This is a genomic window from Treponema sp. Marseille-Q4523 (genome assembly GCF_016901105.1).
In the GTDB taxonomy this organism is placed as follows: Bacteria; Spirochaetota; Spirochaetia; order Treponematales; family Treponemataceae; genus Treponema_D.
This window is the reverse complement of record NZ_JAFEVM010000015.1, coordinates 1-57,671: the sequence shown is the minus strand read 5'-3', so window position 1 is coordinate 57,671 and position 57,671 is coordinate 1. Positions and strand designations below refer to the sequence as shown.

Here is a 57,671-nt window from a genome sequence, read left to right as displayed (position 1 = left end):
TGCAGTGAAGACGGTACGCTTTTTCTTGATGACAAATCGTATAAGGTGTTTTATAATGTGGGTGCCTACGGTAAAGAAGCTGAGCCTGAATTGAGCGCTTTGTTGGAGTATCTTTGCGAGAGGCGGGCGACGAGCGGTTTTACATAGCACATCGATGAGCTTGTCGAAAAAGCGAAACGGAACGAAAAGTTCAGGAGTGTGATAAAAAGCAACGGCTGAAATAGCGCCGTCGCTTTTTATATCGAGTTTGCTCGGTTGTTTCCGGAAGGAGAGAATGTGTATCGTTTCGGTAAAAATCATACGTGTATGATACACTTTATTTTGCAAACTCGATTATTGAACGTGTGCGCTCCCGCGCACGGCTAAAAACTTTTTCGGATCCTAAAGCATCCTGCAAAAGTTTTTATGGGAGTACGTATATGTCGTTGAATATACGGGAAGATGACTTACGCATGGCAGGTGAAAAGATTGGCTTTGAACGGGGCATACGCAAAGGCAGGAGAGACGGACTCTTACAAGGTCGACGCGATGGTATCGCTGCGGGATCATATCAAGCAAAGCGGGAAACGGCAAAGCTGATGGCTGAACGCAAGTATCCGCTCTCTGAGATTCGCCTTATGACCGGTCTCTGACTTCGAGTTTTCTTCGAAAACTCGACCATATATGTGTGCGCCGCTTGAAACTTCGCGCTTACGCGCTCGTTGCGAAGCTCGCGCACGAATGCGGCATTTTCGAAAGTTGACACTTCCTGCAATGCCGCATTTTAAGGAATGTTTTCTCGCTCTTGCCGAATAGCGTCTTTTATCAGTACATTAGAAGTAATCTGCGAATTTTCCGCACTATTTTCCAATTTCTAAAAAGAGGCTTGTATGGCAACGTATCAATTTCAAACCGAAGTAAATCAGCTTTTAAAACTCATCATCCATTCGATGTATTCGAATAAGGATATTTTCCTTAGGGAAATCGTTTCGAATGCATCGGACGCGCTCGACAAACTCAAATATCTCACCGTATCCGACGACGCGTTCAAAGACGTGCATTTTGCGCCGCGCATCGACATTTCGTTCGAAGGCGGAGATGATGGCAAAGAGAGCGTGCTTATCGTGCGGGATTCCGGCATCGGCATGACCGATAAGGATTTAACCGACAATCTCGGTACGATCGCGCGCAGCGGAACGAAAGCGTTTTTTGAAAAATTGAACGAAGCGGCGTCGAAAGATTCGGCGCTCATCGGGCAGTTCGGCGTCGGTTTTTATGCGGCGTTTATGGCGGCAAAAAAAATCGACGTATACACGCGGAAAGCGGCCGACCCGTCCGGAAAAATTTGGCACTGGTCGAGCGACGGCACGAACTCGTACGATATTGAAGAAGTCGCATGCGACAGCGAAGAGGCAAAAAAATACGGTTTCGATAAAAGCGATGCCTGCGGTTCCGCCGTCGTCATGCATTTAAACGACGACAGCAAAGAGTACGCGAGCCGCTGGAAGATCGAAGAACTTATTAAAAAATACAGCGATTATATCGCGTTTCCGATCTATCTTCACTATACGCAAAACAAATACGACGACAAGGGTAACGTTACGTCGAGCGAAAATAAAGTCGATCAGGTAAACAGCGCGAGCGCGGTATGGAAACGATCGAAGAGCGATTTGAAGGAATCGGACTACAACGAATTCTACAAAACGATGAGCCGCGACGGCGACGATCCGCTCATGTACGTCCACACGCACGCCGAAGGTACGCAGGAATATACGACGCTCTTTTACGTTCCGAAAACCGCGCCCTTCGATATGTATCAAGCCGACTACAAAAGCGGCATAAAACTCTACGTCAAGCGTGTGTTTATCACCGACGACGACCGCGAACTGCTTCCGGCATACCTCCGTTTTGTGCGCGGCATCATCGACAGCGAAGATTTGCCGCTCAACGTGAGCCGCGAAATTTTGCAGCAAAACCGCATCCTCGAAACGATCAAAGCGCAGTCGGTAAAAAAGCTGCTCGGCGAATTCAAAAAACTCGGAGACGAAGCCGATAAAGCGCGGAAAAGCGAAAAGCCGACCGACGCCGAAAAAAAAGCTATCGAAAAATGGAATACGTTTGTCGCGCAGTTCAACCGTCCGATGATGGAAGGTCTGTACTCGGATTTTGCAAACCGCGATGAGATCGCGGAAATCGTTCGATTTAAAACGACGTACAAGCCGGATGCAAAAGACGGCGCAAGCGATATGGATACTGCCGGAAAAGATGCGGGCGCTACAAAAAAAGACGCGGGCACTGCAAACGCTTCCGCTCAAAATGCCGCGGCCAAAACTGCCGGCGGCGAATGGACGAGTTTTGCGGACTACGTGCAGCGCATGAAAAGCGGACAAAAATCGATCTATTACATCACCGGCAGCGACGAAAAAAATCTCCGTTCGAGCCCGCTTCTCGAAGCGTATACGAAAAAAGGATTCGAAGTTTTAATAATCGCAAGCGACATCGCGGACATCGTTATCCCCGCGCTCGGAAAATATAAAGACTTCGAATTGAAATCGGTGAACAGGGCGGGAAGCGACGATGAACTCGGCGTCGATAAAGCCGAAGCCGAAAAAAAAGAAAAGGAATTCAAACCGATCGTCGAAAAGATCAAAGAAGCGCTCGGCGACAAAGTCAAAGAAGTAAAGCTCAGCAAGCGCCTTTCGGACAGCCCCTCGTGCATCGTCGTAGACGAAAACGATCCGTCCTTTCAAATGGAGCGCATGATGAAAGCGATGGGGCAGACCGGCGTCGACGTAAAGCCTATCCTCGAAGTGAACGGCGATCACCCGATCGTGCAAAAGCTCAAAGACACCGACGACAAAGAACGCATCGCGGATATCGCTTTTGTGCTGCTCGATCAGGCGCTGCTCGTCGGCGGCGAAGAATTGAAAGATCCCGCAGACTTCGTAAGGCGCATGAACAATCTTTTGAGCAGATAAATCGTTTTATAAAATGCGGCATTGTTGAGCACATCGGCCTTCGGCAATGCCGCGTTATTGTTGCTTCGCTACCTCATATTTTTATGTCATTTTACCCTCGATATTTTTTTATTGACAACTCGATTTTTCTCATTTATACTGAAAAGAAATCAATCTAAAAAAGCAGGCGCAGTCGCTTTATGCATCTGTTTTACGCAAACGGATGCGAGCTTGTATTTTATCTATCGTTTATACATTAGGAGGAAGATGTAGTATGATCAAAAAAAATCTATTTAAAACGGCGATACTCGGCTTAGCGGTCTTGTGTATCGCTGCATGCGGCAGCGGTAAAAAAGCCGGTTCCACTGCGGACATCGTTGCAAAAGCAAGCAAAATGCCGCTTGAAAAACTCGAAGCGGCCGCAAAGGCGGAAATGGAAGCATCGAACGACACTTTCAAAATCGTCGGTTTGACTTCCGCGTTGAAAACGGCTGCAACGAAATTCGCGGAACACTACGATTGGCTGCACTACGGTACGAAAGACGGCAAAGACAATGTCTACGTAAACAACAGCTATAAGGATTACACGTTGTTGACGGCGCTCGAAGTCGCGGACAAAACGTATTTTGCCGACTATGCGCTCGTTCAGGATGTCCGCTCTCTCGCCGACTACGATGCCGCGGGTATTGTGTGCAACTTCGTTCCGTCGGATTGGAAAGAGATGGGATTATCCGAAGCGGACACGTATCCCTTAAAAGGCATTCACTTCAATAAAATATTTTATACGAATACGAATTTTGAAAAAGTTACCGGAAAAAAATTATACAATATTTGGCAGCTCGCCGGAACGTCGGCCGACCCCGATCACTTGGACAAAGTATCGTTCCAATCTCCGGTTACCGAACAAATCAATATGTCTTTTCTCTTAAGCTGCGAAGCTCCGGCAAATCAAGCGCGCATCGAAAAAGCGTACAAAAATTATTACAACAAAGATTGGAGCGCTTCGGAAACGGGCTACGCTTCAGCCGGTGAACAGTGGGTTACCGAAATGATTGCAAATATTTCACGCTGGCATGCATCCGACGGTACGGCGATGAAAGAAACTCAGCTCAAATACGATTGGGACCGCGGCTATGTGTACTACGGTGCGTTCGCAAAGATGAAAGACGCTGCGACAAAGTATTACGGCGGCATCGTCGGTGCGGATCCTTCGTTCTACGAAAAAGAAGACGTCAAAGACAAAAACGGAAAAGTCATCGGCAAAGCGGGAACGATTCAAGCGAAAAAGACGGTACAGTTCGATTGGGAAATCGACGGCTTCAACGGATTTATGTATACGATGTGTTCTCAAATCGTTAATAATGCCGCGCATCCGTATACCGCATGTCTGTTCGCACGCTTTTTGCTGACGAAGGAATGCTACGAAGCGATGGTTTACAATTCCGCGACTCCGTCGGCGGACGGCAAAAAAGCGAATCAATACGGATATTATTTCCCGTGCTCGAACGACATCACCTACGCAAAAGGCGATTGGGATAAAGACACGCACATCGCAAGAGAGATCAACGAAAATTACGCATTTTTAAAAAATATCAAAGTCTCCCAAGTCAATAAACTGTTGGCGCTCGTTACGTCGAACAGCAAAGCGACGGAAGTGACAAAGCAGGAGCAGGCGGAAGACGAAGCAAAAAAATAATCCGCCGCATCGCTTAAAATCTTAATAATCAACCGGCGGCCGGCTAATCGCATTAAAGATTAACCGGCATGTACGGCGGGCGGAAAGCGATACCGCGTTTTCATCCGCCGTCGGCGCGGTTGGATTATTTGGGAGAAAATACATATGACCGATAATCAAACACTAAAAACACAACCCGCTCCGTTTTATTTTAAAAAAATTTTAAATCACATAAAACAATTTTTTTCAAAGTCTTCCAATTGCATCATCGTTTTTTTCGGTATCGTGTTGACGATCACCGTCATCTATCCGCTTTTTTCGATGGTCAAAGATTCGTTTACGGTTCAAAGCGTTTCGGAAGCAAAAAACATCAATGAGATTTGGGATGCGGCCGTAAAGCGCGGCGATTTTACGTTTTTGCAATGGCCGTCGCTGTTGTTCAACAAATTGACGCCGCTGTATTCGAAAAACTTTTTTTGGATCCCGCTGTATCGTTCCGTACTCATGGCGCTGATCGCCTGTACGATCGCGGTCGTATTCGGCGGCAACCTCGCATTCTTTATCACGCGGACGAACATACCGTTTAAGCGCTTTATCTCAACGGTATTCGTTTTTCCGTATATCATGCCGTCGTGGTCGATCGCGATGTTTTGGGAAAATTTTTTCAAAAACACGAACGTAAGCGGCAGCCCCGGAGAAGGACTGCTGCAGGCGTTGACAGGCATAAGCGCGCCGCAATGGCTCGTCTACGGTTTTTTCCCGACGGCAATCGTGCTCGGTCTGCACTACGCGCCGTTCGCGTACATATTGATCGGCGGCATACTGCGGAACATGGATGCGAACCTTGAAGAAGCGGCGACGATTTTAAAAGCGTCGCGCTTAAAAATCGTCAGAAGAATTACCCTGCCGATCGTCGCGCCCGCGATGATATCGACGGTTTTGCTGGTGTTTGCGAGTTCCATTTCAAGCTACACCGTTCCGCAGTTTTTAAATAAAGACGGATCGTTCAATTCGATTTCGATCACGCTGCGCTCGGCGCTGATGACGGGGAAAAAAGGCGAAGGCTACGTCATCGCAACGATACTGCTGATTTTCAGCGTGTTGATTTTGACGCTGAACAACTGGTTTACAAAAAGCCGCAGGAGCTTTACGACGGTATCCGGCAAATCGGGACAAATCACCAAAATCGATTTGAAAAAAGCGAAGTGGCCGATCGCCGTTACGACGCTCGTTATCGTAACGTTCTTTGCCGTCATTCCGCTGCTTTCGTTCGTACTCGAAAGCCTCGAAGAAACGGCCGGAGATTTTTCTTCGATTACGCTCAAATATTGGATCTCTCCGACGCCCGCAATCGACGACGCCTTTGTCGGCGCGCGCGATTATTCTCTGAACGGCATCTTTCACAACAGCACGATTTTGCATTCGTTCGGCAGAACCATAATCGTCGCCGTCATCGTTTCGTTTATCTGCGGAACTTGCGGCATTTTGATCGGATACGCCGTCAGCAAAAACAGGAGAAGCCGTCTTGCCAATTACGTTTCCAGTTTGGCGTTCTTGCCGTACTTGATTCCCGCGTTGAGTTTCAGCACGATTTTCTTTTCACTGTCGAAGACGAATGCGTTTCATTTTTTGGACGTTGCGACGACGCTCAGCGAATGGTCAGCCGTCGCGCTGTGCATCATCGTCGGAGGCATAAAGTTTTTGCCCTTTGCGTCGCGCAGCGGAACGAACGCGATGCTGCAGGTTTCGGGTGAAATCGAAGAAGCTGCGATGATCACCGGCTGTCCGTGGGGTAAGCGGATGACGAAGATTTTGTTTCCCATCCAAAAATCGAGTTTTATAAGCGGCTATCTGCTGCCGTTTATATCCTGTATGAGAGAGTATACGCTGTTTGCACTGATCACATCGAGCGTTACGCTGTCGACAAACGTTCTCGAATACTACACGAGAAACGGCGTCGATCAGCTTGCGAACGGTATCAACCTGTTACTGGTCGTATTTGTTATTGTTATTAATTTATCGATTAATAAATTTACCGGCGCATCTATTGATAAAGGAATTGGAGGTTAATATATGCCGCGAATAGAATTACACGATGTTTCAAAACGATGGGGCGATTTTGTCGGAGTCAATCATCTCAACATGGTTATCGAAGACAGAGAATTCATCACGCTGCTCGGTCCGTCCGGCTGCGGAAAGACGACGACACTGCGCATGATCGCAGGGCTTGAAACGCCGACGGAAGGCAGGATCACCATCGGCGATACGGTCGTCTTCGATTCGGAAAAAGGCATCAACGTTTCGCCCGACAAGCGCGATATCGGCTTTTTGTTTCAAAACTACGCGTTGTGGCCGCACATGACCGTGTATAAAAACATCGCCTTCGGTCTTGAAAATTTAAAGTGGCCGAAAAGCAAAATCGAAGAACGCGTACGGGAAGTTTTAAAGACTTTAAAAATCGAAGAATTCAAAGACCGCTATCCGGCCGAATTGTCGGGCGGACAGCAGCAGCGCGTCGCGATCGCACGGACGCTCGCGCCCAAACCGAAAGTGCTTTTTATGGACGAGCCGCTTTCAAACCTCGACGCAAAACTGCGCAGCGAAATGCGCACGGAATTGAAGCGCCTGCATTCGGACACGAACTCGACTTTCGTCTACGTTACGCATGACCAGCTCGAAGCGATGACGCTTGCGACGCGCATCTGTTTGATCGAAAAGGGCGACCTGCAGCAGTACGATCCGCCGCTCGTCGTCTACAACCGTCCGGCGAATTTGTTCGTTGCGGATTTTATCGGAAACCCGACGATGAATTTTATTCCGGCAAAAGCGAAGCAGACGGCAAAAAACGAACTCGCGGTACAATTTTTCGGCATCGATGCGGTGTTCGCGTGCGAAAAAGACGTGCAGCTTGAAAGAGAAGACGTCATCATCGGCATCCGTCCGGAATTTCTTCCGATCAGGGACAGCGGCGCCATCGAGGGACTTGCGTATTCGACGCTTCCGTCGGGTATGGAAACGATCGTCAAAATCAACCTCAAAGGCGATATTTTATCTTCCGTCGTATTCGGTTCGATCGACTATGCTGTCGATAAGCCGATCCGTTTCGACATCGTGGGCAACGATATCATCGTATTCGATAGCGAAACGAAAAAAAATATCTGCCTCGGCTCCGTTAAAGTTAAATAATAATTATTAATTATTTTAATAAACGACCTCGCTGCTCTGCGGCGAGGTCGTTGTTTTGTACGGAAGTACGGCATCTCGAAAAAGTCGTTCACGGTCGGTTTTTTGAGATGTCCTAAAGAATTTTAAGATTAATAATTTTTTTTCGATACTCATTCGTCGAAAATTTCTTTTCTGTGCCGTGTACCGAGCCGTTCGAGGTCGCGGGCGAGCGATGCGTTTTTTTCGGATGAGCGTTCAGGGTATGCGCTCTCATTATCGTCGTTCGTGCCGCCGCATGCGTTTTCATCGCTGCCTTCCGTACCGTCACACGCGGTTCCGCCGTCTTCGTCCTCCACCCGATTTTTTTGATAGGCTTTCAAATCGATGAGAAAGCGGTTCATTGAAAAATGCTGATAGACGAAAACACTATTCCACGCATCGCTGCCGGCATAGGCGGCTTTGAGTGCATCGCGGTACGGAGTAAATATGCCCCGCGCTTTCAATTCCGCGTAGCCGACAAGCCACAGCTGAGGAGGATTAAAACACTCGCCGATTTTTGTGCCGACCGTATCGAGCAGACTGCACTCGCCATCATTTACACCGGTCGTGCCGAAGCCGCCGCTTGTTCCCCGTTTTCCGCGTGCGCCGTTTTCCCAAAGCGCGCGATGCAGTTTTGCCGTGTGCCGGGCCATCCACAGCTGGCTTATCTCGATGAGCTTTGCAATTTCAGGATCGGCTTTTTGCAGGGCGCGCAGATGATGCGTTTTCGCGGTGTGTACCGGCGTTTTATTGAGGATGACGACGTTTTTTCTGAAGTCGGTGTGCAGTTCGGGGTTGCGGCGAAAAAAACCGTCGGCGATTTTCCCGCTCTGTCCGACGAGGTAGCGATTGTTAATCGAAAGCTGTTCGTCTTTGCCCGGGTTGTCGCCGATGACGATCAATTTGATTTCATCATTTTCGGAAACGTCGTCGAGCGCACGGTTATACACGACCGCCGTTTCGACAGGATAATCCGGCGTGTCCTTTTGCGCGGCAGTTTTTTGCAGCGTTTCAAGCGCCGAAGCATAGTGCGACCACTCGGCAACGCGAGAGCGGAATTCGTCGCGGAATTCGACAAAAGCCTTGAACTGCGAGCGAAGCATCACCGCTCCCCGTATTTTTCGGAACATATCGGATAAAGCAAAAAAAATGTCATGTGGTGAGTATAGCCCATAGCGCGCGTTTACTGAATAGCAGAGCGAAATACAAATGAGCGCCGTTGAAAAGTCGAGCGGCCTTTTGACGGTTTCAAAATATTTTCGCGTTAGCGGCGGAAGGGGAGGGGGCGCGGTTTTGCAAAACCGCGTCCCCTGTACGCAAACGCGCGACAATTTCCGCGCGTTTGTACCGGAGCGAAGGCGGAGCCCCGTACAGAGCGGCGGCGGACTTGTCCGCCGCAACGCCCGAATTATTAATTTAAAACGGTTTACCGATGTGATTTTTATCTTTCATGCGCGATGCCGCACATATCGTACACGGACGCGTAACCTTTGCGCTTCATAAACGCTTCGATGCCGGAAAGCACTTCGAGCATCGTGAGCGGATCGGCAAATGTGTTCGTGCCGACTTCGACGGCGAGCGCGCCCGCCATGATAAACTCGACAGCGTCTTCCCATTTTTCGATACCGCCGATGGCGACGATCGGCACGCGTTCGTGGGGCGCGAGAGGGCGCATCGCTTCGAAGGTTTCCCACACGAGGCGCACGGCGATCGGACGAACGGCAGGGCCGCCGAAGCCCGCTTTGATTTTATCGAACACCGGTACGCCGCGCTCTATGTCGACGGCGACGCCTTGAAACGAATTGCCGATGCTGAGCGCGTCCGCACCCGAGCGGATGCACGCGAGCGCGACGCCCGTAAAATCGGGCGCTTGCGGCGTAAGCTTTACGATGAGCGGTTTTTTCGTTACGGCGCGTACTTCGCGCACCGCCGTTTCCGCATTCGTACAGGTCATGCCCCACGCCGCTCCTCCCGCCGCAACGTTCGGACACGAAATATTCAGTTCGATGATCGGGACGGCGGTTTTATCGAGCAGCTTTGCGCCTTCGACGTAGGTTTCAAGCGTCGAACCGGAGAGATTTGCTATCGTCACCGGTTTGAGCTTCAGCATATCGGGCAGTTCGAAATCGATAAAATGAGCGATGCCCGGATTTTGCAGCCCGATCGAATTCATGAGGCCGGAAGGCGTTTCCCATAAGCGGATACCCGTATTCCCTTCGCGCGCTTCGAGCGTCAGCCCCTTGCTTGCAATGCCGCCGAGCTTTCCGACGTCGAATACGGAAGCGTATTCCGTGCCGAATCCGAAGGTACCCGACGACGCGATGACGGGATTTTTAAACCGCACACCGGCGATCTCGATCGACAGGTTGGGCAAGCCGTCGAGTGCTTTCCGAGACGGCTTCGATCGGGGCTTCGGAAATTCGAGGATGCGGCTGTCGAAAACGGGGCCGTCTTTGCAGCAGCGTTTGTTGCCTTCGCTCGTGTGAATCGTACAGCCGAGACAGACGCCCATACCGCAGGCCATGCGGCTTTCCATGCTTATATAACACGGAATACCTGCGCTTTCGGCTATGCGTTTTACGTACGAAAGCATCGGAGCCGGCCCGCATGCGTATACGGCGCCGTAGCCTCCTGCACGGAGCGCATCTTCGGTAAGGGCTGCGGGAAGCATGCCGTGAACGCCTTCGCTTCCGTCGTCCGTCGTAATTATTAATTTTTCCGGGCGGATATGCTCCAAACCGTAAGAGCCGCTTTTAAAGCTTGCAAAAAAATCGTAGGAGCACGGAGGGAGCGTTTCGGCGAAGGCCGCGACGGGCGCGACACCGATGCCGCCGCCTGCGATGCAGATTTTTGTATCGGGTTTCGGAACGGGAAATGTGTTTCCGACAGGCCCGAGCATGAGTACGGCATCTCCCGCTTTCAGCGCGCACAACTCCCTTGTGCCGCGTCCCTTTACGAGTATGAGAAACTGCACTTCGATTTTGTCCGCGCGCTCTTCGGCATGAAATACGCTCACCGGCCGCCCCAAAAGCACGCCCGACGTTTCGGCGCGGAGCATGTAAAACTGCCCTGCGAGCGGCATACAGGCACCCCCGCGCACGGCGCTTTCTCTGTGTGCGGCCGCCTCCCGCTCCGACGCAGGGCGATGTGCAGCTGCGGGCGCTGATTTCGAGACGGCGGCTTTTAATAAAAAAACACTTCCTTCAGGACGCGCGCCTTTTTCTTTTTCACAGAATATAACGGTGCCTCTTGCATAGAGCGGAGGAGATTTGCATTGGACAGTATCGGACATACCGTAAAGATATGATTTTATGGGGATTAGAGCAAGATGGGCAAAGATGTTTTGAAAAATGTATAAAAAGGTAAAGGTACACGATATTTTCCAAAACGGATGCAATCGCTTTCGGCTCATAGCCGAGTTGACTGTATTTAAATCCGATATCGGAATTGAACATTTCAAAATTGGAAATATTGTGCCGTTTGACATAAGTTTTTCAGTATAACATTGAAAAAGTTTTGTATTATAGTAATTTTTTAAGTTGTAGCTGAAAAAAATGCAGTTTAGGCGATTTTTAAAAAAGTTTTTTCCTTAATGTTTGCCTTAAAATTAAAAAGTTTATTCGTGCGGAGGGTTTAATACCCCGACGCTTGCGTCGTAACAAAGGGTATTAAAGCCGACTGCAACGACCTTATGAGAACAACATACCGCGACGCTCTGCGTCGGGGTTGTTGATTTTAAATCCCGCACTCGAGTTTTCGGCGGGCGAAACGCTTCGGCTGCACGGAGGTGTATCGTATGAGCGTCGTCATGTCGATATGCAAAGCGCGTGTTTCGTGTGCTTTGCATACCCGCTTTTACCGTACCGTAATGATAAAGTCTTTATTCGCTTTTTTAAAATCGTATGCGTATGTTTTTCCGCTGCGCGAAACGACGGCGAAACAGGCGTACGACGGAAGCGAATCTTCGAGCGGAGAATCGACCGTGTCCGTATCGCCGAAGTCTTTTAAAACGGCGACGCCTGCCTTTTGCCATATTCCGTTTTTATCGTTGAACGCGTACAGCATAAACGAAATATTTTTATCGCTGGTTTCGCTCACGAATTTGACATTGTCTTTAAAAACGCCGGGAATGCTCCGTACGTCGACTGTCACCGCATTTTTTTTATAACTTTCGTCGGCTGAGCCGTTCGGCGAATGGATTTTGATACGCAAGTCGTTGTGCTTTTTTTCCGTTTCGTATTCGTACACTCCGTTTCCGTCGGGAATGACGGCGACGTATTCGACTTTGCGTATTTTGTCTTCAAAATCGGAATCGATAGTATCGCCGTCGTAAAAACCTTTGAGCAAAGCTTTGCCGTATAAATTCCACGATGCTTTTTTCGAATCGTAGATGTATACGCGGAACGAAATATTTTCGTCGTCCGACAGGTTGATAAGCTTGATATTGTCTTTCATTTTGCCCGGAACGGCGGCGGACGAAACGGCGATGACGGATGCTTTCGGATCGTCGAAGGCCGGAGCATTTTGCTGTGCGAACGCTCCGCATGCGATCACCGCCGCAAGCCCCGCAATTATTAATTTTTTCATAAAAACCTCCTTACGGTAATTTATAGCGCGTGACAGGGCACCTGAATCCTGCCGTATCTATGAAACGCTTTATGTGCTATACTGGTTACAGCAATATCATTATGAAACGTATTGAACTTGAACCGGCGCGCATCGCGGATGTGCTGAAAGAAAATCTCGGACAGGAAGATGTCGTTTTTGTTTTTCCGACCGATGTCGCCCTCGTTTCATGGGCGGAATGGTGCGTAAAAAATCCTCAAGCGTCGGGTGTTAAAGCCGTTGCGCTCGAGCGCTTTATCGCGTGGGATACTTTTAAAGAAAAATACGCCGTCGCAAAAGAGAGCGGCCGTCATGCCGTGCCTGCCGTGCTCCGAAAAGTATTCGTTCGAAATCTCATCGAAGAAAATGCCGCCGCCGTCCGAAGCGGTAAATCTCTTTTTAAGAGCATCGTACATCCGCAGTTTGCAGACGACGCCGATTCCTTTGCCGATTGGATCGCAAAAAATCTTCCGCTTTTGAAAACGTGGTATGAAAAATTTTCCCGCTATGCGAGCGAGCATCCCGAAGCGGCAGACGATGAAGACGAAGATTATCTTACGCTCTACCGGCGCTATGTCGATTTTTTAGGCGATGAGATGTTCGAGCCTGCGTGGCTCGTGCCGGACTTTACGGAAGAGCGTAAAAAATTTATTATTTTTTTTCCGGAACAGCTTGAAGATTTCGACGAATACGAAGCGGTCTTTGCTACTGCCGAAAACATAACTTCTTACGTGCTTCCCGAAAAAGAAATGCATGCGGGCGAAGTGTTCGTCTATCCCGATACGAGGACGGAGCTTCGAAGAACGGCGCTCTGCATTCGGGACATCGTCGGAAAAAGCGGCGGAGAACTTTCGTATGAAGATGTCGCGCTGCACGTTCCCGAACTCGAAACCTACCGGCCGTATATCGAACGGGAACTTACGAACTACCGCATTCCCTTTGTCGTGCGAAGCGGGGTGCGCTTTACGGTCGGCAGCGCCGGCAGCATTTTTGAAGATATCGACGAATGCCGCAAAACCGATTATTCGTACGACAGCGTGCGCCGCCTCGTACTCGACGGGCGCGTGCCGTGGAAAAACAAAGCGCTCAACGAAAGCCTTGTGCGCGAAGGGAACCGGCTGCACTGCATCTGCAATTACGGCGGCGGAGACGTATGGATCGAATCGCTCGGCAAATCCGGACGAAGCGAGCGTGAGCTTGAATTATACAAGCGAGTAAAAAAATCGATCGAAGCCGTTACGGGTGCGAAGACCTTCGAAGGCTTGCGGACGGCGTGGCTTATGTTTAAAAACGAATTCCTCTGCGATGACGAGTTCAGCGTCGAAGCGAACAATGTTCTCGGCCGCTGCATTGCAGAACTTGAGACGCTTGTCGCTATCGAAAAGGATTATATCGTGCCGCTTGATTTGAAGCTTCGCTCTCCGTTTTCTTTTTTTATCAACGAGCTGAGAAGCAAAACCTATCGCCCGCAGGATGCGCTTTCGGGACTTTCCGTCTTCGATTATAAAGTCGCATCCTGCGCCGCCTATCCTGTCAATATCGTCATCAACTGTACGCAGGACGCGCTTACCGTCGTCCGTAAGCCGCTCGGTTTTCTCAATACGCAAAAACGCCGTGCGCTCGGCATACGCGATTCCGATGCAGCGTCTACCGCCTTTATCAGGCTGTACGGAAAATTTAATAATGCGGACAGCGCGCGGAGTATCTTTTCGTGCAGCGAACGGACTTTCTCAGGCTTTGCGATCCCGCATACGTATTTCGATATCGCTCCCGTCGAAAAAAATCATACGCCGTTCGACGAACTCGATGCAAACGATTTTATCCTCAATGAAAAAAAATGGTTTTTATCGGAATCGAATGCTCCCCGCGCTTTGAGCGACCTGCAAAAGGTGCAGTATGAACATTGGAAAGCGTCTTCGGATTTTTCCGTAAATGCTCCCCGCCCGCAATCCGTAGACGCCGGTGTCAAAAAAACAATCGACTATGTTTTGAAAGAGCGCCGCACACCGAACGGCTCTTCAAGCGAAGACGCTTTTGCGATAAAGATCAGTCAAAGCGATATGCGGGATTTTTTCCCGTGTCCCCGGAAGTGGATTTTCAAATCGGTCGTCAAACTCCGCGAAGATTCCCTCGATGCGTCCTTATTCGAAAAATACGATCAGGGAAACATCAATCACAAAATCCTCGAATTGCTTTTTAAAACCTTTGATACGCTGCCGGTCACGGGTGAAGACGGAAGTTTCGGAGAGCGTGAAAACGACATACGAAAATTAATAAAAGAAAAAACAGGGGAAGCGATCCGCGACAAGTCGTTCGATTTTTATCAAAGCCCGATTGCGCTTCGCGTGCTCGAAGAGCAATCGCATAAATTCGAAAAGATCATCATCGATTTTCTGCACGAGTTTTGTAAAAAAGAAAAAGGTTTCGGCGGCTGCCGCGTCGTTTCGACGGAAGCGCTGTGTGAAGCGTGGGAGAACGAAAAACGCTACAAGTATTTCGGAAAAATCGACTGCATCCTTTCCGATGACGCGGGGCGGATCATCATCGTCGATTATAAAAATACGTCTCTTCCGTCGATCGCTTCGTGCCGCGCGGACGAAACGACAGGTACGCTCGACAATTTCCAATGCGCCATGTATGTAACGCTGTGGAATCTTACCGATCCCGTTAAAGTCGATAAAATGGTCTTCTGTTCGATAAAAAATGTGGGTGAAAGCGTCGCCGTTATCGACGATGAAAACGCAAAAAAAACGCCCGGATCCTATGAGCCGACGCTTTCGGCATTCGACCGCTATGCTTCCCTCTTTTACGAAAGGGTCGAAAACGGAAATCCCGAACCGCTTCGAAGTGCGCTGCGCGGGGATGACGCGCTCATCGCACCCGACGTGTATTCTGACTGTATGGCTTGCGATTTTAAAACGATCTGCCGAACGGCATATACGGTCGCATCTCACAAACTGTAACTCGGGAGCCTGCGATGAAAAACGATTATGCATACCTTGACCTTTTGGAACATCCGCTCGACGATCAGCAAAAAAAAGTGTGCTGCTCCGTAAAAAACGCCGTCGTCGCTGCGGGAGCGGGTTCCGGTAAAACGCAAGTGCTCGCGACGCGCTTTGCATGGCTCGTTATGGAATTCGATGATATCAGAGCGCCGGCTGTTTTGACGCTGACGTTTACGAAAAAAGCCGCCGCCGAAATGTATGCGCGCATTTACAAAACGCTCGTGTTTTTTTCAAAAAACGAACGAGTGCCCGAACGCCAAAGAAAAAACGCCGCGCGGGCTGTAAACGAATTTGCCGATGCCCGCATTCAAACGCTCGATTCGTACTGCGGTGCCGTCGTCCGTCAGGCTGCGAACCGTTACGGCATCCGTCCGGATTTTACGACGGGAAGTACGGACAGCGAGCGGAATATAAAAAATATTGCATTGCCCTTCGTGCTGAAAAATCTTTCACGTCCGGGCATCCGTCATTTTGCCGAAGCGGGCAAAGTGCAGGAGTTTTCCGATTCCCTCGTCGCAAAAATCATCGGCGATTACACTTCGCTCGCAACCGAAAGCGGCCGGTTTACGCGCTCCCTCGAAACGCAAAAATCGATAATTTCCGATGCGTGGAAAAAAATCGTAAGCGATAAGACTGGCGGCTCCCTCTTCGATATCGCCTCAAACGCTCTTTCGCTATGCAATGAGGCGAAAAGCGATGCGTCATGCAAGTGGCAAAAAAACGCCGCCGCCGTAAAACTTTTTTCCTTTATCGAAACGCAGCCTCTTCCCGATTTCGCTTCGACGGTGTTTTCGCCCGACGATGTGGAGACGAGCGAAGCGTTGTACGAAAAACTTTTTTCCGCCGCAAACTGGGTTACGGTTTTATCCGCCTTTAAGCCCGGCAACGCCGCTTCTTCCCTCAAAGCGATAAAAGCCTGTACCGAAAACCTTGCGCGCTATGCCGACGAACTCACATCCCTTGCCGTGTATGTCAAAGAGTTTCCGTATATCAAAGATATGTGCAGCCTCTTCGACGAACTGCTTGAGCTTGTAAACCGACAAAAGCGGACATCGGGCGCGCTGACGTTTAAAGACGTGAGCGATATGGCGCTGAAAATATTGATCGAACAAAAAGACATCCGCAATCAGGAAAAAGCCGCATTCAGTAAAATCATGATCGACGAATTTCAGGACAACAACGGCCGAAATCGCGATCTCCTCTTTCTCCTTGCGGAACGCCTCGACGAATATACCGAAGTCGCTTCTGACGATCCGGCTGCGATCCGAAAAGCGCTCGTGCCGAATATTGCCGGCGATACATTATTTTTTGTCGGCGATGAAAAACAGTCGATCTACAAATTCCGCGGAGCCGACGTGTCGGTGTTCAATGAATTGAAACGCGACCTTGCCTGCGGCGAAGACGAAGCGGAACTCCGCATGGTGTACAATTATCGATCATTTCCGGAACTGCTTACGAGCTTTAATCAGATATTCGGCGGCTTTTATAAATCAGGCGATGATTACGCGCACAAAGACGGCACACCCTCTCTCTTTTCGCAAACGCAGGGCGCCTCTTATGAAGCGCTGTACACGGAAAATACCGTCGCCCGCTATGTCGATAAGAGGACTCACGAACGCGGAGCGCCGATCGCGCTCGACAAATCAAATATCCGATCTCACTTTGCGCTTTTGCCTTACAATCAAAAAGATTACGCTCTCGAAAAGGGATCGGGTCTCGTACCCGACGTGCAGGAACAGCTTGCGTATTATATCGCGGAAAAAATCGTTAAAATGCACGAAGCGGGGGAGCCCTATGCGTCGTTTGCAGTGCTCGACAGGTCGCGTACAAAGAGAAATTATTTGAAGCGCCGGCTCGAACAGTTCCGCATTCCGTACGTACTCGACCGTCAAATCGATCTTTTCGCCGACGCTCCCGCAAACGATATATACGCATTCCTCAGGCTCTGCGTCTATCCGTCGGACATGAATGCCTTTGCGGCATTTTTGTGTTCGCCCTTCGCAGGCCTTACCGAAAACGATGTGAAAATCATCTTGGCAAACGCATCGGATTATCGCAATAAAGATTTTATATTCGCTCCGTTTTCGGACGATGAAAAAATTGCTGCCGCATTTGCAGAGGGGTCGATCGAAAGAGAACGCTATATCCGCGCAGCGGATTTTTTTAAAACGCATAAGGAGCGCGTGCTCGCCGAGCCGCTCACGAAAACGCTCAATACGCTGTGGTACGATATGGGCTACCGCTATGAAACGATGCTGAACCGCGCCGTAAGTCTCTTTGCCGAACAGTACGATCTGCTGTTCGAAGCGGCGCGGCAGGCGGACGCGGACGGAAAAGATGCGGCGTATTTTGTCGATATGCTCGCATCCGAAAAAGAAGCGGATAAAGGTTTCGCTTTCGGAGACGGCGATACGGGAATAGGCGACATATCCTATCCGATCGAAAAAGGAGATGCCGTTCAAATAATGACCGTTCACAAAAGCAAAGGCTTGCAGTTCGATCACGTGTTCGTACTCGGCGCTTTCGACAACGTAAAAAACGACAGCGAAGAAAAATATTTTTTCAGCGAAGAAGCGGGCGTTTCACTGAAGCCCGCCGAAGACGAGCGGAATTATTTTTTTATCAAACAGCGCGACGAAAACTTTGCGAAAGACATTGCCGAATTCCGACGTTTGATCTACGTCGCTGCAACCCGCGCGGTCAAAGATTATTATTTTGTCGGAACGTATTCGTACGACAAAGATCACAAACACCGATTAAGCGATACGTCCGTTTTCGATCCTGTCATCGCATATTATTATCCCGATTTTCTCGACTCGGACGCTGCGGTGCAATATACAAGCGGCGCGCCCTTCGACCTTGAGCGCATCGAAAAAAAATCGAAGCGGGAAATATACGCGTCTTCCCGTATACCCGAATCTATCGATGTCCTGCGAAAGCGTAAAATACGGGATGCCGATGTACTCTTTTCGTCTTCCGAAATCGATTTTATTAAAATGCCGGAAGTGCTTTCGAAACGCATTACGCCGAGTTCGTTGGAAAAACTCTATGATGCGGAGGCGGAAAGCACGGCGGAAGCGGGATCCGGAGAAGCCGCGCGATCCGATCTCTATCCCGAAATCGACGAGCTGCTTGAAAAACTTGCAAACGAAAACGTGCGTTTCGGCTTCGACGAATTCGGAACGCTCGTTCACGCCTGTCTTGAAAACGCGATGAACGGTTTCGATCCCGCCGGCATAAAACTCGCTTCGGAAAAGTATATGCGGAAACTGTCCGAAGCGCAGCAAGATAAAATGAGCGCCGTGTGTGAAAAAATCTGCGCGCGCTTTGCAGCGTCCGAATACGGTGCGCGTGCCCTAAAGGTGCGGGAAGAAGGCGCGTGGATAAAAACCGAATACGCCTTTAAAATGTGTATCGACTCTTACATCGTCACGGGTTCGATCGATTTGGTTTTCGATAACGGCGGCGGCACGTATACGATCGTGGACTATAAAACCGATCACGAAATCGATCCCGCGCGGTATTACCGTCAGCAAGCGTGTTACAGAAAGGCGGTCGCAACTCTCCGTAATGTGCCGGAAGAAAACGTGCGCTGCGTGCTCTACTACGTCAGGCATGACGAGTTTTCGGAAATTCCGCACGGAGATTTTTCGCTCAAAGACATCGCAACCGGCCTGTAAATTGCGCGGGATTGCCTTTGAAAATTTTATTAATTTTTTACAAGTTTCATTTTATTTTTATCCATTGCCAAAACGTTTTGTCTTCCTGCCCGAGCCGCCAAAATGAAATATTATTGATTTTCTTTTCTTCGTAGAGACGGCATTTTTTTACGAGCGAATAGGTATCGTCGAAATAGCCGGTCACGTTTACCGTAGCGGTGTAGTTTATCTTCGCGACGCCGCCTTCATCGCGCTCGAGTTTCGATACGCCGTTTTCAAGCATTTTCCGATTGACGCCGCTGAAATACCAGGCGCCCGCGTGCCGCTCTTCCGTCCATGTGCGTCCGTAAAACGGAAGTCCCATGACGATTTTTTCTTTGGGGATCACCGTAAGCGCATAGTCTGCGACGTTGGCGCACCACGCATAAGATGCGACCGGTCCCGGTCTGCTCGTGCTCCAGTGTTCGTCGTACGCCATGATGATAACGCGGTCGGCGATTTCTCCGATCGTCTTATACGGAAAGATGTCGTCGGAAATGGTGCGCGTCCGCGCGGGCACGCATACGCTTAAGATTTTGCCGCCGATCGCTTTTTTCATATCGCGCAAAAATGTTAAAAAATTCTCCCTGTCGCGCGCGGGGATATACTCCATATCGATACACAATCCGTCGAAGTCCGCCGCCGCTTCCGCAAGAGAGGTTTCAAATCCCTTTCGAAAACCGAGATCTTTATCCAACACAAAATGAACGAGCGCACGGCTGTCGCATGCAAAGGTAAGATGGACGCGGCCGGCGAACGACGGAAGCGATGAGCGGCGTGGCACTGCGTCGAGTTCCGCATAATTGTTGAGCGTCGCCGTAAAGAGCGCGATGTCGGTAACGGGCGCATCCAAATCGATTTCTTCGCCCCGCTCCTGAAGCGCAAAACCCCACACTTCACCGAAAGAAGAGTGTTCTCCGTCTATCGGCTCGCGGAGATATGCGGCGCCTTCGTTTTCAGCAAGTATTCGTTCTGCGCGTTCTTGCGGAGTTTCAGGCGGCGGTGTTTTATCTTTTTTCCCTCCGGCAAAAAGAAGCGCGGAAAAAAGTGCCAGTATCAAAATTATTAATTTTTGTCGATTGTCAATCATTTTTGCGTACTCCTGTTATTTATATCGTCAATATCGTATACATCGGCGTTTTGCCCGGATGGAGTTCGAGTATGTGTTTTTCGCACGCGAGCGCTTCATCGCTTTCATGTGTCACGTGAAGCAGCGTCGTCGTACCGCTGTGAGCGATCGTTTCGAGCAAGTCAAGCACCCTTCGCCGGTGACTTTCGTCGAGACCGTGACAGGGTTCGTCGAGTACGAGGATGAGCGGGCATTTTACCGCGGCGCGTAAAATCAAGACTGCGCGCTGTTCGCCGTAGCTGAGCGCGGAAAAAATTTCGTTACTGCGTCCGGAAAACCCGCCGAGCGAAAGCCACCTCTCAGCCGCCGCCGTTTCCATATCGGTCGCTTTTCCGTATAGACCGATCGAATCGCGGAATCCCGAAACGACGACGTCGCGCAGCACCGTTCCTCCGAGCATACGGTATTCGACGTGCATCCGGTACGATACGATGCCGAGCTTCGCTTTGATGTCCCACATCGTTTCACCGCTCCCTCGTCGAGAGCCGAATACGCGCACGTCGTTCGAATACACTTGCATATTGTCACCGGTTATCAATTCGAGAAAAGTCGTTTTGCCCGAACCGTTCGGACCTCTGATGAGCCAGTGTTCGCCTTCGTACAGCGTCCAGTTCAAATCGCTAAGCACGGCGCGTCCGTCCCATCCGACGTTGACGCGATGCATTTCGATAAGCACGCGGCGATCCGATTGCGTCTTTCCTTGTAAAGCGGGATCGTCATCCGTCATTTTCAAATCGCTTTGAAAATCAATAATTTGTCGGGCAAATGCGGCCTTGTCGGCGCCTCTCGTTTTCGCGTTTTCGATTTTTCGTTCTTCGATAATTTTTTCGTAATCGCCTCGCGTCCCGCAAAATGAAAGTGCGCCCTCGTTAAATTCGATCACATGCGTTACGGCATCGGGAATTTCGGTATAACGTTCCGCACCGAGGATGATATAGAGGTTCGCTTCGTTCGATGCGCGTTCGGCGCGCTGTTCGAGCGCGATCGCATTGAAAAAGTTTTTGAGGATCGTACGGCTTTCCGCATCGAGCCCCGCAAACGGCTCGCTTAAAATTAACAACTTTTTTTCTGAAACGAGGGCGCGAGCGAGCAGCGTGCGGCGGATCTCTCCGGTCGACATATATTTCAGCCCGCGCTCCAGCACCGCTTCGATGCCGCATAATTTTACCGCCCGATGAGATGCGATCGAATCGAGGAGTTCGGGCGGAACGGATTTTTTTTTGCCGATGTCTGTAAGCGCTTCCGCGATAAATGCCCGCCCCGTCCGTCCGATATCGACTCCGCCCTCGCAGTATTCGCTTTCGTCGTTCTCACGCTCTTCTTGAATGAGGGCGGCTGCGCGTTCAAGTGAAACGATTTCCGCAGAATTATTAAATTCGGAAAAAAATCGGCCGCGCGTCTCGCCGTCGTTCAGTACGATACCGAGTTCCCCCGCAAGCGCCGAAAGAAAGGCGGCTTTTCCTCCGCCGTTCGATCCCGTGACAAGCCACACTTCGCCCGTCCGCATAGTCCACGAAACGGACGCGATCAATATGCGCTTTGCGTTTTCGATGCGGCAATTTTCCAGTGTGATGAGCGCGCGTTGCATTGCATCAGTATAACGCAAAAATGCCGAAATGTGTATGGACGATTTTGCAGCCGTACGAAAAAGTCGGGGAACTTCGCGCTCGTTGCAAATCCCGCATTGTTCGGGTTTGCGTGCTCTTGACATGTTTCTACAAATAGTATTATACTGTTGTTACTGTTTGTAGAAACAGATAAAAGCAAATCCGCAGAGTGCGGATGTATAACAGGAGGTACGATTAAAAGCGCCGTCTGAAATATCGCCGTCGCTTTTAATCTCGAGTTTGCTTGGATGTTTGCAGAAGACGTGTATACGTGGCGTTTCGATAAAAATCGCATGAATACGATACGCTTTATTTTGCAAACTCGACTATTGAACGTGTGCGCGCACGCGCACGGCTAAAAACTTTTTCGGAAATTGATATTTCCTGCAAAAGCTTTTATAGGAGTTTTGTATGAAAAAATTATGTGCGGCTTTTACGGCGGCGTTATTTACGGCGGGCCTTGTGTCGGCGATGGGAGGGCAGGATGCGCCTGCTTCGGGCAAAACGTATAAGATCGGGATCGCAAAAATCGTGCAGCATCAAGCGCTCGACGACATCGAGCGGGGTATTATGGACGTGATCAACGAATCGGGCATCAAAGCAAACTACGATTTACAAAATGCAAACGGAGACGTAAACACGGCCGCCCAAATCGCATCGCGCTATCGCGACGAGCGAGTCGATGTTGCCGTCGGTATTGCAACCCCCGTTGCCGTCGCGCTTGCGAACACGATCAAAGACGTGCCGGTCGTATTCGGAACGATCACCGATCCGGTGGGTGCGGGGCTCGTATCGACAACGGCTCACGGAGAACGCAACGTAACGGGTATGAGCGACGCGATTCCGACCGATCAGCATATCAAATTATTTAAAGAGGTGGCGGGTATCAAAACGCTCGGCTACATCTATACGAGCAACGAAGCGAATTCGGCAAGCGCGCTCAACCTTGTTAAAAAAGGATGCGCCGAACAGGGGCTTGTACTTGTAACGCAGGCGATCACGAATTCGTCGGAAGTAAAGCAGGCGGCCGAAACGCTTGTAAAGCGCGTCGACGGTCTCTACCTTTCAACCGATAACACGGTGTTCAGTGCACTTCCCGCCGTCGTAAACGTTTTTGCCAAAGCGAAAAAACCGATCTTTTCAGGCGACGTGACGGGAGCGAAAAACGGCGGTATCTTTATGGCAAGCGGTTTTAATTATTATAAAGCCGGGCGCGCAACGGGTGAAATGGTCGTAGAGATTTTACGCGGCGCAAAACCTGCCGATATGCCGATCCGATTTATGACCGATCCGAGCGACAGCGATCTGCTCATCGACGTCGATGCGGCTGCCGCATGCGGTATTGCGATTCCGAAAAAATATGCGGACAGCGCAAATTATATTTATCAAAACGGAAAATTGACGGAAGTTATCCAAGAATGAACGGCGAGGTTCGAAAAGAGATACAAGTGTGCGGCGGCGAGGCTCCGGCAGCGTGACGTTTCGAGCGTTAGACTTACGAAAGTCTGCTCCAAAAGCTCGACCGCGGCTAAGCGGACGGGGCATCGCCGTAAGCAGCGCTTTATTTAAAAATACTTTCGAAACTCGACATTCAGACCATTACGATTTCATCGCCGCGATCGCCGCATCGAGATCGGAGATGAGACTGTCCGCCGTTTCAAGTCCGATGTGCAGCCGTATCAGCGAAATCCTGTCATCGGGAATAACATCGTTCGGATACCGGGAAACGGCTGCCGGGACGACGAGGCTTTCATAACCGCCCCAGCTTACCGCGCGTTTAAACATCTTCAGAGCATCGGTGAATTTTCGTATCTCATCGAGCTTGCGCGTTTTGAATCTGAACGAAAAAAGACCGGCGCCTCCTCTCATCTGTTTCATTGCAAGATCGTATTGCGGATACGAAGGCAAAAACGGATACAACACGTCTTCGACTTCGCTTCTGCTCTGTAAATACGCCGCAACTTTCTTTGCATTTTCAAAATGCACCGGCATACGGATATGCAGCGTCCGCAGTCCCCTCAAAACGAGCCATGCCATAAAGGGATCGGGAACGGTGCCGTGCAGCTGGAATTCGCTTTCAAAAATCTTTTTGACGTCTTCGTCGGAACCGACTATGACGCCTGCGACGACGTCGCTGTTTCCGCCCATATATTTCGTTACGGAATGCACGGTAAGGTCGATGCCGCAATCGATCGGGTTTTGAAAAATCGGCGTGCACCATGTATTGTCGATGACGGTTTTGATACCGTGCTTTTTGGCAATTTGTGCGACGGCGGAAAGATTCTGCAATTTGAATGTGAATGTCGTCGGGCTTTCAAGATAAAACAGTTTCGTATTCGGTTTTACGGCGCGTTCGAAATCTTCCGGATCGGTACCGTCAACATACGTCGTTTCGATGCCGAAGCGGGCCAAATACGTCGTAAATAAATATTTCGCCCACGAATAACTGTCCCGCACTGCGACGACATGATCGCCCGTTTTCAAAAACGCCATGACGGCTGCGGAGATCGCTGCGACTCCCGACGAAACGAGCTTTGCCCGTTCTCCGTGTTCAAGCGCGGCAATCTTTTTTTCGAGCAGGTTGACCGTCGGATTATTTCCGCGCGAATAAATAAAGTGCGACGGTTCGTCCGCAAGCGCACCCTTAAAATCGTCGAAGGATTTGAAACAGAATATCGATGTTTGAAAAATCGGCGGGCTTACCGCGTTGAGCGGGAGTGCATCTTCTCCCATGTGATGAAGGATCTCGGTGATATCCTTTTCCATAATCATGCCTCCAAATTATCGGGAACTTCCAAAAACTTCAGTTTTCAGATATGCCCTATTCTTTTACGCTGCCTTCGGTCAAGCCTGCGACGATGTACTTTTGCGTAAAGGCAAAGATGATCATCGTGGGAAGAAGAGCGATCACGATCCCCGCACTGAGTATATCCCATGAAACGCCCGCTTTCGAAATAAACGAATTGAGCGCGACGGGAATCGTCATTTTTGTTTCCGACGATAAAAACATCACCGCCAAAAACAGTTCGTTCCAAATATTAACAAAAGAGAAAGAAAAAATTGCAGCGAGACCGGGAAACATGACCGGCACGATGACGTAAAATATCGCTTGAAGCGTGTTACACCCGTCGATCAGCGCGGCTTCTTCCAACGCCGTCGGAATATTGTCAAAAAAGCTCTTTGCCATAATCGTGCTGAATGCAACCGACGTTGCGGTATAAAGTACGCCCATCGTTACCAGATTATCCGTAAGGTGCATCTTCGCCATCATCGTGTACAGCGGCATCATGATGATAAAATTGGGGATCATCTGCGTAAAGTAAAACGCGAGAACGATCCTGTTTCGTTCGCGCGGACGTTTGTAGCGCGACAGGGCAAAGCCGCTGAACATACTTATCATAAGCGCGGCAAAAGCCGCTCCGACAGACAGTACGACGCTGTTAAAAAAATAATTGCCGAAATTGCTAAAGCTGAAAAGTTTTTTATAGCTTTCAAAAGTGATACGGCTCGGAAAATATTTTATCGGATTGGAATAAATTTCTCTCGGGCCTTTAAGAGATGTGACGATGATCCAATACAACGGCGCTATTGCGACGATGAGAAAAAGAGCCAGTGCAAAGATGCGAAATGCGGATCTGAATTCCACGACACCGTTTTTTTTCATTTGTCCGCTCCTTTGTTTACGATTTTCAAATATACTATCGCGTAGAGCAATAATATGAATATTATCATTACACCGACGGCGGAACCCTGACCGTAGTTGTAACTTTTTTGAATTTTGTTGATCATTTGCGTGGCTAAAATATTCGTGCTGTTTGCCGGACCTCCTCCCGTCATCGCATAGATGATGTCGGGAAAATTCATGATCCACATGGTACGCAGAAGCGTCGTACTGATGATGGTCGGTAAAATATAGGGGATCGTTATACCGAACATGCGCACAAAGGGACCTGCACCGTCAAGTTCGGCGGATTCATACAGTTCTTTCGGAATGGATTGCAGTGCGGCAAGCAGCATGATTGCAAAAAACGGTACGCCGTACCACACGTTCGCTATGACGACGGAGAAAATCGCGATCTTTTGATTCGAAAGAAATCCGATCGGAGATTCTATAAGTCCGATCCGCAGCAGTATATCGTTTGCAAGCCCGAACTGACCGTTAAAAATCCAAGCCCATACCAAACCGATCGCAAAGCCCGACAGCGTCCATGAATAAAAGACGAGACCGCTGTAAAGACCGCGCAACGGGAACGGTTTTTGTAGCAAAAGTGCGAGCGTAAATCCCAGAATGAATTGAAGAATCAATGAAACGAAAATCCATATTAAGGTGTTTGATAAAATTTGAAAAAACGGGAAATCGGCATCCTTAATTATCGCTAAAAAATTATCGAAACCGTTAAATCTGACTTTTGATAAATCAAAAAGCGTATAATGCTGAAACGCAATAAAACCGCCGCGTAAAACCGGCCAGTACATAAACAGCGTCAAAATAATAAAAACAGGCAGCACCATAAGCCTGTAGACGCGGTTGTGGTATTTCATTGTAATCCTCTTAGATATCATTGACGGGGAGGGAGCCGGCGATCCCGGAACCCCCTCCTGTTTGTCTCTTAATAATTATTATTATTTCCAGTAGTCTGTACTTTTTTGAATGAGATCCTCTGCCGAAATGTTTCCGAGCAATGCCGACTGCATATATTGCTCGTGTGCCTGCGGCCAGCCCGGCCATTTTTCATCGTCGAGCGGAAACTTGACGAGAAGATATTTATCCGGAGAGCTGAACTGTGTGTCCCACGCCTTGTAAACGCCCGTAGAAAAATACGGATCGTCTTTAAATGTTGAAATGTGTGTCGGCAGCGGACCGTATTTTTTGCACAGTTCGGCATTCACTTTCGCTGAAGACATATACGAGATGAATTCCCATGCGAGTTCTTTGTTCTTCGAATACGACGGGATCGAAAGCGATGCATAGCCGTAATCGATCGGGGCTTTGCCGCTCTTGCCGACAGTGAGCGGAATGACGGTGTACTTGTCGCGTCCGAGCTGTGTGTCGAGCAAACCGACCGTATCCGGATCCTGAATGAGGAAAGGCGTTATACCGGAAACGAAGGAGTTGACCTGTTCGTTGAACGCCCAGTTGATTCCGTCGGAAGGAACGCTTGATTTGAACATGGCGATATAATCTTCCAATGCGGAAAGTGCGCTCGGTTCCGCGAATGAGAATTTGCCGTCGAGCGTTTTGTATACATTGTTCGGATCGATGTTGTCGACATCGGCGAGGATGAGCAGATCGGAAATTTTGAATTCGTTCGCTTTACCTCTGAAATCGAAACCGAATTGATTTTTTGCAGGGTCGGTGATTTTACGGCACAGCGCATAGAGTTCTTCGTTTGTCTTCGGATAATCCGCTTCCGTAATGCCGTTTGCCGCAAGGATATCGGTACGGACAAAAAGCGCTTTGACATACAAAAACTGCGGCAGAATGTAGGCCGTATTGTCCGTCGTCCGTGCACACGCCATCGTGATAGGAAGCAAATCTTTGCCTTCATCCCATTTCGCAATCATGTCTTCGAGATTCGTTAATTTTCCGTTATTGACATATTGCCGCACATCGTAATCGCGCACTTCGATGATATCGAGCGGGTCTTCGTTTGTGAGCATCAGCGAAGCCCTGTTTTGTGCCTGATCATACGGCGGAGAGATAAGGTTGATCGTGACGTTCGGATGCTGTTGCTCGAAATCGGCAATTATCTGTTTGATAATCGCGGTGCGATCGGGAGCGGTCATCGTTTCCAAAAAATTCAGCGTCGTTTTTTGCTCTTTTTTTGCACATGAAAAGAATGCAAATAACGATGTGCAAAAAAGGATGCACGTTAGCAGTTTTTTCATTCAAAGCCTCCAGATTGATGAATGAGAATTGTTCCAATTATAAGTCCGATATTTGAAATTTGTCAACAGATTTATACGGTTACGGAATGATGGCATATTTTCAGACAGTGTGCTATACTGGAGTCCCGCTTATTGAAAAGTTTAAACGAAAGGTCGGAACTGTGCATTCCGTTTGTCAGTGAATTTGCGAAGCGGATTTTTTTACTCCCCGACTTTCAAGGAGGCCTGTCGTGAAGCGCTCAAAAATCAACAGCGTGATCAAAGAGATGGAAAAGTTGATTTCCGATAACGGATTTCATCTGCCGCCGTTTTGTCATTGGACGCCGAATGAATGGAAGGACAAGGGGCACGAGTACGACGAAATCCGCGACAATATGCTCGGCTGGGATATCACCGATTTCGGTCTTAACAATTTCGATAAAATCGGATTCGGATTGATTACGCTGCGCAATGGCAATCAGCACGATCCGAAATATAAAAAGGTTTATGCGGAAAAACTGTTGTTTCTCAGGGACGATATGAAAGCGCCGATGCATTTTCACTGGTACAAATCGGAAGATATCATCAATCGAGGCGGCGGCACCTTGCTCATCGAATTGTACAACGACGACGGAAACGGAGGGCTTGCAGATACGGACGTTCTCGTGAATTCCGACGGGCGCTCCTATTATGTAAAAGCGGGTTCGAAAGTGGAACTCAAAAACGGCGAAAGCATTACGATTTGGCCGCATCAATATCACGCGTTTCATGTCGTGCCGAACAGCGGCAGCGTGCTGATCGGCGAAGTGTCGCAGTGCAACGACGATACGACCGACAACCGCTTTTACGAAGCGATCGGGCGATTCCCGAAGATCGAAGAGGATGAAGCGCCGTACCGCCTCTTGTGCAACGAATATCCTCCTGCACTCGATTGACAAAAGCCGCCGAGCGTTCGTTCGGCCTTGCCTTAAACTATATGCGCGGAAAGGCGTTGTGCGATGATGGCCGCCGCGCGCTCTCCGTCCATAGCCGACGATACGATGCCGCCCGAATAGCCCGAACCCTCGCCTGCCGGGTAGAGGCGCGCGATCGAAACGCATTCGCCGGTTTCCTTATCCCGCAGTATGCGAACGGGTGTCGACGTACGCGTTTCGACGGCGACCAGGAGCGCGTCGGGCGAGATAAAGCCGCGCATCGTTTTATTAAAATCGGCAAACGCTTTTTCGAGCCTCGCTTCGATGTGCGGAGGAAGCCATTCGTCAAGTCTGCTTGAGACGACGCCGGGCGTAAAACTCGTCGGAGGAAGCGTGTCGCTTTTGCGGTGCGAAAGAAAATCTTCCATGCGCTGAGCGGGAGCCGCTTGTCCTTCTCCGTGCAGCTTCGCTTCGCGTTCGAGATGCGCTCTCCAATATAAGCCCGCAAGGGCAGGGCAGGTGCCCGCTTTTTTAATAAATTCTTCGGGAATGTCTTCCGGCCGCGTTTCGACGACAATCGCCGCATTCGACCACTTCGAATTGCGTGCGCTTGTCGACATGCCGTTTACGACGATTTCGTCATCGCTTGTCGCAGACGGCACGACAAAGCCTCCGGGGCACATGCAAAAAGAATAGACGCCGCGCCCCGACACTTGCGTCGTGAGGCGGTATTCCGCCGAGTGAAAATCTTTTCCGTGAAATTGAATCGCATCGATGAGCTCTCGAGGATGTTCGACGCGAACGCCCGCCGCAAAAGTTTTCGCTTCGAGCGCTTCCTGAGCGTATTGCGCGACGAGTTCATATATGTCGTTCGCCGAGTGTCCCGATGCGAGCAGCACCGCGTCCGCTTCTATCGTGTGCCGTTCTCCCGTTTTCGTGTCTTGTACGGCGATCCCCGTGATGCGTTTTTTGCCGCCTTCCGTTTCCGTGAGAAAATCCACGCACTTCGTGCAGCAGTGAAATTCGCCGCCGAGCGAAATGATTTTTTCACGCACCGCCTTTACGATTTTCGGAAGCTTGTCCGTGCCGATGTGCGGATGCGCGTCGGTGAGGATCGATTCGGACGCACCGAAAAATTTGAACACGGAAAGAATGCGGCCGACGTTTCCGCGTTTTGTACTTCTCGTGTAAAGCTTTCCGTCGCTGAACGCGCCGGCGCCTCCTTCTCCGAAACAGTAATTGCTGTCGCCGTCGACGGAGCCCTGCGTGCCGATCTTCGCTATCGTCTTTTTGCGATCGTCCGTTTTTTCGCCCCGCTCGACGATTATCGGCGTGATGCCGTCTTCAAGCAGGCGGAGCGCGCCGAACAATCCTGCGGGGCCGGAGCCGACGATGACGACGCGCTTCGATCCGTCGGCAAACTTCCATACCGGGAGCGAGCTTGCAGAGCGCTCGTCGGGAGTTTCTCCGATATACGCTTTGCAGACGAGGCAGATACGTATACGGCCGTGCCGTGCATCGATCGAGCGCTTTACGACTGCGAGTCGTATGTCTTCGGTTCGGACACGGATGTTTTTTTTCGCAAGCGCTTCCGCCGCTTTGCTTTTTAATACATTTTCATCGTGTTCGTCTTCGCTTCGGACGATGAGCGTGATTGCCTCGATCATAAAGATTTCCACGCGTCGATGAATTCGAGCATAAACTGCTGGATGTCGCCGAAGTATTTTTTTTGAAACGCGCATGCGGTTTTTCCGATGTAGCGGAAGTGCCAGCTTTCCCAGCGATAGCCGGTTATGTCTTCATAGCCGTCGGGAAAACTCAAACTCCAGCCGTAGCTTTCGGCGTGATCGCGCATCCACGCACCCGCACGGGTATTTGCAAAAGTATTGTCGATGGAACCGAAGTCGATGACGAGACCGGTCTGGTGCTGGCTCGTACCCGCCCGCGAACTTTCGCGTTCGGCTTCTGCAAGTCCGTCGATCTGTACCCACCGCTCGAACACTTTTTTTTGATATTCATAGGATCGGTATGTAGAGCTTACGAGTAGGGTAACGCCGTCGTTCCGCGCCGCGCGTCCCATAACGACGAGGGCTTCGTAAGCTTCGGGTCTCAGCGACAGATCGTTTCGAATAACGTTGAACGCATCGTTTTTGACGAGCGGAATGAGGCGGGCGGGCGCGTAGCCGTCCGGAAGCGGGTGCGTTTTGTCGACGAGGGTCAAAAGCGAAAGATCGTCTTTCGGGTTTTGCGTGTCTTCTTTGAGCACGGCTTTTAAATCCGCAATAAACTCTCCGTAATCGTTTATGATTATCGTCTCGCGCGCACGAGCGCTCATGTTCGAAATGACGGAGCGAACGCGGGTCTCGTCTTGTTCCCGCCGCACTTCTTCCGCCGTTTTCCGCACGGCAGACGCTTCCGGAGCTTTTGTCAAAAATGCCGTTTCCGTTCCGGCGGCTTTAGCGCTTCTTTTTCGTCCGAATACAAAAAACAGCAAAGCGAGTGCTGCCGTACACAGCAGTGCCGAAGTCAATAGTATCGTTTGTTTTTTCATCGTATATCCTCATGTATAATTCAATAATTATTAATTCGGCACGGGAGATGTGCGGCAGGGATCGGAGGGGCGGAAGTTCCGAAGGAATGGAGCCGAAGGCGGAACATTTAAACGGAACGCTGAAATGGCGCGTCCCGTTTAATGTTGAGTTTTCCTTCGAAAACTCACTCATATACCTATGCGCTCGCGCACCCATGAATTGCACAGCTCCTAAATCTGAAGATTTAGTCGTTGTGCAATTATAAAGAACCCGAAAAGCCCGATTTTTGCGACGCAGGCGCAAAAAGCTGCCCGAAACAATATCCGTACGATACAACCCGCATGCGTTTTATCATTTGAACTCATATATCTGCAAGCCGCAGTTTTCAAAGCGACAATCCGTGAATTCTTCGATGGTTTCGTAATCTTGAAAGTACGTGCTTATAAGGGACGAAACCATGCCGTGGCACACAAAGAGCAGATTATCGGGCGCATAGCGTGCGCGGGCATCTTCGATCGCTCCGTAAACGCGGTGCGCGGCATAGAGCAGCGATTCGCCTCCGGGAAAACGTTTATACGGATTCGCTTTTATCGCGAGGAATTCCGCGCCCCTTGTACTCGTGTGTTCGAATGCGCCGAAATTGATTTCGTGCAGGCGTTCTTCGACGACGGCTTCGATGCCGAGCGCTTTTTCGATGTAGGATGCGGTTTTGCGCGCGCGCCCCAAAGGCGAGACGAGTATGTGTTTGATGCGGTAATCGTTTTGCCGGTCGGCGAGGCGGGAAGCGAGAGAAGCTGCCTGCTCTAAACCTTTTTCCGCGAGCGGAATTTCTGCAAGCCCCGAGATGATGTGTTTCGCATTCCATTCGGTTTCGCCGTGGCGGGTAACATAGAGAGTCATACCACATACTACCCAAAAACGGCGATTTGCGCTACTATAATTTATTCGGCTTCAATAAACTCGGCCGGATAAGAAGGTACAAGAAAATGAAAAATGCATACGTCAAACGGATTTGGGAAGACGTTCAGCTGAAAAATGCGGATCAGAGCGAATTCCTCCAAGCGGTTCAGGAAGTTTTGACAACGATCGAACCCGCCGTCGCAAAGATGCAAAAAGAACTTGAGCGCAATGCTGTCCTCGAGCGTTTCGTAGAGCCGGAACGCACCGTTATGTTCCGCGTGCCGTGGACGGACGATAAGGGCGTACCTCACATCAACCGCGGATACCGCGTGCAATTCAACAGCGCGATCGGCCCGTACAAGGGAGGCCTGCGCTTCAGTCCCGAAGTGAATCTTTCGGTTTTGAAATTTTTAGGTTTCGAGCAGACGCTCAAAAACAGTTTGACGACGCTCCCGATGGGCGGCGGAAAAGGCGGCAGCGATTTCGATCCGCACGGAAAATCGGACGCGGAAGTGATGCGCTTTTGCCAATCTTTCGTAACGGAGTTGTACCGCCACATCGGACCCGACACCGACGTGCCTGCAGGCGATAAGGGTGTGGGTGCGCGCGAAGTCGCGTTTATGTTCGGGCAGTATAAGCGCATTACGAATACGTTTTCCGGCGTGCTTACCGGTAAGGGACTCGACTTCGGCGGTTCTCTCATCCGCACGGAAGCGACGGGCTACGGGCTCATTTACTTTGCGGAGTGCATGCTGAAAAAAGTCGGCGAGGATTTTGCCGGAAAAATATGTTCGGTTTCCGGGGACGGAAACGTCGCACAGTACGCCGTAGAAAAATTGATCCAGCTCGGCGCAAAACCGGTGACGCTCAGCGATCACACGGGATTCATATTCGATGCACAGGGCATTACGCAAAAAAAACTCGATTACGTAAAAAAATTCCGTGCCGCGCATAAAGGTATTTCCGAATACGTAAAAAAATTCCCCGAAGCGAAGTTTACCGCAAATGCGAAGCCGTGGTCGGTAAAAGTCGATTGCGCATTTCCGTGCGCGACGCAAAACGAACTTGCCGGGAAAGATGCCGATATGCTTATCAAAAACGGCGTCCGGCTCGTTGCCGAAGGTGCGAATATGCCGAGCACGCTCGAAGCGACGGTGAAGTTCCAAAACGCAGGCGTACTCTTTGCACCCGGCAAAGCTTCGAATGCCGGCGGCGTTTCCGTTTCCGGTCTTGAGATGAGCCAAAACAGCGGACATCTTTCGTGGTCGGCTGAAGAAGTCGATACGAAGCTGAAGCGGATCATGACGAACATTCACGACAACGCATACGATACGGCGAAAGAGTTCGGCGTAAAAGGCGATTACGTTGCCGGTGCGAATATCGCGGGATTCGTCAAAGTCGCCCGTGCGATGATCGCGCAGGGACTGGTGTAAGCGCGCCGTAAAAAGCGATTTGCTGTGGATTTGCCATGACCGAACCTTTTGAAAACGAAGCGCTCGTCGTCTACACGGACGGCGGCTGCAGCGGAAATCCCGGACCCGGCGGCTGGGGCTGCGTCATCATCGACGGGGAAAAAAAACAAACGCTGAGCGGCGGAGAAAAATCGACGACGAACAACCGCATGGAACTCACTGCGGCTATCGAAGCGCTCTCCGCCGTCGTGCAAAATCCTCAGTACGGCGGGCGGGCGGTGCATATTTTTTGCGACAGTCAATACGTCAAAAACGGTATCACATCGTGGATCCGCTCGTGGAAAAAAAACGGCTGGCGCACTGCGGCGAAAAAACCCGTCTTAAACCGCGATCTTTGGGAAAAGCTCGATGCCCTTTCCGCTTCGCGCGACATCTCATGGTCGTGGGTAAAAGGACACGCGGGAATCAAATACAACGAACTGTGCGACGAGCTGTGCCAAAAAGAAATCCGCCGGCGAAAAGACTGATCTCCGACTGTATTTGTTGATTAATAATTATTAATTTAAGGGCGTTCCGGCAGCAAGCTGCCGTCCCGTCCTTCGGGGTTCCGGCTTTCGCCTCCATTCCTCCGCTTTGCGTCGGAATACGGGCTCGTGCCCGTCCCCCTACGGCCGGTAACGCTCGAAAAGCGCCCGCTTTTTCGCCCCGCTCAATAGTCGTCGCGTGCCGGTTTTTCGCCCGTGCTTTGGACGCGCTGCATATACGGTGCAATCGCAGTTTCTATGTTTTCTTCGGCGAGTGCGTTCATCATCTGCGAAGTCATCGCTTTCGTAAAATAAAACCTGAGCGTCAACGATGCCGAAATCTTCGAACGGCCGGCATTGTACTGTTCGTTTTCAGCCGACGGCACGGAAAGCAAAAAATAGGGAGAGCCGTCTTTGAATTCATAGCCGAACTGCACTTTCGACCGTGCGCGGTTTCCGATCATCGTGGCAAAGGATCCCCACTGCAGCGAAACGGAATGCTCTCCGTATTCTTTCGTATGCGATCCTTTTCTATTGAGCCGTTTGTTTTCAAAATCGTCGAGATATCGATCGACGGCTTCGCGAAACAGAGCGCGCCCCGATTTAGTCAGCAGCACGTGATACATGCCGCCGCGATACCATGCGGCAAATCCCGAAAGCCCCGTTTCAATATTGTAAATGCACAGAGCGTCTTCCTCTTTCAGCGTGCCGAACGCAGTCTTTTGGAATACGCGCGTCATATCGATTTCGATGTCCTGCTGTCCGCCGGTAAAAAAATTGACAAAAGCGTTTCCTTTGTTCTTTTGTACAGCACTGCCGGCCGCATCGGGATCGGCTTTCGAAGTTTTTATCTGCGTTCCGGGAGTCTGCTGCGTATACGCGTCGTTTTGCGATTGATGTTGCGCAGATTCGACCGACTTGCACGAAACGCATGCGAGCGCACCGACCAGTACGAACGGCAATGCGATGGTATAGGATTGTATTTTTTTCATAAGAACCTCATTGGAATTGGCATTTCCGTAGCTATAGCATAAAAAGCGCGTTGTGTATACTGCGCTTCCGTCGCTCTTGCCGCCGATTGTCGTCGGTACCTCGCGATTGCACCGTGCATATCGATTATTTTTTTTCCACATCCCAGTCGATTTCGATGGAGCGGTGTTCGATGTCCTGAATGCGCCGGTAGGTGAGACAGTCGGCGCGGTGCACGGTGATGCCCCTGTTCCGCGAAATATAACCTACGATCGCATCGGGGTATTTCGGTTTACAGCACTGCGCGAAGGTAACGAAAAAATTCGTCGAACTTCCGATGCGTATTTTGCCCGTTCCCTGTACCGTATCGGTGCGTGCTCCCGTTCCCTTTTTATGCCGCCTCGTTTCCTGAATTTCTCGGGCAGCTTGAGCGTTTGCGGTCTGCGCCGTTTCCGCTTTCGCTTTGTCGGCAAAGGTCGGATCGTGTGCGGTGAGCCACGCGTGTATCTTTTGCCGCGCTTTTGCGGTTTTTACCGCCGCGAGCTGAGAAGCCGTCGGGTGCGCCTGTGGGTTCGTGAGGATTTCGATGATCTGTGTATTTTGCAGCGGCTCGACGAGCGGGATGATTTTTCCGTCCGCTTTTGCGCCGACGATTTTTTCACCGATAGCGGAGTGAATGCGGTATGCGAAGTCGATCGCGTTCGAGCCTGCCGGGAGCTGTACGACTTGCCCCTTCGGCGTAAACACGTAGATTTCATCGCCGAGCAGATCGCTTTTCAGCGCGCTGAAAAAGTTTTCGTCTGAAACGTGACCGTCGCGCAGCTCGCGCAGTTCGTTGAATATGCCGAGATGTTCGATGTCGACAAAGTCGCGGCTCTTTCCTTTTTTATATAGCCAGTGACTTGCGATACCGTGTTCGGCCGCTTCGTCCATCGCTTTTGTGCGTATCTGTATTTCGAGCGGTTTCCCGTCACACATGACGGTCGTATGCAGCGACCGGTAGCCGTTCGCCTTCGGCATGGCAATATAATCTTTAAAGCGCCCGTCGAGCGGCTTCCAGAGATTGTGCACGATGCCGACGATCGTATAGCATTCCGGGTTTTCGTCGCAGATGATGCGGAGCGCAAGCAGATCATAAAGCTTGTCGGGCGACACGTTGCGTTTTCGCATTTTTTGATAAATCGAATAAAAATGTTTTGCGCGGCTCGTGATAGCGATGCGGATGCCCGCCTTTTGTGCAGCCGAACGGATCTGCTCTACGGCTTTTTCGAGGTAGGCGTTCCGCTCGTCTTTTTTTTGCGCAACGATCGCTTTGATCTGCAAAAACACATCGGGATTCGTGTACTTTAAACTTAAATCTTCGAATTCGTTTTTTTCTTCCTGCATGCCGAGCCTGTCCGCAAGCGGCGCCCAAATGTCGATTATCTCTGCGGCAAGTGTGCGCTGTGTCGCTTCGGGAAGCGTATCGATGCAGCGTATCTGATCGAGTTTGTCGGCGATTTTAATAAGGATGATGCGCACGTCGTCGACCATCGCAAAAAGCATTTTGCGAACGGCTTCCGCCTGCTGTATCGTCGAATGTCCGACCGGCATATGCATGATCTTCGTTGTGCCGTCGATGAGGCGGGAAGCGCTTTCGTCGAACGCTTTACGTATGTCGTCTTTCGTGACGCCGAAATCGTATATCGTGTGGAGCAAAGCTGCGCATATCGATTCGGAATCCATTTTGTTTTGCGCGAGGATGTATGCGATGCGGAGCGGATGCAGGCAATACGGAGAGCCGTCGGATCGGTTTTTGCCGCGCGATTTTTCACAGAGGAGATTCCATGCCGCTTCGATTTTTCGTTTGTCTTCGTCCGAATAAAAATCGAAGGCATCGAAAAATTCGCCGAGCAGTGCGGCGGTATCGCGTATATCGGCTTTGACGGTGACGGTTCTGCTCATCGATTCATCGTATCAAATCGCCGGTCTTCACGCAAGCATAGTGCTGCAAAAGTCGATACATTTCGCACGGCCTGTATCGTATCGGCATTTCGGTTGTTAGTAAAATATACCGGAGGTATTGATGAAACGGATACGATCGATAATTTTATTAATAATTTTTACTGCGGCGGGTGTTTTGACCGGATGCGGCGCGCACAAAAACTTTGCCGCAATGAAATACACAGCCGACAGTGCGCCTATGAGAGCGGGCGGCGTCTATGCGGCCGAAGAAAAATCCGCCGGCACTCTTTCCGATGCCGCGCCGCCTCTGCCCGAAAACCGCAAGCTCATCCGTACGGGGAATATCCGTTTTGAAGTTTCGAGCCTTGCCGAAACGAAGGCGGCGGCGGAAGCATGGGCGAAACGCTTCGGCGGTTATGTTTCGGATTTTTCGGAAGACGGCCGCTCGCTCGGCATGACGGTGCACATCCCCTCTTCCGCTTTTGACGATGCGATGTCGTCGTCCGGCGCTATCGGCAAAATCGTTTCGAAATCCGCGGACAGCGTCGACGTTACCGACCGCTTTTACGATTTGGATTCGCGTTTGGCAACGCGCCGCGTTTTACTCGAACGCTTGCAATCGTATCTTCGGGAAGCGAAAAATATGAAAGACATGCTCGAAATCGAAACGAAAATAAACGATGTCACGGTAGAACTGGAGCAGATGCAGGGGCAGTTCAATCGCCTGTCCAAGCAGATCGATTATTCGGAAATCTATATCGAAGCGCACCTGCCGTACAACCACGCGGAAGACAGAGGATTTATTTTTCCCGATTTGAAATCTGCGTTTATCGAATTCTGTGAAACCGTCGTTGGATTTTTTGCAAACTTTATATTCGTCGTTTTGTACATAATCATTTTCGGCATACCGATCGTGTGCGTCGCATTTTTGCTGTATTGGATTTGCTTCGGCAAAATCGGCGTGCTTCGAAAACTGTTTGCAAAGATACGCGCCGGCAAAAAAAAATAAGGCGAAGTCTTTAATCGCGGAAGACGGAGTGCAAATCGCCGTCAGATACGATACCGAACAAAGTCATTAAAAAGCGGCATTGCGGAAGGTATCGACTTCAAAAAATGCCGCAGCGGTGCGCGGGAGAGTACGAGTCCTGTTTTATAAGACCAAATCGCATACGACGGCATCGCAGGCTTTTATCAAATCTTCCGGTTTGATGATGATCTGCTCTCCGCGCATTCCGGCGCTGATGTAGATTTTTTCACAATCGAGCGCGCACCTGTCTATAAATGTGCGGTACTTTCGCTTCATGCCGAGCGGCGAACAGCCGCCTCGCACATAGCCGGTCAACTGCAAAAGTTCGTCTGGTTTTACCGGCTCGATTTCTTTCGCGCCTGCGGCCGCCCGCGCTTTTTTCAAATTGATTTCGCGCATCGCGCTTTCGCAAAACACGCACAGTTCTTTCGTTTCCGTACGCATGACGATCGTTTTAAATACGAGCTTGGGATCGACACCGATTTTTTTTGCGAGCGCTTCCGCCGCTCCTCGACCGAGTTCGTGTTCTCCGTCATCGTCGTACGAAGCCGTTTCATACGGAATGTGCGCGCTTTCAAGGATGCGCATTGCATTTGTCTTTTTCATACATTTACACTACAATAATATCGAATGTCAGCGCACGGGGCAACCGCATCGAAAATATAAACTAAGAAAACAGGAAGCTGTATGGATCACAATGCAAAGACGGCGATCGCGATAATTGCGACGCTCGTCCTCGCCGTGGGCGCGGAAATACTGCTGATCAGCCGTTCGTCCGGCGCCAAAGCGGAAAAACCGGCAAAAAGCGGCAAAGAAAAAGCGAAAACCGAAACGGTATTTTTCCAATCGGACAGGATATCCGAAATCAAAGCGGACCTGTCTTCGTGCGATTTGAAATTTTGTCAATGGGACGAAGGGCGCATCGAACTTGCGATCACATCAGACCGCACGCAAAACGACAGACCCTATGCGCTCCTCAAAGACAACGCCGTCGTCATCGCCGAAGACAGGCAAAACCCCTCTTCTCTCGACAACACTTCAATCGATATAAAAGTGCCGCGTACGATGCCGGTAGAAATTAATAATTTTTTCGTTTCGGTCAAAACGACGAGCGGAGCCGTCAGCGTAAGCGGCTTTACATGCGGCGTATTCGACGTAAAGACTTCGGGCGGTAAAATCGTGTTCGATGCGTGCTCGTTTACGGCGCTTTCGCTCGCAAGTGAAACGGGCATGATCGTGTGCGGCAAAACCGATGCGCACAATGCACATATAGCGGCGGAAAAAGGTCACATACGCTATAGCGGTTCGTGCGATTATATCGACGCGGCATCGCAAAAAGGCGGGATCAATTTCAACGCGGAAACGATGGTGAAAGAAGCGTCGTTCGAATGCGAAAGCGGTTCGGTAAACATAGCGCTGCCGGAAAACGACGGCTACCTGCTCGAATACGCAGCTGTTGCCGGCAAAGTCAAAGACGCATTTACGAATACGGAGGCGAAAGGCAGCGGCTCCGCACGATATAAAAACGAAGAAGCATTGCTCAAAGTAAAAACCGAAAGCGGCAATATCAATATAACACGCTCCCCGTCTTCCGCCCGCTGATAAAGCGCACACGGGGCGTTGCGGGGTGTCCCTGCTGGAAGGGGCAGCGGACGACCGCATGAACGGAGCAGGCGTAAAAGACGGTTTTTCGCTTGCGGAGTGATGCGGGCGGGAACGAGGGGGAGACTTCCCCCTTTGTCATTTTAATAAATTTTATTAAAATAAATTCGAAGTGTCCGCGCGGAAGCGCATTGCAAATTTTTCGCTTTTCCTGCATACTTCACTTATGGAAACCCGTTCCGTTTTTGAAAATATTTCGCCGGTGGATCACCGTTATTCGATTTCCGAAAAAGACGTATACGATAAACTCGCGCGCTGCATTTCCGAAGAGGCGGCGGTGCGCTCGTGCGCGAAAGCCGAAGCAGCTCTCGTAAAAGCGCATTTCGCGGTAAGAGGCGCGCTCACGTCTGAAATCGAGCAGGCGATCGATGCGGCGGCAAATAGCGTCGATCCCGAAGAAGTGTACGCCGAAGAAGAAAAGACGCAGCATAATATCCGCGCGCTCGTCAATGTAATGAAGCGGACGGTTCCGAGTGAAATCGCGCCCTTCGTTCATTTGGGTGCGACGAGCGTCGACATACTCGATACTGCGCTTGCACTTCGCATGCGAGACGTTATGCAAAACGTCACCGTGCCGGAACTGAAAGCGCTCGAAAGGGCGCTCTGCGATATCGCGCTGCGCGATGCCGAAACGCCGCAAGTCGGACGCACGCACGGACAGCACGCCGTTCCGATCACCTTCGGTTGGACGATTGCGGAATTCGTTTCGAGGCTCGGAAAATCGATTATTAAAATCGAAGAGCTTGCAAAGCAGCTGAAGGGAAAACTCGCAGGCCCCGTCGGAGCGTACAACGGGCTTTCGATGATCGTCAAAGACCCTGAAGATTTGGAGCGGCGCTATCTCGCCTTTCTCGGTCTCGAAGCGAGCGAATATTCGAACCAGCTCGTCGAACCGGAATACCTTTTACGCCTGCTGCTCGAATGTAATACCGCCTTCGGCATCATCGCAAACCTCGCCGACGATTTGCGCAATCTCCAGCGTTCGGAGATCGGAGAAGTGTTCGAGTATTTCAGTTCGACGCAAGTCGGTTCGAGTACGATGCCGCAAAAGCGCAATCCGTGGAACAGCGAGCACGTAAAGTCTTTGTGGAAAGCGATGTGTCCCCGCGTCATCACGTTTTACATGGATCAGATTTCGGAACATCAGCGCGATTTGACGAACAGCGCGAGCCAGCGGTTTATCGCCGATTACGTCGCAGGCTTTACGATGGCGGTGAGCCGCATGAAAAAAGTCGTGTCCGGTTTGCAGGCGGACACGGAAGCGATGGCGAAAACGCTTGAAAATGCGGGTGGCAGAGTAAGGGGCGGCGTACTTGCGGAACCGGCGTATATTTTGCTCGGAGAAGCGGGAGTGAACGACGGTCATGAAATCGTCAGAAAGATTACGCTCGAATGTGAAAAGACTGGAGAGCCGTTTTTTGCCGTGCTGAAGCGCCACACGGATGCTTTTAATAAAATAACCGAACAGCTGAAAAAGCTCGGAGTCGAAGATGCGGAAACGTTTTTCGAAAACCCTGCGCGCTACTGCGGACTCGCCGCGGAAAAATCGAAGCGCATAGCGGAAAAGTACGCGGCACTGATGAAAGGCTGATGAGTTGAGAGAAAGACAACGCAGTAGGCGCTCCTGTATCCCGCGCGCCATCGGAGGTAGGACTTACGCATGGAAAATGTATACACAGGAAAGAGACGTATAATAAAATAAAAAAGGCGGAACGCGAGGCAGCGGCAATGCCGCCGAGCCGCTCTGACCGATGGCAAGCAAAATTTCGAAGAAATTTTGCGCAGTCCGATTCCGATCACGGTCAGCCGCGGTGAACGGCAGGGCTGCTGCCGGGAGTGTAGCCGATTTTTACGTTACATGTCATTTTTTTACGATTAAAGTTTCTCATGCATAATTCCTGGTACCGGTGCGCGACTGCTGCGGCGATACCTTGCGGAGAACGGCAAATACTTTTATAATATTACACACAATTTTTTATTAAGGAAGCGAGTATGGTTATTCTAACGCTTAACTGCGGTTCATCTTCCGCAAAGTACCAAGTTTACGACTGGGACGATAAATCCGTTTTGTGCACGGGTATCGTAGAACGCGTCGGCCGCCCGGGTTCGGTCATCACGCATTGCGTCGGAGCCGACAAACACAAAATCGAAAGTCCCTGCCCGACACACAAAGAAGCGATCGAACTTATCATGAAAGAAATCACCGACGAAAAAGTCGGCGTCATCAAAGACATGAGCGCTATCGGAGCGGTGGGCCATCGCGTACTCCACGGCGGTGAAAAATTCACAAAGTCCGTCATCATCACGCCGGCCGTGCTCGATACGTTCCGCGAAGTACAGGATTTGGGACCGCTGCACAATCCTGCAAATATCATGGGTATCGAAGCCGCACAAAAAGTGCTGCCGAAGGTTCCGCACTGCGCCGTCATGGATACAGCCTGGCACCAGACGATGCCCGAAGCGTCGTATATGTATGCGATCCCGCACGAATGGTACGAAAAATATCACGCGCGCCGCTACGGCTTCCACGGCACGTCATTTATGTACACGTCGAAACGCGCTGCGGTGCTGCTCGGCAAACAGCCGAAAGACACGAATTTAATAATCTGCCATCTCGGAAACGGTGCATCGGTATGCGCGGTAAAAGGCGGCGTATGTTTCGATACGTCTATGGGCATTACGCCGCTGGAAGGGCTCGTCATGGGCACGAGATGCGGCGATATAGATGCGGCGCTCCCGTTTTACATCATGCGCAAAACCGGCATGAGCGCAGAAGAGATGGATACGGCGCTCAACAAGCAATGCGGCTTGCTCGGCATCACGGACGGAAAATACACGGACGGTCGTGACATCGAAGACGCTGCGGCATCGGGCGACAAACTCGCCGCTCTTTCGATCGAAATGTTTACGTACCGCTTGAAGAAATACATCGGCGCATACAAAGCCGCTCTCGGTCGCGTGGATGCGGTCGTGTTTACGGCGGGTATCGGAGAACACTCACCGATCGTGCGCGGAAAAAGCCTCGAAGGATTGGAAGATTTCGGCATCAAAATCGATGCACAGAAAAACGAATGGTCGAACACCGGAAACGCGGAAACGTGCATCAGCGCCGACGACAGCAAAACGAAAATCTTCGTTATCCCGACGGATGAAGAGCTCGTCATGACCGAAGACGCGTACGCGCTCATGAAGGGCACGTACGACATCCACACGAAGTTTACGTACAGCTTCCAAGATCCGAAATACGTCAACAAAGCGCGCGAAGAACTTTTGCCGAAAGATTTGGCAAAACGCCCGCACCTCGCGGACATCATCGCGCGTCCGTAAGCAAAAAAATGCAAACGGGATGCCGAGCCGCATCCCGTTTTTTAATATGAAGATAAAACCCGCAGTAATAGCAATCATACCTTTTCTTTTTCTAATCATATTTTTATCGATTTTCGGAAGAGCTCTCCCATCTCGCGTAATAATAAAACCGATGCATCATGAAATAAGCCGCAATTTGCCGCTCGATGCCGATCTGCTCTATCGGCAAACATTGAATAATTGCGGCCCGTATTCGGTCATGGCAGTCATCAATATCTTGAAAAACGAAAAAATTTCTCCCGAGCTGCTTGCAAGCGAAATATCGTGGAGAATATATAAAAACCTCACATTCCCGCGCGGCGTCGTAAAATTATTAAATTCGTATGCGATAAAAACGAAAGAATATGTTTTGAAAAACAAGACGGAAAAAGAAAAGATACGTTGGCTTCAACAAACTGTCGACAAAGGTTTTCCGGTAATCGTTTTAATAAAAGTGCATCATATTCAACACTATGTAACGGTTTTGGGATATGATGAAAACGGCTTTATGCTGTATGACTCGCTGCAGGAAAAGAACATCGAAAATCCGCGAAAAACCGTCATCGATAAAAAATGCCGCAGCGGAAATCGATATTATTCGTATGAAGAATTTCTTGACTTATGGGATAGCGGCGGCTACAAACTGTTTTTCAGAAATTGGGCGGCAGTGTGCAGTCTGTGAATGCATCATCTTTGCTTACAAATTCCGCTCGATTCGATCTTAAAATCATAGAAGTGCATCCCTGGTCAGTGCGAATGAAGCGTTACCTCTCCGCTGTCGAGAAAGCGCGTTTTCCCGTCTCCGGTTTTTACGATCAGTTTCGCGTCCTCGCCGACGTCCAACACTTCCGCTTCGTACGATTCCGCTCCGCCTACAACCGGGTGTACGGTCACCGTTTTTCCCGTCAGCATCGAACGCTCTCGATATTCTTCCATCGCGCGGACAAAACCTTTTTTGCCGGAATCGTAAATCGAAAGCACGTCGTTCACGATCGCCGCTGCAAGTGCGCTTCGTTTCGTATCCGCGTCTTTGTCTTCGAGCACGGAAGTCGCAACGTCTGCGATGTCGCGCGGAAAATTTTGCGGCGTGATATTTACACCGATGCCGACGACTGCGCACGATATGCCGCCGCGCTCAAAATCGGTAAGACCTTCGGTGAGGATGCCCGAAACTTTTTTGCCGCGCATAAAAATATCGTTTACCCATTTGATCTTTGCATCGGCTTCGTAAACCGAAAGGAGTGCGCGGCATACGCCGACTGCCGCCGTCGCGGTCAGGAGCGCAGGCGATTCGATTTTTTCCTTCGGCGCATAGATGATCGAAAGATACAAACCCGAACCGTCCGGCGAATAAAATGCACGTCCGAGTCTCCCGCGGCCGGCCGTTTGAGAAGACGCGACGATAACGGTGTGATCGAGGGAGCGCACGTCGGAAGTTTCCGCCAGACGCCGCTTCGCTTCGGTATTCGTCGAATCGATTTTTTGATAGACGTAAACGCGCGCGCCGAGCGCCTCATCGATAAGCGAAGCGACCGCTTTTTCCGAAAGGAGACCGCCCGCTCCCGTAAGACGATAACCTCTGTTCGTCACGGCTTCGATCCGTGTCCCCTGCAAACGCAGCTGCTTTACCGCTTTCCACACTGCCTGCCGGGAGACGCCCGAGCGTTCGGCAAGCGCTTCGCCTGAAATAAAACCGTCTGCCGTCTCGGGCTTTGAAAGCGCACTCAGTACGGCATCGGCGGTTTTCATGATTTTTTCCCGAGGATGGTAAAGTCGCCGACCGGAGTGCAAAACGCGATGCCGCTTCCGGGCTCGGCAAGGCAGGGCAGCGTGCGGACGGCTTCGAAAACACCGTCGAGCTTTTCGGCATCGATAATGATGAATATCATCTCCTTTTCGGGGATGATTTCCATACCGAAAAATTTCGCATCTCCCGGAGTCGCCGTTCCCCGCGCATTGATGACCGTGCCGCCGCCGGCTCCCGCTTTCCGCGCCGCTGCCATAATATCGTCCGCATAACCTTTATTTGCAATTACGGTGATCATCTGATGTGTCGTCTTTTGAACCATATAATCGTCGCCTCCCGAAACCTTTCCGGTTTTTAATAATTTCGCCGCATCGGCCGTAACGAGCACGCCGAATTTTTTCTTTTTCGTTTCCGATGCGGCGGCAATCGCACCGACAATATCGGATTTTTTTTCTGCGGGAACGAGTATGTATACGATGTCTTTGGGCATATCGCCGAGAGCCAACGCATGCAGCACGCCGCTCGCCGTCGTACCGCGCCCCATCATAACAGTTCCGCCGCCCGCGCCCGCACTTACCGCAGTCTTTGTGATAAACTCGCCTTCGTCGTGCGGAACGATACAGATTATTAAATTGTATACTGTCATTTTTCTCCTCTCTTCTTTTTATGATGGAATACGAGGCCGAGCACTTGGATCGCGATAAGCGGCGTCATGGCGATAAGTGCAATAACGCCGAACGCATCGGAGCTGCCGCCGGCCGCCTGTGATGCGCCGAGTGCGAACGAAAGTACAAAGGTCGAACTTATGGGTCCCGACGCGACGCCGCCGGAATCGAAAGCGATACCGGTAAAGAGCTTCGGACAAAAGAGCATCAATATAAGAGCCGTCGCATAGCCGGGTACGAGGATGTACATGATGTTGAATCCGGTAAGAGCCCGTACCATCGCAAGCCCTATCGCGATCGCAGCTCCGGCCGACAAAAAGACGAGGAGCGCTTTTCGTTTTATCGTACCGCCGGAAATCGATTCGACCTGATCGGTGAGTACCCATACGGCGGGTTCTGCGCATACGACGACTGCACCGATAAGGAGCCCCGTGCCGATAAGGAGTGCCGTCCACAGTCCGCCGCTTTGAGCTGCACGCATGCCGAGCAATTCCCCGAGTCTCCGGCCGGCCGTCATAAAACCGCCGTTGACGCCGATGAGAAAGATAACGAGTCCGATATAGCTGTAGATAAAACCCGCGATCATACGCGCGACTCGACGCGGCGGCAGGCGGAGCAAAAAAATCTGAAACACGACAAAGAGAGTGACGACGGGAAGAAGCGAAAGAGCCGCTTCCTGTACGATATGAGGCAATACTGCGGCAAATGCGCCGAGCCCTTGCACCGCTTCTCCGCTCGCTCCCGCTGCAGCCGTTTCGGAAACGGTACTGGCGTGATGAGAAAGCACCAAACCGTAGAGCAGCACCGCCATGATCGGTCCGACGGAAGCCATACCCGTGAGTCCGAAATTATCGCTTTGAGAATCGCTCGATCCCCCTTTCGAATTCATGCGCGCGGATGAAACGCCGATACCGAGCGCCATGATAAAGGGCACCGTCATCGGTCCCGTCGTAGCTCCGCCCGAATCGAAGGCGATACCGATAAAGCTTTGCGGAGCTGCAAACGCCATTATAAAGATAACGACGTATGAAATCGCGAGGATTATTTTCAGCGACAAGTGCATGACAGTGCGCAAGAGTCCGAACATGATGTACAGCCCGACGCCCCCCGCTATCATAAAGATAAAAAGCGTTTTGTTTACGAGAGGGAAAACGCTCCGCACCTGATCGGCGAGCACTTGGATATCGGGTTCCGACGCGGTGACGAGAAAACCGATGAGAAATGACGCGCCGAGCAAGAGCGGAAGATTCCGCCGCTTTGTCAGCTCCGAACCGCCCTGCTCTCCGAGCGGAAGGATACCGACGTCGACGCCGAGCAAAAAGATCGTCAGCCCCGTGATAAGCAGAATGCCGCCGGCGAAAAATCGCAAAAGCAGATCGCTTCCGAGAGGAGCTGCAGTGACGCCGAGTATGAGCACGATGGCCATAACGGGAAGCACGGAAGATGCCGTCTCTTTAAATTTTGCCAAAAGGTTCATAGATGCTTAAGTACACACTCCGATTATAATAATTTCATCATTTCAATAACGATGGCAGCGCTCTCTTCGGCGGCCGCTTTTTCGTTGAATGCGATCGCTTCTCCGCCGTTGTCGTCGGCGGCATCCGACATGGCGCGGATGATCACAAAGGGCACATCGTTCACATAGCAAGTATGCGCGATTGCGGCGCCCTCCATTTCGATACACGCGGGATCGCACAGTTCCTTTATGCGTCTCTTCGTTTTTCCGCTCGCGATAAACTGATCACCGGATGCGACCCGTCCCTTTAACAACCTATGTTTTTTTGCCGCATCGGTTTTTGCAAACGCTTTTTCGGCAGCCGTTATTAATTCTTTATCCGCAGGAAAGCGGTACGTATCCATTTGCGGTATTTCGCAGGGTTTGTAGCCGAAGCGCGTCGCGTCGACATCGTGATACATCGCATCCGTTGAAACGACGATGTCTAAGACGCCGAGAGATGAAGAAGCCGCTCCGGCGATACCGGTATTTACGATATGCGTTACGCCGAATTCCGATATGAGGCACTCGGCGCAGAGAGCCGCGTTTACTTTGCCGACACCGCTTTTTACGACGACCGCGCGGACACCCGAAAGCATGCCGTCGTAAAACGAAAGATGTGCTGATTTTATTAATTCTGCATCGCCTGTTCCGTCTTCTCCGGTCATGGAAGATGCAAGCGTCCGCACTTCGACTTCCATGGCTCCGATAATGCCGATCTTTTTCATAGATACCCCGATTTAATAATCAACGTGCTTTTTATGCCGCGCTTTGCGGGGACGGTAATAATCGCCGAGCCCTTTTTGCAGTTTATCGTACAGATTCAATCTATCGATAATCGCATACATGATCTTTTTATGCAGGATAAAGCCGAAAATCATCCCGCCGATAAATACGAGCGGAGAAGCGATTTGAATCGGGAGCGCGGATTCCAAGTGTAAAATGCGATAGCACAGGACGGCGGCGAGGATGTACAGCGCCGTCATCAGAGCAAGCATCAGGATGATTTGAACGATGCAGCTTGCGATCGTAAAAAGGATCGTATTGCGCTTTATCTCGTTTTTTTTAATAATCGCTTCGCGCCGCTTTTTTTCCGCTTCGAGTTCCATGCGGTCGATATCCGAATAATTATTATCTTCCATTTTGACTTTCCCTGTTTTCCGCACCGGCCGTTTTCATAAACGAAACGATGAGCACGGCGCAGCAGACGACGATCGATGCGTCGGCGATGTTGAACGTCGGCCACCGCTCAAGCGAAAACAATCCGGGCACTGCGATGTTCGGGATATCGACGTCGATAAAGTCGACGACGCCTTCGGATCTCGCAAATCGGTCGATGAGATTTCCGAGCCCGCCGCCGACGATGCCGCAGATCGCCCACCGCTGCAACTTCGTAAACGTATTGTTTCTGAAGTAGACGGAGAACACGACGCCTATGACGATGAGCGGAAGGATCGCAAACAAAAAACGCCTCGCCGTATCGGGCAAGCTGTCACCGACGCTGAACGCGACGCCCGTATTCGATACGTGTACGATGCGCAGTATGCCGTCGAAAAAGGACGAGCCGATCGTAAACGGCGGTATCGTTTTGACGACTATATATTTTGTGATTTGGTCGGCGGCAACGACGACGAGCGTCAGCACGAGCGGCCACAGTCTTTCCGCCTTCGTTCGATTATCCATAATAGTGTAAGTATATCGATAAAATACACGATCGGCTACAGGGCAGTGTTAGGGTTAGGGTGTCATGGTAACGACATGAATTGGCAGGTTGAATCGTTTGTCACGTTTCTTCAAAATAGTCATTATCAATGCCTTTAATAACGTAAGAATCTTTCACAGAGATACCGACATTATGTTCGATCATTAGTCCGGCCAATTTTTCCCCGTCTATTAAGATGATTTTAGGTTCAATACTATTTACAAATTCATATGCACTTTTTGGGAAATCAGACGTCGTAATAAAAACTCCTTTTCGAGCTTTTTTACTTAGTAAGCTTCCAGCAAAATCTCTTATTTCTTTTATAGGAACTGTTTTTTCCCATCGTTTGGCTTGAATATATATGGAATCTAATCCCAACTTATCTTCATTTATTATACCGTCAATGCCACCGTCCCCAGTTCTTCCAATGGCAGCTCCCGCTTCTTTTCTGGAACCGCCATAACCCATTGTTATTAGTAAATCCACAACAAGTCTTTCAAAGAATTGGGCAGAACATGATTTAATTGTTGATAATAATTCAACTACAAGTCCATTAAATATTAGGTTATATGCAGAATCAATAATTTCTTCAGGTGACTTTACTGTATCTTCAATAGCAATATCTTGATTTTGCTGCGTGTTATTTGATTCTTTTGCTTTATGAAAACTTTTAAATTCATCTATGCTTTTCAAATCAGCGACTTTGATTTGATCTGGATGTTGCAATAAAAATTGTTTACCTTGTTCGGTGATCTGAAGAAAACCGCGTCGCTTAGAACTAATTAGTCCCGCTTTCTTTAAATATGTGTTTGCCCATCCCAATCGATTGTCAAAAAGGTACGCGCGTTGACTTGGAATTTTTACTTGTAATTCTTCATCGGTTAGTTCAAATTTATTTATTAATGATTTTTTTACGTCTTTTAAATCATGTTCACTACCATCTTCTATTGAAACTAATAGTGGTCGCATAAATGTCTGAAAATCTGGAATAGGCATTTATATTTCCTCCGACTGCTGTCCAAGATAAAATAGGGTATCTCGAATAACTCACTTTCGGCGATTTTTTCGAGATTTCGACAAGTTGTAACTCGCTGTATTATCGCGCGTTACAACATGACCTTTTCAAATTTCATACTGTTATATTATTATATCGACCGTCTTTTTACAACTGCGACATAATACTCTGGGAAATGAATCTCTTATATAAATAATGATTAACAAGGCGATAAAAAAACGCCGCGCTTGAAAACACGGCGTTTTAATAATTAACAAATTTTATTTACCTTTACTGCAGCGTAATATCGAATGCGATATACGCATTTTCGGGGATGACGCCGGGGTAGCCGCGCTCGCCGTACGCCAAATCGGGCGGAATGACGATCGTGCGACTTTCGCCTTTTTTCATATCCTGCACCATCGCGTCGAAACCGGGAATCATCTGTCCCGCGGCGGTCGTAAAGGAAAGCGGCGCCCTGCCTTCCGACGAATCGAATACGCGGCCGTCTATGAGATAGCCTTTGTAATCGACGGAAACTTTTTTGCCCCTTCCCGTTTTTTCGCCGCTGCCGGCTTTCTTTATTTTATAATAAATGCCGTCGGCGTTTTTTTTGAAATGCGTAAAATTCTTTTCGATCGTTTTGATTTGATCGGCGAACGCGGCTTCTTTTCGAGCGGCGGCCGCTTTCAGCGCATCGGCGGATAATTTATTAAAATCGCTTTGCGATGCGGTAAATTTTTTCGCGTCTTCGCCGTTCCGTACGATCGTAATTTTTTTGATAACATCGCCCTGTTTTGTCTTATTGACGATGTCCTGTCCTTCGAGCACTTTACCGAAAATCGTGTGCTTGCCGGTGAGCCACGGCGTCGGAACGATCGTGATAAAAAATTGACTGCCGTTCGTATTCGCTCCGGAATTCGCCATGGCGAGGAGGCCGCCTGAAGTAAATGCGTATTTGTCGACGATTTCATCGGGAAACGAATAGCCCGGGCCGCCGGTGCCGTTTCCACGCGGGTCGCCGCCTTGGATCATAAAATCCTGATCGTCGCCGTTTCCCTTGCTGATGACGCGGTGAAAAGTGAGTCCGTCGTAAAAGGGTTTGCCTTTCGCCGCATCGAGCGTGCCTTCGGCAAGCCCGACGAAATTCACGACGGTAAGCGGCGTATCCTTGTAATACAGCTCAAGCACGATGTTTCCGCGCGTCGTTTCCATGACGGCGAATACTCCGTCTTTTCCTTGAATCGATTTTATGCTTTTTTCCATAGGATCGCATCCTCCGTACATAATCGTAACACAGCACACTGCAAACGATAATAACAATTTACGCATAGGCATTTTCACCTTATCAAAAATTAATAAAATTTCAAACCGCTTCGATCGCACCGCGTGCGGCGGGATACGTCAACGGACGCCCTTATAGAGAACGCGCACTTGCTTGTACAGACCGTCGCCTTCCGATTTCGTGTCGATATCGGGGATGTCGTTGAGCGTCGTGTGAATGAGGCGGCGTTCGAACGGATTCATCGGTTCGAGCAAAATCGAATTGTGCGTCTGATGCACTTTGTCCGCAGTCGTGTACGCAAGACGCACGAGCGATTCTTCGCGGCGGATGCGGTAATTTTCCGAATCGAGGATGATGCGCACGTCTTCGTGGCCGAGCCGGCCGGCGTAGATATTTGCCAAAAGCTGGAGCGCATCGAGGTTTTTTCCCTTCCGCCCGATAAGGATCGACGAATTCTGCGAATTCATTTTTATGCCGATTTTCTTCGCTTCGCGAAATACGATTTCCGTTTTTACGTCGTAGCCCATCTTTTCGATAATCGTGTCGACGAACTCAAGCAGCTTTTTTTCGAACTCATCCTGCGGCAGCGGATCGGCGACGATCCTCGCAGGCGTTTCATACATTCTGTTGTCGTTCCCCGCGTGCGACGCATCGGGAGAATCGACCGGATTGACGCGGATCTTTACATAGCCTTTTTTGAACAGCGAATTTTTTTGCGTTTCAAGGATCTCCACGTCGAACTGATCGCGTTCGAGACCGAGTTCGCTCGCGGCTTTTTCGATCGCTTCTTTTTCGGTTTTTCCTTCATACTCGTATATCATAACGTACCTCTTGCTTTTTCCGAACGGCGGTTAAAACTTCCGAAAGTACAATTTTCGAAAGCCGCCGATCAGCCGATTAATAAAATACGGCTCAGCGTTTTTTGCCTTTTTTGACAATTTTAAATTGTCCGGTTTGCGCGGCGATCTCCGCTTTTTTTTGCCGCATGAATTTGTTGATTATCAGCTGCTGCCCCATCTGGATGATATTGCTCACCGTCCAATACAAAAGCAGTCCGGACGGCGCATTGTAGAACAGGAAAAAGAAAATAAGGGGCATACCGTACATCATAAATTTCATCTGTCCCGCACTCGAACCGGCTCCGGCCGCAGTGCCGCCGACCATCGTGATTTTACCGTACAAAAGCTGGGATGCGAGATAGATAATCGGCAGGATACGGATCGAATTGCCCAAAAACGAACCGATAAACGGTATGTCGCGTTTGAACGCATATACGCTGTCGCCGGTCGAAAGATCGGGAATCCATCCGGGAATAAACGACGCACCGCGGAATTCGAAATAATTGTTAAACAGATCGTACATCGCAAAAATTATTAAAAATTGGAAGAGCATCGGAAGACAGCCGCTCATCGGATTGTAGCCGTTGTCTTTGTAAAGTTTTGCAGTTTCCGCCTGTAATTTTTGAGGATTGTCTTTGTACTTCGTCTGCAGCTCAGTTATTTTCGGCTGGAGCGCCTGCATTTTGAGCGTGCCGAGCGATTGCTGTCTTGTCAGCGGGAACATCGCAAGTTTTAATAAAATCGTCATGATGATGATCGCGACGCCCCAGTTGTGAACGACTTTGTACAGCATTTCGAGAACCCATTTGAGAATCTTTTCAAGCCAGCCGAGCCAGCCGTAGCCCTGCAGCGATTCGTCGAGTTTTACATTTTCAAGCTGCCAGCCGTTCGCCTGCGCCGTATTGTAGAGACGCAAATCGGTTTCGTTGCGCGGCCCGAAATAAACGTAATACGTATCGGCCATATCGGTGCCGGAAAAAGGCTTGCGCGTAAAAAAAGCTTGCGCGTTCGCATAGTCGCCGACTTCCGTGCGCGAAGAATAATACGCTTCGCCCGTCATCGTCTCCGGTTTTTCGGGAATGAAAAGTTCTTCGAAATATTTTCCGGCAATGCCTGCCCATACGTAATCGCGTTTATACGGTTTAAACTGTTTCGTACCGACCTGCACGTATTTTTTTTTGTTGCCGTCGAACGTGATAAACATGCGCGAATCGTAGCGGTTCATGCGCGGGTTATAGTGCGGCCCGACTTGCGGCGCCGTGCGGATCGTGTAAGCGGCGTTGTTCGTGTTGAGTGAAACGGTGCCCTCGTCGCTGTGCATCAAAACCTCAAGTTTGAACATATATTCGCCGGGGATAAACGTATAGCGCTTGCCGAAGGTGTAGCCGTTATAGCGCTTCGTAAAAAGTACGGTATTCGCATCCGGCTGTTCGACGCTGAACAGATCGTTTATCATCGCGCCGTTCGAATCTCCGAATGAAACGGCGCACGCGCGGTTGAACGCGGAAATATTGTCCGCCATTTCAACGCCTTTGTTCGTATCGGTATCGACGTGATTCAGTAATTCGTAGCCGATGATATCGCCGCCCCTATTCGTAAAAACAGCTTTGATTTTATCCGTCACGATCGTAAGACTCTGCTCGGAAACGGCTTCTTCGGCATCGGACGAAGCGATAAGCACGGGCGCCGCGCCTTGCGAATTTCCCGGAAGGGCATCTGCAGAAATTGCCGCCGGCTGTTCCGTGTTTGCCGAAACGTTTTGTCGCTGCGGCGCAAATACGGTAGCCTGCAAAACCATAAAGGTGCCGATCACGACCGTCGACAACGCGATAGCCCAAACAGTATTTTTATCCATGGTAAATCTCCATCAGTTTTAACATTATTAATTTAAAAAGCACCCGTACATGGACGGCATTTTAAAATCAGTATATTACGCGATGCCGCGTTTTAAGGAACGGGATCGTAGCCGCCGGCATGAAACGGATGACAACGAACGATTCTTTTTATTGCGAAAAAAAGACCCTTGCCCGGACCGTATTTTCTGATCGCTTCGATCGCATACTGCGAACACGTCGGAGTGTATCTGCAGCACGACGGAAACAACGGAGAAATACAGACTTGATAGGCGCGGATGCAAAGACAGAAAAATTTCGTAAGGAATTGTTTCATTCCGCAATCAATCCCGCTTTTTTACACAATAATCGAAATTGCGCACATCGGGCGTCGAACGAATCACACCCGGGATACAATAGAAAGAGCATATCGTATCCGATATTCAACTGTGCTTTTAATAAACGATAGACTTCACGGCTGTATCTTTTCGATAAGTTTCTCTGCACCGCGTTACCGTATCCGCGTGACAAAGGAAATCCGACGCGATTTACGCGCAATCCATTTTTTGCATAAAACAGCTTTGCGCCCGGAATACCCGTTCGCTTTCCGTTTTTAAAAAGCGCTTTAAAAGAGGCGGATTTTTTTATACGTTCTGAACGTTTAAATCCGCTCTTCTTTTTCAAAGCGGCTTCCATCGGCAGCTTCCGTCCCTAAAAATCAATACTTCTTTTTTTCGTCCGCGACCGACAGCTTTTTGCGTCCCTTCGCGCGGCGGCGTGCGAGAACTTTGCGGCCGCCTTTTGTCGCCATGCGCGCTCTGAATCCGAATTTTCTGTTGCGTTTAACTTTGCTGGGCTGATATGTCCGTAACATAGAACATGCTCCTTATATAATCAACCTGATATCACTATCGAGGTCATAAGATGTCGAAATAAGTACTCAAATATATCATTATTTTTTATACTTGGTCAAGGCGCGGAAAACGTGTAACGTAAGAATAAAACGCGGCAAGTATATCGCGTGCGGACAGACGCTCGCAATACGATACGGCTTACGCCGCCGTGGAGCCGTGCCGAAGGCAGCGACCGGAGCGGAGCGAGGACGCCGCGCGTGAGCAAGCGGCGGAAGGGCGGATGGCAAAAAGGTTTCGTCCCGGTAAAAAAACCGATGAAACCGCTTCATATATGACGCGGGATTTAAATTGTTAATTTGTAAATTGTATGCTCGTTTGAACCGATATCATCGCATTATCGATCATCAATTTATTCAAACCTTCCGCTTCATGCGCTCTTCAAGTATCGCAAGGTATGCTTTTTTTCCCGCTGCCATATACTGACAGTGCCCGTACCCTTTATGCAGTGCGATATGCACAAAAGGGTAGCGGCGCAAAATCGTCTTTGCTTGCCGTGCATCTATTTCTTTACTGCCGAATTCAAAATACATACGCTGCTGCACATCTTTCGGATACGGATAAAAATCGAAGCGGCTGCATGCCGCTATGATATTTCGCAGGCTTTTTTCACCCATGCTTTCAAACGTGCTTCCCATTACTTCGCCCGCTTCACCGAACAATGCGGTCATTTTCTTTTGAGCAAACCCCTTACATTTTCGCGCCTTTTTCCATTTGCTTAAAAAGACGGCGGTATACACAAAGCGCAAAAAGCGGGCATTTTTGTATACCGGCGCACCGTCCAAAACAATGCATTTCCAGTGTATGTCGTCATCCTTCAACAGTTCCAGCACAATCCGCGCTCCCAGGGAAATGCCGAGCGTCAATGCAATATCCGTATAGCCCTTTTCTTTCAGATAGCAAAGGATTTGCGCAGCTTCGTTTTCGGCGGAAACAAACTCACTCGAAGACGCTTGCCCGTGAGCCGACAAATCCGGCGCAATAATACAGTACCGATCGCTCAGCGGTGCAAACAGCTTTGCCGCAAAGGCACCGGTCAGCAACATCGGGTGCAAAACCAGTATTTTTTCCGCCTCAATGTTTCCGTATTCGTGTATAACCATACCGCCTGTTCTCCCGCAGAATAATAATGTTTACCACGTGTTGAACCGTGCGCCGCTTTTTAAACCTTCCACTCGATGCCTTTTCGGAAATTTTCCCACATACTTGCGTACAAGCCCTTCCGTTCGAGCAGCTCGGCGACTTATTCTCGCGTAAATATTTTAAGAGCAAACAAATCGCGCATAAGTCCGAAATGTTTGTCAAACGAAAATAAAAAGAGATTATTGTTGATCGCATTTTGAGCGATTATTAAATCGGGAATACCGACTTTGTTTATACCGTGCAACAGGTTTCGGGTCTGCATATCGATAATCTCGTCCCAATCTATTTCAAGTTCTATTCGTTTAATCGCAAGCAAGAGCCGTTTCAACTCATATTCTTTTTTCAGATTAATAAAAGGAAGCAATTCGGCAAGCACGAGATTATTGATACAAAGCGTATTATTATGTATCAACTCTTTGAGCACGACAGAGCGCGCAGAGCCTCTAAAATATTCTATCCAGACGGAAGTATCGACCAGTACCATTTTATGACCTTTTTCTCAGCGTTTTTAAGTCGATATTCAAATCAAGTTTTCCGTAATAGTCTTTCAGTTTTTGAACTTTTTCTTTTTGTATCAAATTTTCAAGCGCTTGTGTTATGACCTCCGTTTTTGTCGTAATTTTTGTCAATGTCATCGCTTCTTCAAGCAAGGTATCGGACAGATCAAGCGTTGTTCTCATATATATCCCCCGTGTGCATATTATACCACAAAATCATATGCATAATCAATATTATTTATGCATACCGGATCCTGCAAACCGTTTCATCGCGCGTTCAGCCGCGACCGTTTATTTTGTTTCATGACGACCGCCTTATACAGGATGATTATAACACATCGGTATAAAGCTTTCAGTCATTACCGATTCCGATTATCCTCTAATTATCCATTATAAATTATTAATTATTAAACCTTCCACTCGATGCCTTTTCGAAAGTTTTCCCACATACCGGCATAAAGACCTTTGCGTTCGAGCAGCTCGGCATGCGTTCCCGTTTCGGCAAGATTGCCCTCATCGATGACACAGATCGTATCGGCGTTGACGACCGACGAAAGGCGGTGAGCGATCATAATGACGGTTTTGTCTTTGAGCAGCACGTCGAATGTTTTTTTGATTTTGTATTCATTTTCGGCGTCGGCAAAGGCGGTCGCTTCGTCAAGTACGATGACGGGAGCGTCCTGCAAAAGCGCGCGGGCAATGGCAAGCCGCTGCGCTTCTCCGCCTGAAACGTATGTGCCTTTGGTACCGTACACGGTGTCTATACCGGCAGGCAGTTTTTCGATGATATCCATGCACTCGGCTTTGCGGAGGGCTTCCGTCACTTCTTCGCGGCTCGCATCTTTTTTGCCGTAGCGGATATTTTCAAAAATGCTTTCTTTAAAAAGCTTATTTTCTTGGAACACAAAGCCGACGGTGTGCAAAAGATCGCTTGTTTTAATATCGCGGATATCGACGCCGCCGATACTGATTGAACCCGAATCAATTTCCCAAAAGCGGCCGAGCAAATTGACGAGTGTCGTTTTGCCGCCGCCTGAGGGACCGACGAGCGCGGTAAGTGAATGTTCGGGGATGTACAAACTGATGCCGTTCACAGCGGGGCGATCGGCGGTTTGCGGCATTTTATCGCTGCCGGGGTTTGTGTTCCCCGTGTCCGTTTCCGCAGCTCCTGCCGTTTCCGTTTTATAAGAAAACACCACGTCCTTAAATTCTATATCGTATTTTTCGGGCAGCACGGACTTTTCGGGTTCTTCGGTCAGCGACGCCTGCAAAATATCTTCAATACGGTTGAGCGCATCGTTCGACCGTTGATGAAAGGTATTTGAGTACATGATTTTTATCAGCATGGTGTAAGTAACCGGTGCAAAGGCTAGGTAAAATACAAAGCTGTAAAAAAAACGCGCATCGAGCGTCGCACTTCCGGCTATCAAAAGAGCGGCAGGCAGCAGAAATAAAAAGCCCGCTTTAATGAGCGCGAGAAAAATCGAATACCCGTTTTCCCACGATATCGAATATTTGTGCACGAACTCTTTGTAGTTCATAATCGATGTATAAAAATTTTTAAAATAATACACGGACTGATTAAAGGTTTTAATAACCGAAATAC

Annotated in this window: 49 protein-coding genes (1 of these 49 running past the window's edge); 17 read left to right on the top strand and 32 right to left on the bottom strand. The window is 49.8% G+C overall.

The window, feature by feature from the left end; translation table 11 throughout:
- From JSQ97_RS12920 to JSQ97_RS06395, 6 genes are all read left to right on the top strand, one after another.
- Positions 1-147 carry the 3' portion of a hypothetical protein gene (locus tag JSQ97_RS12920; protein WP_239447005.1) on the top strand. The gene continues 123 nt to the left of window position 1, outside the view, so the window shows 147 of its 270 coding nt (coding positions 124-270); its start codon lies beyond the left edge, outside the window; it ends in the stop codon at positions 145-147.
- A 272-nt stretch (positions 148-419) separates the two neighbouring features.
- Positions 420-632 carry a FliH/SctL family protein gene (locus JSQ97_RS06415; protein WP_205075302.1) on the top strand — a complete coding sequence of 71 codons (213 nt, stop codon included), beginning with the start codon at positions 420-422 and terminating at the stop codon, positions 630-632.
- A 237-nt stretch (positions 633-869) separates the two neighbouring features.
- The gene (htpG, locus tag JSQ97_RS06410; protein WP_205075301.1) at positions 870-2,957 is read left to right on the top strand and encodes a molecular chaperone HtpG; all 2,088 of its coding nucleotides are present in this window, start codon (positions 870-872) and stop codon (positions 2,955-2,957) included.
- 253 nt (positions 2,958-3,210) lie between these two features.
- Complete coding sequence (locus JSQ97_RS06405) at positions 3,211-4,632, top strand: hypothetical protein (protein ID WP_205075300.1); 1,422 nt, start codon at positions 3,211-3,213, stop codon at positions 4,630-4,632.
- Between the two features lie 144 nt (positions 4,633-4,776).
- Positions 4,777-6,681 (top strand): ABC transporter permease, encoded by a 1,905-nt coding sequence (locus JSQ97_RS06400; protein ID WP_205075299.1) that lies wholly within the window; start codon positions 4,777-4,779, stop codon positions 6,679-6,681.
- A gap of 3 nt (positions 6,682-6,684) precedes the next feature.
- Positions 6,685-7,797, top strand: coding sequence for an ABC transporter ATP-binding protein (locus tag JSQ97_RS06395; protein ID WP_205075298.1), 1,113 nt, complete (start codon positions 6,685-6,687; stop codon positions 7,795-7,797).
- A gap of 149 nt (positions 7,798-7,946) precedes the next feature.
- Here the strand turns inward: JSQ97_RS06395 and JSQ97_RS06390 are convergent, their stop codons facing one another.
- The 3 genes from JSQ97_RS06390 to JSQ97_RS06380 all read right to left on the bottom strand — a co-directional run bounded on the left by JSQ97_RS06390 (position 7,947) and on the right by JSQ97_RS06380 (position 12,402).
- Positions 7,947-8,945, bottom strand: a complete 999-nt coding sequence (locus tag JSQ97_RS06390; protein WP_370590041.1) for a hypothetical protein — start codon at positions 8,943-8,945, stop codon at positions 7,947-7,949.
- A gap of 311 nt (positions 8,946-9,256) precedes the next feature.
- The gene (locus tag JSQ97_RS06385) at positions 9,257-11,107 is read right to left on the bottom strand and encodes a dihydroorotate dehydrogenase (RefSeq protein WP_205075297.1); all 1,851 of its coding nucleotides are present in this window, start codon (positions 11,105-11,107) and stop codon (positions 9,257-9,259) included.
- Between the two features lie 563 nt (positions 11,108-11,670).
- Positions 11,671-12,402, bottom strand: a complete 732-nt coding sequence (locus JSQ97_RS06380; RefSeq protein ID WP_205075296.1) for a hypothetical protein — start codon at positions 12,400-12,402, stop codon at positions 11,671-11,673.
- A gap of 101 nt (positions 12,403-12,503) precedes the next feature.
- Here JSQ97_RS06380 and JSQ97_RS06375 point away from each other — a divergent pair, with 101 nt between their 5' ends.
- Both JSQ97_RS06375 and JSQ97_RS06370 read left to right on the top strand, forming a co-directional pair.
- Complete coding sequence (locus tag JSQ97_RS06375; RefSeq protein WP_205075295.1) at positions 12,504-15,383, top strand: PD-(D/E)XK nuclease family protein; 2,880 nt, start codon at positions 12,504-12,506, stop codon at positions 15,381-15,383.
- A gap of 14 nt (positions 15,384-15,397) precedes the next feature.
- Positions 15,398-19,105: a UvrD-helicase domain-containing protein gene (locus tag JSQ97_RS06370; protein WP_205075294.1), complete on the top strand. Its 3,708-nt coding sequence runs from the start codon at positions 15,398-15,400 to the stop codon at positions 19,103-19,105.
- Between the two features lie 46 nt (positions 19,106-19,151).
- Here the strand turns inward: JSQ97_RS06370 and JSQ97_RS06365 are convergent, their stop codons facing one another.
- Together JSQ97_RS06365 and JSQ97_RS06360 are read right to left on the bottom strand one after the other, a co-directional pair.
- The gene (locus JSQ97_RS06365) at positions 19,152-20,213 is read right to left on the bottom strand and encodes a glycosyl hydrolase family 18 protein (protein ID WP_205075293.1); all 1,062 of its coding nucleotides are present in this window, start codon (positions 20,211-20,213) and stop codon (positions 19,152-19,154) included.
- 19 nt (positions 20,214-20,232) lie between these two features.
- Positions 20,233-21,840, bottom strand: coding sequence for an ATP-binding cassette domain-containing protein (locus tag JSQ97_RS06360; protein WP_205075292.1), 1,608 nt, complete (start codon positions 21,838-21,840; stop codon positions 20,233-20,235).
- Between the two features lie 430 nt (positions 21,841-22,270).
- On the opposite strand from JSQ97_RS06360, the gene JSQ97_RS06355 reads away from it, so the two are divergent.
- Positions 22,271-23,281, top strand: coding sequence for an ABC transporter substrate-binding protein (locus tag JSQ97_RS06355; protein WP_205075291.1), 1,011 nt, complete (start codon positions 22,271-22,273; stop codon positions 23,279-23,281).
- A gap of 177 nt (positions 23,282-23,458) precedes the next feature.
- Here JSQ97_RS06355 and aar read toward each other — a convergent pair whose 3' ends face one another.
- From aar to JSQ97_RS06335, 4 genes are all read right to left on the bottom strand, one after another.
- Positions 23,459-24,625 (bottom strand): bifunctional L-alanine/L-glutamate racemase, encoded by a 1,167-nt coding sequence (gene aar / locus JSQ97_RS06350; RefSeq protein WP_205075290.1) that lies wholly within the window; start codon positions 24,623-24,625, stop codon positions 23,459-23,461.
- A 55-nt stretch (positions 24,626-24,680) separates the two neighbouring features.
- On the bottom strand, positions 24,681-25,523 hold the full coding sequence (locus JSQ97_RS06345) for a carbohydrate ABC transporter permease (RefSeq protein WP_205075289.1): 843 nt from the start codon (positions 25,521-25,523) through the stop codon (positions 24,681-24,683).
- Entirely contained in the window at positions 25,520-26,401 is an 882-nt protein-coding gene (locus JSQ97_RS06340; protein WP_205075288.1) for a carbohydrate ABC transporter permease, read from the bottom strand. The genes JSQ97_RS06345 and JSQ97_RS06340 overlap by 4 nt, the downstream gene beginning before the upstream one ends.
- A gap of 81 nt (positions 26,402-26,482) precedes the next feature.
- Positions 26,483-27,748: an ABC transporter substrate-binding protein gene (locus tag JSQ97_RS06335; protein WP_205075287.1), complete on the bottom strand. Its 1,266-nt coding sequence runs from the start codon at positions 27,746-27,748 to the stop codon at positions 26,483-26,485.
- Between the two features lie 230 nt (positions 27,749-27,978).
- On the opposite strand from JSQ97_RS06335, the gene JSQ97_RS06330 reads away from it, so the two are divergent.
- Positions 27,979-28,662, top strand: coding sequence for a D-lyxose/D-mannose family sugar isomerase (locus tag JSQ97_RS06330; protein WP_205075286.1), 684 nt, complete (start codon positions 27,979-27,981; stop codon positions 28,660-28,662).
- Positions 28,663-28,694: 32 nt separating this feature from the next.
- Here the strand turns inward: JSQ97_RS06330 and JSQ97_RS06325 are convergent, their stop codons facing one another.
- The 3 genes from JSQ97_RS06325 to JSQ97_RS06315 all read right to left on the bottom strand — a co-directional run bounded on the left by JSQ97_RS06325 (position 28,695) and on the right by JSQ97_RS06315 (position 32,072).
- Complete coding sequence (locus JSQ97_RS06325) at positions 28,695-30,308, bottom strand: NAD(P)/FAD-dependent oxidoreductase (RefSeq protein WP_205075285.1); 1,614 nt, start codon at positions 30,306-30,308, stop codon at positions 28,695-28,697.
- Positions 30,305-31,192, bottom strand: a complete 888-nt coding sequence (locus JSQ97_RS06320) for a M15 family metallopeptidase (RefSeq protein ID WP_205075284.1) — start codon at positions 31,190-31,192, stop codon at positions 30,305-30,307. The genes JSQ97_RS06325 and JSQ97_RS06320 overlap by 4 nt, the downstream gene beginning before the upstream one ends.
- A gap of 331 nt (positions 31,193-31,523) precedes the next feature.
- The gene (locus JSQ97_RS06315; protein WP_205075283.1) at positions 31,524-32,072 is read right to left on the bottom strand and encodes a histidine phosphatase family protein; all 549 of its coding nucleotides are present in this window, start codon (positions 32,070-32,072) and stop codon (positions 31,524-31,526) included.
- An 86-nt stretch (positions 32,073-32,158) separates the two neighbouring features.
- Here JSQ97_RS06315 and gdhA point away from each other — a divergent pair, with 86 nt between their 5' ends.
- Positions 32,159-33,505 carry an NADP-specific glutamate dehydrogenase gene (gene gdhA, locus JSQ97_RS06310; RefSeq protein WP_205075282.1) on the top strand — a complete coding sequence of 449 codons (1,347 nt, stop codon included), beginning with the start codon at positions 32,159-32,161 and terminating at the stop codon, positions 33,503-33,505.
- 35 nt (positions 33,506-33,540) lie between these two features.
- On the top strand, positions 33,541-34,011 hold the full coding sequence (gene rnhA, locus JSQ97_RS06305; protein WP_205075281.1) for a ribonuclease HI: 471 nt from the start codon (positions 33,541-33,543) through the stop codon (positions 34,009-34,011).
- A gap of 182 nt (positions 34,012-34,193) precedes the next feature.
- Here rnhA and JSQ97_RS06300 read toward each other — a convergent pair whose 3' ends face one another.
- Positions 34,194-35,000: a hypothetical protein gene (locus tag JSQ97_RS06300; protein WP_205075280.1), complete on the bottom strand. Its 807-nt coding sequence runs from the start codon at positions 34,998-35,000 to the stop codon at positions 34,194-34,196.
- Positions 35,001-35,124: 124 nt separating this feature from the next.
- Positions 35,125-36,921, bottom strand: coding sequence for a RelA/SpoT family protein (locus JSQ97_RS06295; protein ID WP_205075279.1), 1,797 nt, complete (start codon positions 36,919-36,921; stop codon positions 35,125-35,127).
- A 121-nt stretch (positions 36,922-37,042) separates the two neighbouring features.
- Here JSQ97_RS06295 and JSQ97_RS06290 point away from each other — a divergent pair, with 121 nt between their 5' ends.
- Positions 37,043-37,930 carry a DUF4349 domain-containing protein gene (locus JSQ97_RS06290; protein ID WP_205075278.1) on the top strand — a complete coding sequence of 296 codons (888 nt, stop codon included), beginning with the start codon at positions 37,043-37,045 and terminating at the stop codon, positions 37,928-37,930.
- A 141-nt stretch (positions 37,931-38,071) separates the two neighbouring features.
- On the opposite strand, the gene ybaK is transcribed toward JSQ97_RS06290, so the two are convergent.
- Entirely contained in the window at positions 38,072-38,554 is a 483-nt protein-coding gene (ybaK, locus tag JSQ97_RS06285) for a Cys-tRNA(Pro) deacylase (protein WP_205075277.1), read from the bottom strand.
- Between the two features lie 81 nt (positions 38,555-38,635).
- On the opposite strand from ybaK, the gene JSQ97_RS06280 reads away from it, so the two are divergent.
- From JSQ97_RS06280 to JSQ97_RS06265, 4 genes are all read left to right on the top strand, one after another.
- Entirely contained in the window at positions 38,636-39,550 is a 915-nt protein-coding gene (locus JSQ97_RS06280) for a DUF4097 family beta strand repeat-containing protein (protein WP_205075276.1), read from the top strand.
- 226 nt (positions 39,551-39,776) lie between these two features.
- Positions 39,777-41,201 carry a lyase family protein gene (locus tag JSQ97_RS06275; protein WP_205075275.1) on the top strand — a complete coding sequence of 475 codons (1,425 nt, stop codon included), beginning with the start codon at positions 39,777-39,779 and terminating at the stop codon, positions 41,199-41,201.
- 401 nt (positions 41,202-41,602) lie between these two features.
- Positions 41,603-42,937, top strand: coding sequence for an acetate kinase (locus JSQ97_RS06270; RefSeq protein WP_187384292.1), 1,335 nt, complete (start codon positions 41,603-41,605; stop codon positions 42,935-42,937).
- 151 nt (positions 42,938-43,088) lie between these two features.
- Positions 43,089-43,637, top strand: a complete 549-nt coding sequence (locus JSQ97_RS06265) for a C39 family peptidase (RefSeq protein ID WP_239447004.1) — start codon at positions 43,089-43,091, stop codon at positions 43,635-43,637.
- A gap of 65 nt (positions 43,638-43,702) precedes the next feature.
- Here JSQ97_RS06265 and JSQ97_RS06260 read toward each other — a convergent pair whose 3' ends face one another.
- The 17 genes from JSQ97_RS06260 to JSQ97_RS06180 all read right to left on the bottom strand — a co-directional run.
- Entirely contained in the window at positions 43,703-44,704 is a 1,002-nt protein-coding gene (locus JSQ97_RS06260; protein WP_205075273.1) for a biotin--[acetyl-CoA-carboxylase] ligase, read from the bottom strand.
- A complete protein-coding gene (locus JSQ97_RS06255) occupies positions 44,701-45,348 on the bottom strand; it encodes a P-II family nitrogen regulator (protein WP_205075272.1) in 648 nt (215 codons plus the stop codon). The genes JSQ97_RS06260 and JSQ97_RS06255 overlap by 4 nt, the downstream gene beginning before the upstream one ends.
- A complete protein-coding gene (locus JSQ97_RS06250; protein WP_205075271.1) occupies positions 45,345-46,844 on the bottom strand; it encodes a DUF1538 domain-containing protein in 1,500 nt (499 codons plus the stop codon). The genes JSQ97_RS06255 and JSQ97_RS06250 overlap by 4 nt, the downstream gene beginning before the upstream one ends.
- Positions 46,845-46,867: 23 nt before the next feature.
- Complete coding sequence (locus tag JSQ97_RS06245; protein WP_205075270.1) at positions 46,868-47,590, bottom strand: 5'-methylthioadenosine/adenosylhomocysteine nucleosidase; 723 nt, start codon at positions 47,588-47,590, stop codon at positions 46,868-46,870.
- Between the two features lie 12 nt (positions 47,591-47,602).
- Complete coding sequence (locus JSQ97_RS06240; RefSeq protein ID WP_205075269.1) at positions 47,603-48,004, bottom strand: hypothetical protein; 402 nt, start codon at positions 48,002-48,004, stop codon at positions 47,603-47,605.
- Positions 47,994-48,545, bottom strand: coding sequence for a signal peptidase II (gene lspA / locus JSQ97_RS06235; protein ID WP_205075268.1), 552 nt, complete (start codon positions 48,543-48,545; stop codon positions 47,994-47,996). Before lspA ends, JSQ97_RS06240 begins: the two co-directional genes overlap by 11 nt.
- A gap of 100 nt (positions 48,546-48,645) precedes the next feature.
- Entirely contained in the window at positions 48,646-49,560 is a 915-nt protein-coding gene (locus tag JSQ97_RS06230; RefSeq protein WP_205075267.1) for a restriction endonuclease, read from the bottom strand.
- Between the two features lie 289 nt (positions 49,561-49,849).
- Positions 49,850-50,824: a peptidylprolyl isomerase gene (locus tag JSQ97_RS06225; protein ID WP_205075266.1), complete on the bottom strand. Its 975-nt coding sequence runs from the start codon at positions 50,822-50,824 to the stop codon at positions 49,850-49,852.
- 138 nt (positions 50,825-50,962) lie between these two features.
- The gene (jag, locus tag JSQ97_RS06220) at positions 50,963-51,664 is read right to left on the bottom strand and encodes an RNA-binding cell elongation regulator Jag/EloR (RefSeq protein WP_021495493.1); all 702 of its coding nucleotides are present in this window, start codon (positions 51,662-51,664) and stop codon (positions 50,963-50,965) included.
- A 91-nt stretch (positions 51,665-51,755) separates the two neighbouring features.
- Complete coding sequence (gene yidC, locus JSQ97_RS06215; RefSeq protein ID WP_205075265.1) at positions 51,756-53,537, bottom strand: membrane protein insertase YidC; 1,782 nt, start codon at positions 53,535-53,537, stop codon at positions 51,756-51,758.
- A gap of 92 nt (positions 53,538-53,629) precedes the next feature.
- On the bottom strand, positions 53,630-53,851 hold the full coding sequence (gene yidD, locus JSQ97_RS06210) for a membrane protein insertion efficiency factor YidD (RefSeq protein ID WP_205075264.1): 222 nt from the start codon (positions 53,849-53,851) through the stop codon (positions 53,630-53,632).
- On the bottom strand, positions 53,848-54,210 hold the full coding sequence (rnpA, locus tag JSQ97_RS06205; RefSeq protein WP_205075263.1) for a ribonuclease P protein component: 363 nt from the start codon (positions 54,208-54,210) through the stop codon (positions 53,848-53,850). Before rnpA ends, yidD begins: the two co-directional genes overlap by 4 nt.
- A gap of 22 nt (positions 54,211-54,232) precedes the next feature.
- On the bottom strand, positions 54,233-54,388 hold the full coding sequence (rpmH, locus tag JSQ97_RS06200) for a 50S ribosomal protein L34 (RefSeq protein WP_016521223.1): 156 nt from the start codon (positions 54,386-54,388) through the stop codon (positions 54,233-54,235).
- 393 nt (positions 54,389-54,781) lie between these two features.
- Complete coding sequence (locus JSQ97_RS06195) at positions 54,782-55,528, bottom strand: alpha/beta fold hydrolase (protein ID WP_205075262.1); 747 nt, start codon at positions 55,526-55,528, stop codon at positions 54,782-54,784.
- 140 nt (positions 55,529-55,668) lie between these two features.
- On the bottom strand, positions 55,669-56,052 hold the full coding sequence (locus tag JSQ97_RS06190; RefSeq protein WP_205075261.1) for a PIN domain-containing protein: 384 nt from the start codon (positions 56,050-56,052) through the stop codon (positions 55,669-55,671).
- Between the two features lies 1 nt (position 56,053).
- The gene (locus JSQ97_RS06185) at positions 56,054-56,248 is read right to left on the bottom strand and encodes a type II toxin-antitoxin system VapB family antitoxin (RefSeq protein ID WP_187385176.1); all 195 of its coding nucleotides are present in this window, start codon (positions 56,246-56,248) and stop codon (positions 56,054-56,056) included.
- Positions 56,249-56,472: 224 nt separating this feature from the next.
- Positions 56,473-57,671, bottom strand: a 1,199-nt coding sequence (locus JSQ97_RS06180) for an ABC transporter ATP-binding protein (RefSeq protein WP_205075260.1), incomplete at its 5' end; no start/stop codon positions are given.

Coding starts and splice junctions, on each gene's coding strand:
- JSQ97_RS06255 (WP_205075272.1), bottom strand. CDS start 45,348: ATGACAGTATACAATTTAATAATCTGTATCGTTCCGCACGACGAAGGC.
- JSQ97_RS06355 (WP_205075291.1), top strand. CDS start 22,271: ATGAAAAAATTATGTGCGGCTTTTACGGCGGCGTTATTTACGGCGGGC.
- JSQ97_RS06325 (WP_205075285.1), bottom strand. CDS start 30,308: ATGATCGAGGCAATCACGCTCATCGTCCGAAGCGAAGACGAACACGAT.
- JSQ97_RS06395 (WP_205075298.1), top strand. CDS start 6,685: ATGCCGCGAATAGAATTACACGATGTTTCAAAACGATGGGGCGATTTT.
- JSQ97_RS06240 (WP_205075269.1), bottom strand. CDS start 48,004: ATGGAAGATAATAATTATTCGGATATCGACCGCATGGAACTCGAAGCG.
- JSQ97_RS06315 (WP_205075283.1), bottom strand. CDS start 32,072: ATGACTCTCTATGTTACCCGCCACGGCGAAACCGAATGGAATGCGAAA.
- JSQ97_RS06290 (WP_205075278.1), top strand. CDS start 37,043: ATGAAACGGATACGATCGATAATTTTATTAATAATTTTTACTGCGGCG.
- JSQ97_RS06340 (WP_205075288.1), bottom strand. CDS start 26,401: ATGAAATACCACAACCGCGTCTACAGGCTTATGGTGCTGCCTGTTTTT.
- JSQ97_RS06390 (WP_370590041.1), bottom strand. CDS start 8,945: ATGTTCCGAAAAATACGGGGAGCGGTGATGCTTCGCTCGCAGTTCAAG.
- JSQ97_RS06380 (WP_205075296.1), bottom strand. CDS start 12,402: ATGAAAAAATTAATAATTGCGGGGCTTGCGGCGGTGATCGCATGCGGA.
- JSQ97_RS06365 (WP_205075293.1), bottom strand. CDS start 20,213: ATGATTGACAATCGACAAAAATTAATAATTTTGATACTGGCACTTTTT.
- jag (WP_021495493.1), bottom strand. CDS start 51,664: ATGATATACGAGTATGAAGGAAAAACCGAAAAAGAAGCGATCGAAAAA.
- JSQ97_RS06405 (WP_205075300.1), top strand. CDS start 3,211: ATGATCAAAAAAAATCTATTTAAAACGGCGATACTCGGCTTAGCGGTC.
- JSQ97_RS06345 (WP_205075289.1), bottom strand. CDS start 25,523: ATGAAAAAAAACGGTGTCGTGGAATTCAGATCCGCATTTCGCATCTTT.
- JSQ97_RS06185 (WP_187385176.1), bottom strand. CDS start 56,248: ATGAGAACAACGCTTGATCTGTCCGATACCTTGCTTGAAGAAGCGATG.
- JSQ97_RS06280 (WP_205075276.1), top strand. CDS start 38,636: ATGGATCACAATGCAAAGACGGCGATCGCGATAATTGCGACGCTCGTC.
- JSQ97_RS06190 (WP_205075261.1), bottom strand. CDS start 56,052: ATGGTACTGGTCGATACTTCCGTCTGGATAGAATATTTTAGAGGCTCT.
- rpmH (WP_016521223.1), bottom strand. CDS start 54,388: ATGTTACGGACATATCAGCCCAGCAAAGTTAAACGCAACAGAAAATTC.
- yidD (WP_205075264.1), bottom strand. CDS start 53,851: ATGAAACAATTCCTTACGAAATTTTTCTGTCTTTGCATCCGCGCCTAT.
- JSQ97_RS06415 (WP_205075302.1), top strand. CDS start 420: ATGTCGTTGAATATACGGGAAGATGACTTACGCATGGCAGGTGAAAAG.
- JSQ97_RS06275 (WP_205075275.1), top strand. CDS start 39,777: ATGGAAACCCGTTCCGTTTTTGAAAATATTTCGCCGGTGGATCACCGT.
- yidC (WP_205075265.1), bottom strand. CDS start 53,537: ATGGATAAAAATACTGTTTGGGCTATCGCGTTGTCGACGGTCGTGATC.
- lspA (WP_205075268.1), bottom strand. CDS start 48,545: ATGGATAATCGAACGAAGGCGGAAAGACTGTGGCCGCTCGTGCTGACG.
- rnpA (WP_205075263.1), bottom strand. CDS start 54,210: ATGGAAGCCGCTTTGAAAAAGAAGAGCGGATTTAAACGTTCAGAACGT.
- JSQ97_RS06270 (WP_187384292.1), top strand. CDS start 41,603: ATGGTTATTCTAACGCTTAACTGCGGTTCATCTTCCGCAAAGTACCAA.
- JSQ97_RS06375 (WP_205075295.1), top strand. CDS start 12,504: ATGAAACGTATTGAACTTGAACCGGCGCGCATCGCGGATGTGCTGAAA.
- JSQ97_RS06400 (WP_205075299.1), top strand. CDS start 4,777: ATGACCGATAATCAAACACTAAAAACACAACCCGCTCCGTTTTATTTT.
- JSQ97_RS06360 (WP_205075292.1), bottom strand. CDS start 21,840: ATGCAACGCGCGCTCATCACACTGGAAAATTGCCGCATCGAAAACGCA.
- JSQ97_RS06245 (WP_205075270.1), bottom strand. CDS start 47,590: ATGAAAAAGATCGGCATTATCGGAGCCATGGAAGTCGAAGTGCGGACG.
- JSQ97_RS06250 (WP_205075271.1), bottom strand. CDS start 46,844: ATGAACCTTTTGGCAAAATTTAAAGAGACGGCATCTTCCGTGCTTCCC.
- JSQ97_RS06335 (WP_205075287.1), bottom strand. CDS start 27,748: ATGAAAAAACTGCTAACGTGCATCCTTTTTTGCACATCGTTATTTGCA.
- ybaK (WP_205075277.1), bottom strand. CDS start 38,554: ATGAAAAAGACAAATGCAATGCGCATCCTTGAAAGCGCGCACATTCCG.
- rnhA (WP_205075281.1), top strand. CDS start 33,541: ATGACCGAACCTTTTGAAAACGAAGCGCTCGTCGTCTACACGGACGGC.
- JSQ97_RS06230 (WP_205075267.1), bottom strand. CDS start 49,560: ATGCCTATTCCAGATTTTCAGACATTTATGCGACCACTATTAGTTTCA.
- JSQ97_RS06265 (WP_239447004.1), top strand. CDS start 43,089: ATGCATCATGAAATAAGCCGCAATTTGCCGCTCGATGCCGATCTGCTC.
- JSQ97_RS06295 (WP_205075279.1), bottom strand. CDS start 36,921: ATGAGCAGAACCGTCACCGTCAAAGCCGATATACGCGATACCGCCGCA.
- gdhA (WP_205075282.1), top strand. CDS start 32,159: ATGAAAAATGCATACGTCAAACGGATTTGGGAAGACGTTCAGCTGAAA.
- JSQ97_RS06320 (WP_205075284.1), bottom strand. CDS start 31,192: ATGAAAAAACAAACGATACTATTGACTTCGGCACTGCTGTGTACGGCA.
- htpG (WP_205075301.1), top strand. CDS start 870: ATGGCAACGTATCAATTTCAAACCGAAGTAAATCAGCTTTTAAAACTC.
- aar (WP_205075290.1), bottom strand. CDS start 24,625: ATGGAAAAGGATATCACCGAGATCCTTCATCACATGGGAGAAGATGCA.
- JSQ97_RS06225 (WP_205075266.1), bottom strand. CDS start 50,824: ATGGAAAAAAGCATAAAATCGATTCAAGGAAAAGACGGAGTATTCGCC.
- JSQ97_RS06260 (WP_205075273.1), bottom strand. CDS start 44,704: ATGAAAACCGCCGATGCCGTACTGAGTGCGCTTTCAAAGCCCGAGACG.
- JSQ97_RS06385 (WP_205075297.1), bottom strand. CDS start 11,107: ATGTCCGATACTGTCCAATGCAAATCTCCTCCGCTCTATGCAAGAGGC.
- JSQ97_RS06195 (WP_205075262.1), bottom strand. CDS start 55,528: ATGGTTATACACGAATACGGAAACATTGAGGCGGAAAAAATACTGGTT.
- JSQ97_RS06300 (WP_205075280.1), bottom strand. CDS start 35,000: ATGAAAAAAATACAATCCTATACCATCGCATTGCCGTTCGTACTGGTC.
- JSQ97_RS06370 (WP_205075294.1), top strand. CDS start 15,398: ATGAAAAACGATTATGCATACCTTGACCTTTTGGAACATCCGCTCGAC.